The following is a 57,671-nucleotide window of genomic DNA, read 5'->3' on the forward strand; positions in this document are numbered from 1 at the left end:
AGAAGCTCGACTGACCACCGACGGGCATGACGACCGACAGACCACTGTCGAGGAACCACTCGAAGGCCTGGGTGTTGATATCCCAGCCGTTGAAGTCATCCTGCGCACGCAGGCCGTCCAGCAGGTACACGGCCGGCGAGTTCTCGCCACCGCTCTGGAACTGGATCTTGATATCGCGGCCCATCCCGGCGGACGGCACCATCAGGTACTCGACCGGAAGTCCTGGGCGCGAGAAGGCGCCGGCGTTTGCCGTCTGCCCAGCAATGGCGATGGCACCGGGTACGACCAGCGCGGCCGCGGCGGCGGCCCCGATCCGGCGCATCCACCGGCCTACAAAGTTCTGCATCAGATTCTTCCCAACTCTAATTGTCACGGTCCCGCCCGACCCTCGGTGCTGTTGGCCCAACACCCAGAGATACCGCAGTGCCTCTTTGCACTGCGGTATCCGCGTCCGCTCATACGATTCGGATCGTGGAGCGGACCGAGAATTCAGTTGTCGCGACTTGCAGTAAAACATGCAGCGAGCGGCAACAGAAAGTCAGGGGTGTGCGCGAGTCGCCGTAGGCTGCCCGTCATGACGCCCGCCCAGAACCCGTCCGGCAACCGTCTGACCATTGACGATTGGCTTCAGGCCGGATACGCGATCCTGGCCGAGGACGGCATAAAAACGCTGAAAATCGAACGTTTGTGTGCACGCCTGAAGGTGACCAAGGGCAGCTTCTACTGGCACTTCGACGGCATGCCCAGCTACCGGGCGGCCCTGGTCGAGGGCTGGCGCAACCTGCGCGACGAGGATCGCAGCCAGATCGAGGCCATCGGGGAGTTGCCGCCCCGCGAGCGGCTCGCCCAGATGATGACCTCCCTGGTGAGCCCGCGGCATTGGACGCTGGAACGCGCCATGCGCGAGTGGGCACGCTCCGATGACACCGTCGCCGACAGTGTGCGGGCCGCCGATCGGCGGGTCCTGGCCGCCGTGCGCACCGCGTTCGAGGACGCCGGGTTCGATCCCGACGAGGCCGACCTCCGTGCGAACGCCACATTTGCCGTCGGCATCGGATTCCTGCACCTGTCCGGCCGGGTGCCCGACCCCGGGCAGGCCGCACAGAGCGAGCGCTTCCTGGACCTGATGCTGGCGCGCTGACCGCTTTCCATACTAAAAAGTATGGAACGGTCTGGCCATGACGACGATCGAGGCCCGCGGCCTTATCACCGATGAGTTCGTGAGCGCACTGGCCCAGCGCGCCGCCGAGGCCGAGAAGCTGCGCCGGCTGCCCGAGGCGACCATGGCGGACCTGACCGCAAGCGGGTTCACCGACCTGCTGGTGCCGACACGCTACGGAGGGCAGCAGGCCCCCTTCCCGGCCCTGCTGGACCCGGTGCGGCGGATGGCACACGGCTGCACCTCCAGCGCCTGGACGATCGGCTTCTACGCGCTGCACAACTGGATGCTGGCGCTGTTCGGGGAGCAGGCCCAGCAGGAGGCCTTCGGCACCCGGCCCTTCCTGGCGCCGGCACCACTGGCCCCGACGGGCAGAGGGCTGCCGGTCGACGGCGGCATCCGGCTGTCGGGGCGCTGGTCCTGGGCCACCGGGGTGAACCACGGCAACTGGATCATCGTCGCCGCACTCTGTGGACCGGACGAGGACATCTACCCCGCTCTTGCGCTGCTGCCCGCCGGCGAGGTCACCGTCGATGACGTCTGGCACACCGATGGCATGCGCGCGACCGGCTCCAACGATGCCATCGCCATCGATGTCTTCGTCCCCGAACACCGACTGGTGAAGGTCGCCGACATCTACGCCGGCACCGCCCCCGGCGCGGGACTGCACGACTCCGCCACCTACCGCTGGCCGATGGTGCCCGCGCTGGCGCTGCTGGCGTCGATGCCCGCGCTGGGCAGCGCCGAACGGGTCACCGAGATGTACGCCCAGCGCCTTGCCGAGCGTGTACTGGCCTACGAGGGCGTCATGCAGAAGGACAAGCCGATCGCCCAGGCGCACCTGGCCGGCGCGCAGGTGCGCCTGCGTGCCTTGCGCGGCCTGCTGGCCGACACCGTCGGTGAGATCGAGACGATCGTTGCGCGCGGCGATTCGGTGGACAAGCCGGTGCGGTCGCAGGCGCGGCTGGCCGCGGCGCACATCGTCGCCGAATCCAAGGCGGTGATCGGCGACCTGATGGGTGCCGGCGGAGCCAGCATCCACTTCCTGACCAGCCCGCTGCAGCGCTACAAGCGCGACGTGGATGTGCTGTCCGGGCACGTGGTGTTCGACTACGACACCAGCCGGGAGCTGGCCGGTGCGCTGTCACTGGGTATGCACATCCCGCGCACGTCGATGATCTGACGAGGTACACCGATGACGACGACACTGTGGGTCGAGGCAAGCCCCAAGGGGGACGCGGCGCTTTCCTCCCAACTGGCGCAGGCCTATCTGGAAGGCCAGGACTACGAGCGGTTCTCGGTATGGGGTGAGGATGTGTTGCGCTTCGGACGGGACGCCGCGATCGCCAAGTTCGCCCCGCTGTTCGGCGAGAGCGTCACCGACGAGCAGCAGGCGATCTGGCAGCAGGTGCTCGACGAGATCGAGCGCGTCCGCCGTTTCGATCGGTTGGTGGTGTCGGCGCCCATGTGGAATTGGCATGTCCCCCATGCCCTCAAGGCGTGGATCGACGTCATCGTGCAACCCATTGCCAGCTTCACCCTGAACGACAAGGGCGAGCACGTCGGCACGCTCGGCGAGGGCAAGCCGCTGCAGCTCATCCTGACCCGCAGCAGCGCCTACGACGGTCGGCACGCAGAACTGCAGGATTTCCAGCGCCCGTATCTGGAGTACGTCTTCGGCATGCTGGGCTATCAGGTCGAGACGCTGGTGATCGAACCCACCACCCGCTGGACACCGGCGGAACGTGAGCAAATGCGCACCGAGGCAATGGCATCGGTACGCGCGCTGGCCGAGTAACCCGTCGGGTCATCGCGGGAGGGCACCGCCGCCGGGGGCCACCCCTTGCGCCCCCACCAAACAAAAAGTAAAGTCACTTTCAGTTTTTTCACCGAGATCTCCGAGGAGCGTCATGGAATCCTTCGTCCATCTGCGAAAAGGCAAGACGCCCAAACGGGTGCACGCCGATCTCGACGGACTCAAGGACGACGAGCTCGGCCGTGGAGGTTTCGTCGGGCGGACCGCCAATATGTACCGGCGCAACGACCCCACCGCGTACCGCACCGTCGGCCCGCTGCGCCCCACCGACGTGCTGTCCTCGGAACTGAAGCCCGGCGACGCCACCGACGCCCAGGGCGGACCACTGCTCATGTTCTCCAACGACGACTGCCTGGTACTGCTGAGCCGACGCACCGAGCCGATGCCGTTCTTCGTCCGCTATGTCGACGGAGACCTGCTCATCTTCGTGCACAAGGGTGCCGGACTGCTGGAAACCGAGTTCGGTCCGTTGCACTACCGCGAGGGCGACTGGGTCTACATTCCCAAGGCCTGCACGTTCCGTCAGATACCCGATTCCGAGAGCACCTGGCTGATGATCCAGGCGACCGACGATTTCCGGGTCCCACCGGCGGGCATCCTGGGCAGGCATTTCCCGTTTGACCCGGCGCAGGTGACCATCCCCGAACCGGCACCCTGCGATGACGACGGCAGGGATGAATACGAGGTACGCCTGATCCACGACGGCGGGCCGACGAGCCTTTTCTACCAACACAATCCACTCGATGTGGAAGGCTGGCGCGGGGACAACTTCCCGTTCACCTTCAATATCGAGGACTACACCGTCATCACCTCCGAGAGCGTGCACCTGCCCCCGACGGTGCACCTGTTCATGCAGGCGACCGGCGTGTACGTGATGAACTTCCTGCCCAAGCCCGCCGAAAGCGTGCCCGGCACCGAGCGCACCCCGTGGTATCACCGCAACGTCGACTACGACGAGATCGCGTTCTTCCATTCCGGCTCCCTGTACGGCATACCGATGCCGCCCGGACTGGTTTCCCATGCGCCGCAAGGAGTTCATCACGGCGCGCCGGAGAAGGCGCGGGAACGCGCGCGCCGCAAGTTCGACGATTACGACCGGGTCGACTGGTCGGTCATCGCCATCGACACCCGCCGCCGACTCATCCCGTCCGCCGAAATCCTCGCCAACGATCTGGGGCAGCACTAGTGACCACCACCGAGACTCCCGTGAAATTCGAGTACGAGCGCATCCCTTATCTGGTCGCCTACCAGAACACCTCCAGCGTCCGCGATGTATACGGCGGCGTCGCCGAGCTCGTCGTACTGGAGAGCTATCTGCTCAAACCGAAGGACAAGCCGTCTGACACCGTGCTGGTGTTCATGCACCCGATCGGTGGCGGCGCGTATCTGCCGATGATCAACGCGCTGGCCCGCGCCGGGCACCATGTCATCTACTGCAACAGCCGGTTCCGCGGCACCGACTCCGCGCTGCTGATGGAAAAAGTCGTCGAGGATCTCGGCGAGTGCATAAAGGACGCCAAGAACCGGTTGGGGTACGACAAGGTGGTGCTGGCCGGCTGGAGCGGCGGCGGATCGCTGTCGGTGTTCTACCAGCAGCAGGCACAGCATCCGACGGTGACCGCCAGCCCCTCTGGTGACGGCCCGGACCTCACTCAACTCGGACTCATCCCAGCCGACGGCATCATGTTGCTGGCCGCCCACATCAGCCGGCACGGCACCATGACCGAATGGATGGACGCGTCCATCCTCGACGAGAACGACCCGTCCAAGCGGGACCCCGAACTCGACCTGTACAACCCCGACAACCCGAACCAGCCGCCGTACACACAAGAGTTCCTGGCCCGTTACCACGAGGCGCAGATCGCCCGCAACCGGCGGATCACCAAGTGGGTCAAAGAAAAACTGGCCGAGCTGAAGGCGGCCGGCCGCCCCGATGACGAGTATGCATTCGTCGTGCACGGCACCATGGCCGACCCGCGTTGGCTCGATCCCACCGTCGATCCCAACGAACGCACCCCGGGGATCTGCTATCTGGGCGATCCTCAGGTGGTGAACAACTCCCCCGTCGGGCTGGCCCGGTTCTGCACGCTGCGCAGCTGGCTGTCGCAGTGGAGCTATGACGACGCCCACGGCGACGCCGTCAAGGCCGGCCCCGATATCGCGGTCCCCGCCCTGGTGATCGGCAACCTCGCCGACGACGCCTGCACCCCCAGTCACACCCGGCGGCTGTTCGAGGCGATCGGGCATCCGGACAAGGAGATGCACGAGATCAGCGGCGCCAACCACTACTACTCCGGACCCGACCAGCGCGGCACCCTGCGTCAGGCCGTCGCGGTGTGCACGGATTGGCTGCATCGGCACGGATTCTCACTGTGACGGCAATCGGGGCCCTCGACGGCATCCGGGTCCTGGAGCTCGGCACGCTGATCTCCGGGCCGTTCGCGGGCCGGCTGCTCGGTGACATGGGCGCCGAGGTCATCAAGATCGAACTGCCCGGCGCACCGGACCCGCTGCGCACCTGGGGTCAGGCCGAACTCGATGGGCACCACTTCTTCTGGACGGTGCACGCCCGCAACAAGAAGGCCGCCACCCTGGATCTGCGCACCGCGCGGGGCCGCGAGCTGTTCCTGGAGCTGGTGGACCGCTCCGACATCATCGTGGAGAACTTCCGACCCGGCACCCTGGAGAAGTGGGACCTGGGCTACGAGGTCCTGCGTGCACGCAACAAGGGCATCATCCTGGTGCGGGTGTCCGGGTACGGCCAGACCGGTCCGGACGCCGGTAAGGCCGGCTACGCCTCGGTCGCCGAGGCGGCCAGCGGGTTGCGCCACATGAACGGATTCCCGGGCGGTCCGCCGCCGCGGCTGGCGCTGTCGCTGGGCGACAGCCTGGCCGGCATGTTCGCCGCGCAGGGCGCGCTGGCCGCGCTCTACCGGCGCAGTGTCACCGGCGAAGGCCAGATCGTCGACACCGCGTTGACCGAAAGCTGCTTGGCCATCCAGGAATCCACCATTCCCGACTACGATGTCGGCGGCGTGGTGCGGGGACCATCGGGGACCCGACTGGAGGGCATCGCGCCATCGAACATCTACCAGAGCGCCAACGGCAGCTGGGTGGTGATCGCGGCCAACCAGGACACGGTGTTCCGCCGGCTGTGCGCGGCGATGGGCAAGCCCGAACTGGCCACCGACGACCGCTTCGTCAATCACGTGGCGCGCGGACGCAACCAAGACGAGCTCGACACGATCATCGGCGCCTGGGCGGCCGACCGGGAACCGGGCGAGATCATCGCCACGCTGTCCGACGCCGGAGTGATCAGCGGTCCGATCAACACCGTGGCCGAGGTGGTCGAGGACCCACAGCTGCGGGCCCGCGGAATGATCGCCGACCACTGGGACGATCGGGTGCAGCGCAATGTCAAGGGCCCGGGTGTCATCCCGGTGCTCTCGGAGACACCGGGCGGCATCCGCAACGGTGGATCGGCCCGTCCGGGCCAGCACAATGACGAGGTGTACTCGGGACTGCTGGGTCTGAGCGCCGAGGAACTGACGACGCTGCAAGAGCAAGGGGTGCTGTGACGTGACGAAAGTCGATATCCGCGAGGTCTGCCTGCGTGACGGCCTACAGATCGAGAAGCCGATCCCGTTGTCCGCCAAGATCGCACTACTGGAAGCCATTGTCGCCACCGGTGTCCGGGAGGTCGAGGCCACCGCCTTCGTCTCGCCGTCGAAGGTGCCCGCCCTGGCCGACGCGGCCGAGCTCGCCGCCGAGCTGTACCGCTTTCCCGACGTCGAGTTCTCGGCGCTGGTGGCCAGCCCGGGCGGCGCCAAACGCGCCGTCGCGGCCGGTTTGAGTTCGATCGAGTACGTGGTGTCGGCATCGGATGCGCACAGCCGGGCCAACGTCGGACGTGACACCGCGGAAGCCACTGCGGCGATCGCCGACGTCACCCGCATCGCCCACGATCACGGCGCCGGAGTCGAGGTCATCATCGCCACCGCCTGGGACTGCCCGTTCGACGGTCCGACGCCAGCTCGCCGGGTGATCGATATCGCTTCGGCGGCGGCCGAACTCGGTGTCGACCGGATCGCCGTCGCCGACACCATCGGAACCACCACCCCGCGCCGGGTCACCACCTTGATCGAGCAGGTCCGCCCGGTGATCGCCGACCTGCCGCTGGGCGCGCACTTCCACAACACCCGCGGCGCCGGACTGGCCAGCGCATACGCCGCCGTGCAATCCGGGGTCACCCGGCTGGATGCCTCCGTCGGCGGCCTGGGTGGCTGCCCGTTCGCTCCGGGCGCCAGCGGCAATATCGCCACCGAGGATCTCGTCTACCTGTTGCGGGACAGCGGTATCGAGGTCGACGTCGACCTCGACGCCGCGATCGCGGCGGCCCGGGTGGCCCAGGACGCCGTCGGGCACGAACTGCCCAGTGCGCTGCTGCGCGCCGGTGATCGCATCCTGGCCTGATATGACGCCCCCGGAGACGCTCACCGCCAAGGGCCGTCAGACCCGTGACGCCATCGAACTGGCCGCCCGGAAGTTGTTCGCCGAGCGTGGTTTTCACGGCACCACGCTGGCCGATATCACCTCCGCGGCCGGGAAGTCCTCGGCGGTGTTCTACCGATACTTCGATGACAAGGAAGACCTGCTGGCCTCGCTGGCCGAGTCCTTCCTGCACGATATCGTCGAGCCGTCCGGCACCCGGGTGCCGCTACCGGAGTCGCCGCAGGACAGCGACTATTTCACCACGGTGGTGACCGGGTACTGGAATCTGTTCCGGCAGAACATCGGCATCATGATCGCCGTTGCACAGCTCGGTGCCACCCAGCCGCGTTTTGCGCAGGTGCAGCACGAGTTCCGGCGGTTCGGCATGGACATGGTCGCCGAATCCGTGCGCCGCGCCCGCGAACAGGGCTACGCGCAGGACCTGGAACCCGAACACATCGCGGCCGCGATCGCATTGCTGTTCGAAAACTTCACCGTCGTCGTGGTGGGCAAACCGGACACCGAGCTGCAGATCAGCGATGCCGACGCCATCAGGACCCTATCGACGATCTGGAAGAAAACCCTGTACGGCTTCTAAAGGACGAAAGAGAGATCACTGTGGATTTCGCTTTACCCGAACACCTTCCGGGTTTGCTGGCCGAGATGGACGCGTTCATCGAGACCGAGATCAAACCGCTGGAACGCGAGAACATGCAGTACTTCGACCGGCGCCGTGAGTTCGCCCGCACCGACCTGGACAACGGCGGCGTCCCGGCCCGCGAATGGGAGGATCTGCTCGACGAGATGCGCCGCCGGGCCGATGCCGCCGGCTGGTTGCGCTACGGGTTGCCCGAGGAATTCGGCGGCCGCGGCGGCAGCAACCTGGATATGGCGGTGATCCGGGAACATCTGGCGCACAAGGGCCTCGGACTGCACAACGACCTGCAGGACGAGTCCTCGATCGTCGGCAACTTCCCTCAGGTCATCATGATGAGCCGGTTCGGCACCGACGCCCAGAAGCGGGAGTGGGTGGAGGCGATGCTCACCGGTGAGCGCTCGATGGCGTTCGGGCTCACCGAACCCAACCACGGCAGCGATGCCACCTGGATGGAGACGACCGCGGTCCGCGACGGCGACGACTGGGTGATCAACGGCGCCAAGCGGTGGAACACCGGTGTGCACCGGGCCACCCATGACCTGGTCTTCGCGCGGACATCCGGCCAAGACGGTTCCGCGGTGGGGATCACCGCCTTTCTGGTGCCCACCGACACCCCGGGTTTCACCGTCCCCTACTACTGGTGGACCTTCAACATGCCCAGCGATCATGGCGAGGTGGAACTCAAGGACGTCCGGGTGCCTGCCGACGCGGTGCTCGGCGAGGTCGACCACGGGCTCGAGGTCGGCCAGACCTTCCTGCACGAGAACAGGATCCGGCAGGCCGCCAGCAGCCTGGGGGCGGCGCAGTACTGCATCGACCGGGCCGCGCAGTATGCCGGAGACCGGATTGTGTTCGGCAAACCGCTGTCGGTGAATCAGGCCGTGCAGTGGCCGCTGGCCGAGCTGCAGACCGAGGCCCAGATGGTGCGACTGCTGGTGTATTACGCGGCCTGGCATCTGGATCGCGACCACCACATGGAGGTGTCGGACAAGGTCTCGATGGCCAACTACCGGGCCAACCGGCTGGTGTGTGAGGCCGCCGACCGGGCGATGCAGATCCACGGCGGTGTGGGCTACAGCCGCCACGAACCGTTCGAGCACATCTACCGGCACCACCGCCGGTACCGGATCACCGAGGGTGCCGAGGAGATCCAGATCCGTCGGGTCGCCCAGCGCATGCTGAAGTTCGGCCGCAAGTGACCGATCCCGCGGCGCTCGCCGGGGTGTTGGCACCCGCGCTCGGCGATGTCACGGTGACCGACCTGCGGGTGCTCACCGGCGGGGCCAGCCGCGCCACTTGGGCCTTCGACGCGCACACGGCATCGGGAGTGCGCGCGCTGATCCTGCGCACCGGGCCACCCGATGACGTGCACGCCGGCATGGAGTTGGAGGCCGCGGCGCTGCGCCGGGCCGCGGCCACCGGGGCGCCGGTGCCGGAGATCATTGCGGCCGACAACTCCCCTGCCGCCCTGGGCAATCCGTTCCTGATCTGCGAGTTCATCGGCGGGGAGACCATCGTGCCCAAGATCGCGCGCACGCTGGATGACACCTCGCGGGCACGGTTGCTGCGGCAGTGTGCGCAGGCGCTGGCCGCGATCCACCGGGCCGACCCGGCGGGCATCGGGCTGGTGGCCTCGGACCCGCTGCACGAGTGGCGTCATCGCCTCGACGAGATGGGTGACACCACAGCGACGTTCGAGTGGGCCTTCCGGTGGCTGGAACTGCATCGGCCACCGGCGACACCGCCGGTGTTGGTCCACGGCGACTTCCGGATGGGAAACCTGATCGTCGACGACACCGGCCTGGCGGCGGTGCTCGACTGGGAGCTGACCCATATCGGCGAGGCCCTCGATGATCTCGCCTGGTTCTGCATCCGGGCCTGGCGCTTCGGCGCGCCCGCGTCGCGGGGTGCGGGCGGACTGGGCAGCATCGAGGATTTCGTCACCGCGTACGAAGAGGCCGGCGGGACACCGGTGGACCGCGTCGCGCTGCGCTGGTGGTTGGTCGCGGCCACGCTGCGCTGGGGGGTCATCTGCCGCTACCAGTACGAACGGCACCGCAGCGGGCTGACCCGCTCGGTGGAGCTGGCCGCCATCGGGCGGCGGGTGTGCGAGACCGAGTACGACCTGCTCAATCTCTTGGAGGCATCGTGACGGATCTGCACTACAAGCCGACCGCCGCGGAACTGGTCGCCGCCGTCGCGGAGTTCCTGGAGGGCGAGGTCCGCGCCGAGACGTCGGGGGCGGTCAACTTCCACGCCCGGGTCGCCGCCAACGTGCTGCGCACCGTGCAACGGGAGCTGCTCGACGACACCGCCGACGAGCCCCGGGCCGCGCTGTTCGAGCTGGGGTTCGGCGACGAGCCCGCGCTGGCGGCCGCGATCCGGGCCGGGGCCTTCGACGGCCGCGATGCGCAGGTGATCCCCGCGCTGCGCGCGCTGGTGTCGCACCGGCTGAAAGTCGCACACCCCGGCTATGAGGAGTAACGCCTCACACCCGGCGCACCCGGGCCAGCCAGGCCGGCTCGTCGACAACCGTGCCGGCCGGCAGCCCCAGCGACCCGGCGTGGGCCTGCCCCACCACGCCGCGGTAGGTCGTCGTCCGCAGCTCCTGGACGTCCCAGCCGTCGGTGAACGCCGAGCGGATCACCTGCTCGCTGACCTGTGGACCGAAGCCACGGCCGGCATCGGAGAGCGCCAGCAGGTGCAGGTGGCCCCCGGGCCGGACCGCGCGGTGCAGACTCCGGACGTAGCGCGCCCGGTCGACATCGTCGAAGATGTGAAACAACGCGCTGTCCAGGATGGTGTCATACCGGGTCCCAGGATCGAGAGCGAAAGCATCGCCGATCTCGAAACGCGCATCCACCCCGCGGGCGGCCGCATTCTCCCGGGCCTGGGCCACCGCGTGCGGCGCCAAGTCGATGCCCAGCACGTCATACCCCAGCCGGGTCAGCAGGATCGTGTGCTCCCCCAGGCCGCATCCGATGTCCAAAATCGGACTGCGCAACAGCCCTGTTTGTTCCAGAGCGACCACCGCGGGTTGTGCTTCACCGATGACCCAAGGCGCAGTGTGTGATTCGTATGCAGTATCGAACCGTTCCTTCATATCAACAGTGTTCAACCTGAACGGGAGTTGAGGTCAATGGAGATGACAGCAGAGGTGGCCGACCGCCTGTTCGACGCCATCGAACGCGGCGACTACACCGACATCGAGGCGCTGTGGGCCGACGATGTCGCGGTGTGGCACAGCGGTGACCAGGCCGACAACGACCGGGCTCTGGCGCTACGGGTCATCCGCTGGTTCCTCCGGACCACCGCGACACGCCGGTACGAGATCCTCGATCGACAGTTCTTCGACGGCGGGTTCGTCCAGCAGCATGTCCTGCACGCCGACGCCACCCATGGCGCTTCGATCGAATTGCGGGTATGCATCGTGATCAAGGTGGGAGCCGACGGCCGCATCACCCGGATCGACGAGTATTTCGACCCGGCCGACATGGCTCCCCTGCTGACGAGCTGAGGAGACGCCATGGACCCGCAGGACTGGATCGGCAACTGGCGGCTGGACACCACCCGCACCGAGCTGGCCTTCCACAGCCCGACGTTCTGGGGGTTTGCGCATGTCAAAGGAATTTTCACCGATGTCGAGGGCTCGGCGGAGGCGGTCGCCGACGGTAACGTCACGGGCCGGCTCAGCATCAGCGCTGCATCGGTGAACACCGGCATCGGCCGCCGCGACAAACACCTTCGCTCTGCCGACTTCTTCGACGTCGAGCGCTTCCCGCTCATCGAGGTGAGTGTGGAATCGGCGGAGGTCACCGGGACCTCCTGGGTCACCCTGAGCATCCTGGTGACGGTCAAGGGCCAGGAACAGGAGTACGACCTCCCGGTCCATGTCCGGGATGCGGCCGGCGGCGAGGTCCAATTGCAGACCACCACGACGCTCAATCGCCAGGCCTTCGGAGTGGACGGCAACCTTCTCGGGATGATGGGTGATGCGGTCACCATCGAAGCCGCCGCGGTTTTCGTCAAGCAGTCGTAGCATCGGCCATGTGGCCGACACCGACGCCCAGCTCCGGATCCTGGTCTACAGCTCCAACCACCGCACCCGCGATCAGGTGCGCTCGGCGCTCGGCCGGCGCATCCACCCCGATCTGCCCGAACTGAGTTACCTCGACGTGGCAACCGCTGCGGTCGTCGTCGAACAGGTCGCCGCGGGCGGGTTCGATCTGCTCATCCTGGACGGTGAAGCGGCCCCCGCGGGCGGGATGGGACTGGCCAAACAGCTCAAGGACGAGGTCGCGGAGTGCCCGCCGATCCTGGTGCTCACCGGGCGACCGGATGATGCGTGGCTGGCCTCCTGGTCGCGGGCGGAAGCGGCCGTGCCGCATCCGATCGACCCGATCCGCCTGGGCGAGGCGGTCGCGCACCTGCTGCGCAACACTGTTTGATTTCCAGCACGAAATACGCTGCGGCCGTAGGTTGTTCGACGCCCTCTTCGAGGAGAGCGGGCGGCTCAGCTATCGGACTCGATACTAACGAAAATGCGCCGCCTCAACCGTTAACGCGACTAAGCTGTGTCCTAGCTCACATCGATCGTCCAACGAGAGAGCGGCACAAAGGTTGACACAGGCATGAACGTCTATACACCCATCCTGGTGCTCGGGGCGATCGCTGCCGTCTTCGCGATCGGCTCGGTGGGCATTGCCACCTTCGTCGGGCCGCGCCGCTACAACCGGGCGAAACTGGAAGCCTACGAATGCGGGATCGAACCGCTGCTGCCCGCCGAGGACGCCAAGCTCGCCACCGGCCAGCGATTCCCGGTGAAGTACTACCTGACCGCAATGTTGTTCATCATCTTCGACATCGAGATCGTGTTCCTCTACCCGTGGGCGGTGTCGTTCGACTCACTGGGGCTCTTCGCCGTGGTCGAGATGCTGCTGTTCATGCTGACCGTCTTTGTGGCCTACACCTACGTCTGGCGCCGGGGAGGGCTGTCATGGGACTAGAGGAACAACTGCCCGGCGGGATCCTGCTCTCCACCGTCGAGAAGGTTGCCGGCTACGTCCGGAAAGGCTCGTTGTGGCCGGCCACGTTCGGGTTGGCATGCTGCGCCATCGAGATGATGGCGACCGCCGGCCCACGGTTCGACATCTCCCGCTTCGGCATGGAACGGTTCTCCGCGACACCGCGGCAGGCCGACCTGATGATCGTTGCAGGGCGGGTCAGCCAGAAGATGGCACCGGTGCTACGCCAAGTCTACGACCAGATGGCAGAACCGAAATGGGTACTGGCCATGGGTGTCTGCGCATCGTCGGGCGGCATGTTCAACAACTACGCGGTGGTTCAGGGGGTCGACCACGTGGTCCCGGTGGACATCTATCTGCCCGGCTGCCCACCGCGACCGGAGATGCTGCTGAACGCGATACTCAAACTGCACGCCAAGATCGCCGAGATGCCGCTCGGGGTGAACCGCGCCGAGGCCGTCGCCGCCGCCGAGCAGGCCGCGTTGGCCTCCCCGACGACGATAGAGCTGACCGGGTTGCTGCGCTCATGACCGACGATTCCGATGTGGAAGTCATCGGTACCCGCCGCGGCATGTTCGGGGTCACCGGCACCGGCGACACCTCGGGTTACGGACGGCTGGTTCGCGAGGTCACCCTCCCGGGGAGCTCCCCGCGGCCCTACGGCGGCTACTTCGACGCCATCGTCGACGCCTTGATCGCCGCCCTCGGTCCCGACAGCTTCACCGCCGCCGTCGAACGTGTGGTGGTGTTCCGCGACGAGCTGACACTGGAGGTGCGGCGCGAGCACCTGCCGACGGTGGCCCAGGCCTTGCGGGACGACCCCGCACTGAGATTCGAACTCTGTCTGGGTGTTTCGGGGGTGCACTACCCCCACGAACTCGACCGCGAGTTGCACGCGGTGTATCCGCTGATGTCCATCACCCACAATCGGCGGTTGCGGGTCGAAGTCGCCGCACCGGACACCGATCCGCACATCCCTTCTCTGTTCCCGATCTATCCGACCACCGACTGGCACGAACGGGAAACCTACGACTTCTTCGGGATCATCTTCGACGGGCACCCGTCGCTGACCCGTATCGAGATGCCCGATGACTGGGTGGGACATCCGCAACGCAAGGACTACCCGCTGGGCGGCATACCCGTCGAGTACCACGGTGCGCAGATACCGCCGCCGGATGAGCGGAGGTCCTACAACTGATGTCGGCGCACAACTCCCCGCCCGTGGTCATGGTCGGCGGTCAGGACTGGGATGCGGTGGTGGCGGCTGCTCGCGAGCACGCCGGCGAGCGCATCGTGGTCAACATGGGGCCGCAGCACCCGTCCACCCACGGCGTACTGCGTCTCATCCTGGAGATCGAAGGCGAGACCATCACCGAGGCCCGCTGCGGAATCGGCTACCTGCACACCGGAATCGAGAAGAACCTCGAGTACCGGAACTGGACTCAGGGTGTCACCTTCGTGACCCGGATGGACTACCTGTCCCCGTTCTTCAACGAGACCGCCTACTGCCTGGGCGTGGAGAAGCTGCTCGGCGTCACCGATGACATCCCCGAACGAGCCAGCGTCATCCGTGTCATGCTGATGGAACTCAACCGGATCTCCAGCCACCTGGTCGCACTGGCCACCGGAGGTATGGAGCTGGGCGCCATGTCGGCCATGTTCTTCGGCTTCCGCGAACGCGAGCTGGTGCTGAGCATGTTCGAGACCATCACCGGGTTGCGGATGAACCACGCCTACATCCGGCCGGGCGGATTGGCCGCCGATCTGCCCGACGAGGCGATGGCCCAGCTGCGCGAACTGCTCGACGCGCTGCCCCAGGGACTGCGGGATCTGGAGAAACTGCTGCGGGAGAACTACATCTGGAAGGCCCGCACCCAGGGCATCGGGTACCTGGACCTGACCGGATGCATGGCGCTGGGTATCACCGGGCCGGTGCTGCGGTCCACCGGTCTGCCCCATGACCTGCGCCGGGCGCAGCCCTACTGCGGGTATGAGACCTACGACTTCGAGGTCTGCACCGACGACGGCTGTGATGCCTACGGTCGCTATCTGATTCGCGTCGACGAGATGAAAGAGTCGCTGAAGATCGTCGAGCAGTGCGTCGCCCGGTTGAAGCCGGGGCCGGTGATGTTGACCGACAAGAAGCTCGCCTGGCCCGCGGATCTCAAGGTCGGCCCGGACGGGCTGGGCAACTCCAAGGAGCACATCGCGAAGATCATGGGCTCCTCCATGGAGGCCCTGATCCATCACTTCAAGCTGGTCACCGAGGGCATCCGGGTGCCCGCCGGCCAGGTGTACGTCGCCGTCGAGTCCCCCCGGGGCGAGCTCGGCGTGCACATGGTCAGCGACGGCGGCACTCGACCGTACCGCGTGCACTACCGCGACCCCTCGTTCACCAATCTGCAGGCGGTGGCCGCGATGTGTGAGGGCGGCATGGTCGCCGACGCCATTTCCGCGGTGGCCTCGATCGACCCGGTCATGGGAGGTGTGGACAGGTGACACTCATCGAACTCCAACTCGGGCAGCGGCCCGACGAATCCGGTCCCCCGATCAGCGCTGGGCCCCAGGCCTATTCGGACGACGTGACCGAGCGGCTGTCCGCCGACGCCGAGCAGATCATCGCCCGCTACCCGGTGGCGCGGTCAGCGCTGCTGCCGCTGCTGCACCTGGTGCAGGCTCAGGACGGCTATCTCACCCCGGCGGGCGTCGGGTTCTGCGCCGCACAGCTGGGCCTCACCCCTGCCGAGGTCACCGCCGTCGCCACGTTCTACTCGATGTACCGGCGCACCCCCACCGGCGACTACCTGGTCGGGGTGTGCACCAATACGCTGTGCGCGGTCATGGGGGGCGACGCCATTCTTGAGGTGCTGCAGGACCATCTCGGGGTGCATGCCGGTGAGACCACCGCCGACGGCAAGGTCACCCTCGAGCACATCGAGTGCAACGCCGCCTGCGATTACGCGCCGGTGGTGATGGTCAACTGGGAGTTCTTCGACAACCAAACCCCTTCGTCGGCACGGCAACTCGTCGACGAGTTGCGTGCGGGCCGCACCGTCAACCCGTCGCGCGGCGCACCGCTGTGCACATTCACCCAGACCGCACGCATCCTCGCCGGATTCCCCGATCAGCGGCCCGGCGCAAATGACGGTGCACCCGGTGAGGCGAGCCTGGCCGGTCTGCGCATCGCCCACGAACGCGGTATGACCGCACCCGCGGTCGGCGAGCCCGCGCAGGCACCGCCGGCTGTGCCTGCGCCGAAGGACGGGGACCACCCGTGACGCTCACCCCGGTTCTCAGCGCGCACTGGGACGACGCCGACTCCTGGACCCTGGACGGCTACCGGCGCCACGGTGGATACCAGGCCTTGCAGATCGCGCTGGCCATGAACCCCGATGACCTCATCGCCCTCGTCAAGGATGCCGGTCTGCGTGGACGTGGTGGTGCGGGCTTCCCCACCGGCCAGAAGTGGTCGTTCATCAACCAGAACGATCCCAAACCCAAGTATCTCGTGATCAACGCCGACGAGTCGGAACCCGGTACCTGCAAAGACATTCCGCTGATGATGGCCAACCCGCACGTGCTGGTCGAGGGTGCGATCATCGCCGCGCACGCCATCCGCGCCGAGCACGCCTTCATCTACCTGCGCGGCGAGGTGGTGCCGGTGCTGCGCAGACTTCAGGGAGCCGTTGCCGAAGCCTACGCGGCGGGCTACCTGGGAGCGGGCGTCGACCTTGTCGTACACGCCGGCGCGGGTGCCTATATCTGCGGTGAGGAGACCGCGCTGCTGGACTCCCTGGAGGGGCGTCGCGGCCAACCCCGCCTGCGCCCACCGTTCCCCGCGGTGGCCGGGCTGTACGCCTGCCCGACGGTGGTGAACAACGTCGAGTCCATCGCCAGCGTGCCCGCCATCGTGCGCGGCGGGATCGACTGGTTCACATCGATGGGTTCGGACAAGTCACCCGGATTCACGCTGTACTCGCTGTCGGGTCACGTCACCCGACCCGGGCAGTACGAAGCACCGCTCGGCGTCACGCTGCGCGAACTCCTCGAGCTGGCCGGCGGGGTGCGGGCCGGGCACCAGCTGAAGTTCTGGACCCCCGGCGGATCGTCGACCCCGCTGCTGACCCCGGAACACCTCGACGTGCCACTGGATTACGAGGGGGTGGCCGGGGCGGGCTCGATGTTGGGCACCAAGGCGCTGCAGATCTTCGACGAGACCACCTGCGTGGTGCGCGCGGTCCGGCGGTGGACACAGTTCTACGCCCACGAGTCGTGCGGGAAGTGCACCCCGTGCCGTGAGGGCACGTACTGGCTGGCGCAGATCTACGAACGACTCGAAGACGGCACCGGCCGCCGCGACGATATCGACAAGCTGCTCGATATCTCCGACGCCATCCTCGGCAAGTCGTTCTGCGCCCTCGGTGACGGCGCCGCCAGCCCGATCATCTCGTCGGTCAAGTACTTCCGCGATGAGTACCTGGCGCACCTGGGTGCCGGGTGCCCGTTCGACCCGCACGCGTCGACCCTGTTCGCCGTGGAAGGAGCGGGCGCATGACGATCGCCGAACCGGCCAGGGAGACCGCCGGAGTCGAGATGGTGTCGTTGAGCATCGACGGCCACCAGATCAGTGTGCCGAAGGGCACCCTGTTGATCCGGGCCGCCGAGCTGATGGGGATCCAGATCCCTCGGTTCTGCGACCACCCGCTGCTGGACCCGGTCGGCGCCTGCCGGCAGTGCCTGGTCGAAGTGGAAGGTCAGCGCAAGCCGCTGGCGTCGTGCACCGCGACGGTCACCCCCGACATGGTGGTGCGCACCCAACTGACCTCCGAGATCGCCGACAAGGCGCAACACGGCGTGATGGAACTGCTGTTGATCAACCATCCGTTGGACTGCCCGGTGTGCGACAAGGGCGGTGAATGCCCGCTGCAGAACCAGGCAATGTCCAACGGGCGCACAGACTCCCGATTCGACGACGTCAAGCGCACCTTCCCCAAGCCCATCAACCTGTCCACCCAGGTGCTACTGGACCGGGAGCGTTGTGTGCTGTGCGCCCGATGCACCCGGTTCGCCAATCAGATCGCCGGCGACCCGTTCATCGAGCTGCTGGAACGCGGTGCGCTGCAACAGGTCGGCATCGCCGACGGCGAGGCGTTCGACTCCTACTACTCCGGTAACACCGTGCAGATCTGTCCGGTCGGCGCCCTCACCGGGGCGGCCTACCGGTTCCGGGCCCGGCCCTTCGACCTGGTGTCCGCGCCGAGTGTCTGCGAACACTGCGCCTCCGGATGCGCCCAACGCACCGATCATCGCCGCGGAAAGGTGCTGCGGCGCTTGGCCGGCGACGACCCGGAGGTCAACGAGGAATGGAACTGCGACAAGGGCCGCTGGGCGTTCACCTACGCCCGTCAGGCGGATCGCATCACCACACCCCTGGTCCGCGATCCCGACGGCAGCCAGCGTCCGGCGTCGTGGTCGGAGGCGGTCGCGATCGCGGTGCGCGGCCTGACCGCCGCCGCCGGGCGGGCCGGCGTCCTGGTCGGGGGACGGGCCACCGTGGAGGACGCCTACGGCTACGCCAAGTTCGCCCGGATCATGTTGAACACCAACGATATCGACTTCCGCAGTAGAGTGCACTCGGCCGAAGAGGCCGAATTCCTGGCCCACGCGATCGCCGGGCTGTCCCAGTCGGTGAGCTACGCCGATATCGAAGCCGCGCCCGCGGTACTGCTGGCAGGTTTCGAGCCCGAAGAGGAATCCCCGATCGTCTTCCTGCGGCTGCGCAAGGCCTTCCGCAAGCGCGGCCTATCGGTGCTGTCGGTCGCCCCGTTCGCGACCCGCGGGCTGCACAAGTTGGGTGGCCGCCTCATCCCGGCCGTACCGGGCGGGGAGGCCGCGGCGCTGGACGGTCTGCACGGCGATCTCCCGCCCGATGCGCTCATCCTGGTCGGCGAACGCCTCGCCGGCTCCCCCGGCGCCTACTCCGCGGCCGTGCGGCTGGCCGCCGCCACGGGCGCCCGGCTGGGGTGGGTGCCGCGCCGCGCCGGAGATCGCGGCGCGCTGGAAGCCGGTGCCACGCCGAATCTGCTGCCCGGCGGCCGCCCGATCGGGGACGCCGCCGCCCGCGCCGAGGTGGCGGCGGCCTGGAACGTGCAAGACCTGCCGGCCCGGCCCGGCCGCGACACCGGCGGAATTCTCGCCGCCGCCGCCTCCGGCGATATCCAGGCACTTCTGGTCGGCGGCGTCGACGTCTACGACCTTCCCGATCCGGAGGCGGCGATGGCCGCCCTGGACGCCACACCGTTTCTGGTCAGCCTGGAGTTACGACGCAGCGCCGTCACCGATCGTGCCGATGTGGTGTTCCCAGTGGCCCCGGTGGCCGAGAAGTCGGGCACCTACGTGAACTGGGAAGGTCGGCACCGTCCGTTCCCGGCGGCATTGCCGCCGGCCGCCACCGCCGATATGCGCGTGCTGGCCGCCCTGGCCGACGAGGTCGGCGTCGACCTGCGGTTGACCGACGCCGCCACGGTGCGCGCCGATATCGGCGCGCTGGGCAGCTGGCAGGGCCCACGTGCCTCCGCCCCCACCGTCGCGGCGGCGGAGGCTGCCCGACCCGGACCCGGCGAAGCCGTGTTGGCCGGCTGGCGGATGCTGCTCGACGAGGGACGGTTGCAGGACGGGGAACCGCATCTGGCGGGCACCGCCCGGCCCGTCGTGGCCCGGCTGTCCGCGACCACAGCCGCCGAGATCGGTTGCCTCGACGGTGATCCGGTGCGTGTCAGCACGGACCGTGGTGAGCTGACGGCGCCGGTGTCGGTGACCGAGATGCCCGACCGGGTGCTCTGGCTGCCGCTGAACTCCGCCGGCTGCCGGGTGCACCGCACGCTGGGCGTCACGCTGGGCGCCACCGTCCGGATCGAGCCGGCATGAACCGGCGAGACGCGAGGCGGGATCACCGATGACCATGCCCGATCTGAGCTCGTTCGGCCACGACCCGTGGTGGTTGATGCTGGCCAAGTGCCTGGCGATTTTCGTGTTCCTGGTGCTCACCGTGCTGGTGGCGATCCTCGCCGAACGGAAGATCCTGGGCCGCATGCAGATGCGATTCGGCCCCAACCGGGTCGGGCCGTTCGGCCTGCTGCAAAGCCTCGCCGACGGCGTCAAGCTCGCCCTCAAGGAGGGGCTCATCCCGGCCGGTGTCGACAAGCCGATCTACCTGATGGCTCCGGTGATCGCCGTCATCCCGGCCATCATGGCATTCGCGGTCATCCCGATGGGTGGGCTGGTATCGGTCTTCGGGCACACCACCGCGCTGCAACTGACGGACCTTCCGGTGGCGGTGCTCTACGTGCTGGCGGTCACCTCGGTCGGGGTCTACGGGATCGTCCTGGCCGGCTGGGCATCCGGATCGACCTATCCCCTGCTGGGCGGGCTGCGCTCCAGCGCGCAGGTGGTCTCCTACGAGATCGCGATGGCGCTGTCCTTCGTCGCGGTGTTCCTCTACGCCGGCACCATGTCCACCTCCGGCATCGTCGCGGCCCAGCACGGCACCTGGTTCGTGTTCCTGCTGCTGCCGTCGTTCCTGGTCTACGTGACCTCCATGGTCGGCGAGACCAACCGCGCACCGTTCGACCTCCCGGAAGCCGAGGGCGAACTGGTCGGTGGATTCCACACCGAATACTCCTCACTGAAGTTCGCGATGTTCATGCTCGCCGAATACATCAACATGACGACGGTCTCGGCGCTGGCGACCACGATGTTCTTCGGCGGGTGGCAGGCGCCGTTCCCGTTCAGCATGATCGAGGGAGCCAACTCGGGCTGGTGGCCGTTGCTGTGGTTCGTGGCGAAGGTGTGGGCCTTCCTGTTCCTGTTCATGTGGTTGCGAGCCACCCTGCCCCGGCTGCGCTACGACCAGTTCATGGCGCTGGGCTGGAAGCTGCTCATCCCGGCCTCGCTGGCCTGGATCGTCATCGTCGCGATCACCCGGACGCTGCGCGGGCCGGACGCTCCGGTGTGGGTGGCCGTGGTGGTCAGTGTGGGCGCCGCGGCGGCGGGGGCGCTGGTGCTGATGACTCGCCGTTCGTTGCGGCGCCACGCCATCCCCACGTTCACCCTGCCCGCGGATCCGGGCGCGGTCAGCGTCTACCCGATCCCCCCGATACCCGGTACTACGCGACGCAACGAACCAAGGGAGCACTCAGATGTCTAAGGTCGGGGATGCGTTGGCCGGGTTCGGCGTCACGTTCAAGGCGATGTTCAAGAAGCCGATCACCGAGCAGTATCCCGAGCAGCCCGGCCCCGTCGCGGCGCGCTATCACGGCAGGCACCAACTCAACCGGTACCCCGACGGGCTGGAGAAGTGCATCGGTTGTGAGCTGTGTGCCTGGGCCTGCCCAGCGGACGCCATCTACGTCGAAGGGGCGGATAACACCGAGCTGCAACGGTTCTCACCGGGCGAGCGGTACGGGCAGGTGTATCAGATCAACTACCTCCGGTGCATCGGATGCGGATTGTGCATCGAGGCCTGCCCGACCAGGGCGCTCACCATGACGAACGACTACGAGATGGCCGATGACAACCGCGCGGATCTGATCTACGGCAAGGACAAGTTGCTCGCCCCGCTGGCCGCGGACATGACCGCGCCCCCGCATGCGATGGCGGCGGGTAGCACCGACGAGGACTACTACCGCGGCAACATCAACGCCCTCGGGCTGATTCAGCAGCCGGAGACGGCCTGATGACCCCGGACATCGTGGCGGCCGCGATCGACGGTGCGACGCTGGCCCGCACCTCGACCACCGAGGCGGTGCTGTTCTGGATCCTGGGCGCGGTGATCGTGGGCAGCGCGCTCGGGGTGGTCACCGCGACCAAGGCGGTGTACTCGGCGATCTTTCTGGCCATCACCATGATCAACCTGGCGGTGCTCTACATCGCGCAGGACGCGGTGTTCCTCGGGGTGGTGCAGATCGTCGTCTACACCGGCGCGGTGATGATGCTGTTCCTGTTCGTGCTGATGCTCATCGGCGTCGACTCCTCGGAGTCATTGGTGGAAACGATCCGCGGGCAACGCATCTCGGCGATCGTCGTCGGTGTCGGGTTCGGCATCTTGCTGATCGGGGCGATCGGCAACGCGGTCGTCAGTAGGTCGGCGGACGGATTCGCCGGGCTCGAGCAGGCCAACGCGGCCGGCAACGTCGAGGGCCTGGCAGTGCTGATCTTCACCCGCTACGTGTGGGCCTTCGAGTTGACCAGCGCGTTGCTGATCACCGCGACGCTGGGCGCGATGGTGCTGGCCCACCGGGAGCGGTTCGACCGCCGCAAGACCCAGCGAGAGCTGGCCGCCGAACGCTTCGCACCGGGCGGGCACCCCACGCCGATGCCCAATCCCGGTGTCTACGCCCGGCACAACGCCGTCGACGTGCCGGCGCGACTTCCCGACGGGACCGGCGCGCGCACGTCGGTCAGCTCGGTACTGGTGCCACGTGGTCACCTCAGAACCGGGGATGACCGATGAACCCGGCGAACTACCTGTTCCTGTCGGCGCTGCTGTTCACCATCGGTGCTGCCGGAGTGCTGCTGCGCCGCAACGCCATCGTCATGTTCATGTGCGTCGAGCTCATGCTCAACGCCGCCAACCTGGCGTTCGTGACGTTCTCCCGGATGCACGGGCAGCTGGACGGTCAGGTGGTCGCCTTCTTCACCATGGTGGTCGCGGCCTGTGAGGTGGTGGTCGGGCTGGCCATCATCATGGCCATCTTCCGGGCGCGACGCTCGGCGTCGGTCGACGGCGCCAGTCTGCTGAGGCACTAGTGGACAATCTCACCTGGCTGCTGATAGCCCTGCCACTGGCCGGGGCGGCATTGCTGCTGCTCGGTGGCCGGGCCACCGATGCCTGGGGGCACCTGCTCGGGCTGGCCGCCGCCGTCGCGTCATTCGTGGTTGCGGTCGTGCTGTTCGGCCGGCTGCTCGGGCGCCCCGCGGATGACCGGACGCTGCACCAGACGGTGTTCTCCTGGGTGCCGGCCGGCGATTTGCGCGTCGACTTCGGGCTACAGGTCGACCAGTTGTCCATCTGCTTCGTGCTGCTGATCACCGGCGTCGGGTCGCTGATCCACCTGTACTCGGTCGGGTACATGTCCCACGACCCCGGCCGTCGCCGGTTTTTCGGCTACCTGAACCTGTTCGTGGCGGCGATGCTGCTCCTCGTGCTGGCCGACAACTATCTGGGCCTGTACATGGGGTGGGAAGGTGTCGGCCTGGCCTCCTACCTGCTGATCGGGTTCTGGTCGCACAAGCCGAGCGCTGCCACCGCGGCCAAGAAGGCGTTCGTGGTCAACCGGGTCGGCGATATCGGGCTGGCGGTCGCGCTGATGGTGATGTTCGCCGCCACCGGAACCGTCTCGTACTCCGGTGTTTTCGCCGCCGCGCCGCAACTGTCCGGCGGCACGCTGAACGCCATCGGGTTGTTGCTGCTGCTGGCCGCGTGCGGCAAATCCGCCCAGGTGCCGCTGCAGTCCTGGCTGGGCGACGCGATGGAGGGCCCGACCCCGGTCTCCGCGCTGATCCACGCCGCCACCATGGTGACCGCCGGTGTGTACCTCATCGTGCGCTCCGGCCCGGTGTTCAACCTGGCCCCCGAAGCCCAGACCGCGGTCGCCGTCGTCGGCGCCGTCACCCTGCTGTTCGGGGCGATCATCGGCTGCGCGAAGGACGACATCAAGAAGGCCCTCGCGGCGTCGACGATGAGCCAGATCGGGTACATGGTGCTCGCCGCCGGACTGGGGCCGGCCGGGTACGCCATCGCCATCATGCATCTGCTCACCCACGGGTTCTTCAAGGCCGGGTTGTTCCTGGGCGCCGGCTCGGTCATGCACGCGATGGACGACGAGACCGATATGCGCCGGTACGGCGGGTTGCGTGCCGTCATGCCGATCACCTTTGTCACGTTCGGGCTGGGCTACCTCGCGATCATCGGGGTACCGCCGTTCTCCGGTTTCTTCTCCAAGGACGCGATCATCGAAACCGCCTTCGCCGCGGGCGGAGCCAAGGGCCTACTGTTGGGCGGCGCGACGCTGCTCGGCGCGGGTATCACCGCGTTCTACATGACGCGGGTGATGCTGATGACGTTCTTCGGCGAACGGCGTTGGAAGCCCGACCAGCATCCGCACGAGTCCCCAGGGATCATGACCGCGCCGATGGTCATCCTGGCCCTCGGATCCGTCGGCGCCGGTGCGCTGCTGGCCCTCGGCGGCACGCTGGTGCACTGGCTGGACCCCGTGGTGAACCCGGCCGGCGCGGAGCTTCACCACGTCGTCCCGGTCTGGGTGATGACCACCATCACGCTGTCGGTGGTCGCGATCGGTGTCGGTATCGCCTATCGCATGTACGCCACCCGGGCGATTCCCGAGATCGCGCCCGCGGGGTCCGCGCTGACCGTGGCCGCCCGTCACGACCTGTACGGCGACGCGTTCAACGAACGGGTACTGATGCGTCCGGGTGCGCAGTTCACCGCGGGGCTGGTGGAACTCGACGATGACGTGGTGGAGGGGGTGACCCGGGGCCTGGCCGCGGGTGTGGCGGACGCATCGCAGCGGATGCGGCAGTGGCAGAACGGGTTCGCCCGGTCCTACGCGTTGTCCATGCTGGCCGGCACGGTCCTGGTGATCGGCGCGATTCTGGTGGTGAGGGTCTGGTGAACGGGATCGGCTTGCTGACCGCGCTGTGGGTGGTGCCGATGGTCGGCGCGGTGGTGGTGATCCTGCTGCCGTCCAAGGCATCCGCGCGGTATACCGCGCTGGCGATCTCGCTGCTGGTCCTGGTGCTGACCGTGGTGCTGGCGCTGCGCTTCGATCCGGCCGGGCCACAGTTCCAGTTCGTCGAGGACTATCCGTGGATCCCGACGTTCGGCACCGGCTACATCCTGGGCCTGGACGGGATCGCGCTGGCCCTGGTGGTGCTGACGGCGGTGCTGGTGCCGCTGCTGATCGTGGCCGGCTGGAACGACGGGGGTGACCGGAGCTTCGGAAAGCGGTCCACGCAGAGCTACCTTGCGCTGACGCTGGCCGTCGAAGCCATGGTGCTGATCTCACTGATGGCGCTGGACGTGCTGCTGTTCTACGTGTTCTTCGAGGCGATGCTGATCCCGATGTACTTCCTCATCGGCGGGTTCGGCGGCGCCGGACGGTCCAAGGCGGCGGTGAAGTTCCTGCTGTACAACCTGTTCGGCGGGCTGGTCATGCTGGCCGCCGTCATCGGCCTCTACGTGGTGACGGCGAGCAGCGGGGTATTCGCGTCCGGCACCTTCGACTTCCGGGCCATCGTGGCGGCGGTCGCCGACGGCGACCTGGCCATCGACCCGGCGCTGCTGAACGCGTTGTTCCTCGGTTTCATGTTCGCGTTCGCGGTGAAGGCACCGCTGTGGCCGTTCCACCGCTGGCTGCCCGACGCCGCCGTCGAATCCACCCCGGCGACCGCGGTGCTGATGATGGCCGTCGTCGACAAGGTCGGGACGTTCGGCATGCTGCGCTACTGCCTGCAGCTGTTCCCCGACGCGGCGAAGTACTTCCAGCCGCTGATCATCACGCTGGCCGTCATCGGGATCGTCTACGGCGCTGTCGTCGCGATCGGCCAGACCGATGTGATGCGGCTGATCGCCTACACCTCGATATCGCATTTCGGTTTCATCATCCTGGGCATCTTCGCGATGACCAGCCAGGGCCAGGCGGGCTCGACGCTGTACATGGTCAATCACGGCATCTCCACCGCGGCGCTGTTCCTGATCGCCGGATTCCTGGTGTCGCGCAGAGGGACCCGGCTCATCGCGGACTTCGGTGGCGTGCAGCGGGTCGCGCCGGTGCTGGCGGGCACCTTCCTGGTCGCCGGCCTGGCCACCCTGTCGTTGCCCGGGCTGGCACCGTTCATCAGCGAGTTCCTGGTCCTGATCGGCACGTTCACCCGGTTCCCGGTGCTCGCGGTCGTCGCGGCCAGCGCACTGGTGCTGTCGGCGATCTACATCCTGTGGGCCTATCAGCGGATGATGACCGGGCCGGTCACCGCGGGCAACGAATCGGTGCGTGACCTGATACCGCGGGAGCTGATCGTGGTGGCCCCGCTGATCGCCCTGCTGGTGGTGCTCGGGGTGTATCCGAAACCGGCACTCGATGTCATCAACCCGGCGGTCACGCACACGCTGACCACCATCGACGTCCAAGACCCGGCACCCGCCACGGCGGAAGGGCCCGCGCGATGACCATCGAGGCACCGTCCGTCGAATACGGCCAGCTCGCACCGGTTCTCATCGTGCTGGGCGTCGCGGTGCTCGGTGTGCTGGTCGAGGCGTTCCTGCCGCGGCACGCCCGCTACGGTACCCAGCTGCTGCTGGCCCTCGGCGGCCAGCTGGCCGCAATGGGGGCGGTGATCTGGGTGCACATCGATCTGGGTGGCTCGCCGGGCGATATCGCCGCGGAGGGTTCGCTCGTCGTGGACCGCCCCGCGTTGTTCCTGCAGGGTCTGCTGTTGTTGATCGGCATCCTCGGGGTGCTGCTGATCGCCGAGCGTCGGATCGGCGCCGGGAGTGCGCAGGGCCTGGACGCGTTCACCCCGCAGGCTGCCGCGGTGCCGGGCAGCCTCGCCGAGAAGGTGGCCGTCAAAGCCGTTGTCGCGCAAACGGAGATCTTCCCGCTGACGATGTTCGCGCTCGGGGGCATGATGCTGTTCCCGGCTTCCAATGACCTGCTGACCATGTTCGTCGCCCTGGAGGTGCTGTCGCTGCCGCTGTACCTGATGTGTGGTCTGGCCCGGCGCCGCCGCCTGGTGTCCCAGGAAGCCGCGCTGAAGTACTTCCTGCTGGGTGCGTTCTCCTCGGCCTTCTTCCTGTATGGAGTCGCGCTGCTGTACGGGTATTCCGGTGGGTTCGGGCTCGACGATATCGCCACCGCCGTGGCGGCCGATCGCGACGGAGCCGCGCTGGCGTTGACCGGAGCCGGGTTGGTGGCCGTCGGGATCCTGTTCAAAGTCGGTGCGGTGCCGTTCCATTCCTGGATTCCCGACGTCTATCAGGGTGCCCCCACCCCGGTCACCGCATTCATGGCGGCCGCCACCAAGATCGCCGCGTTCGGCGCCATGCTGCGCATCTTCTATGTCGCGCTGCCCGGACTGGCCGACGACTGGCGGCCGATGCTGTGGGTGATCGCGATCGTCACGATGGTGGTCGGCACCATCACCGCCGTATCCCAGAACGATGTCAAACGGATGCTGGCGTACTCCTCGATCGCGCACACCGGGTTCATCCTCACCGGCGTCATCGCGCTGAACGGAGCCGGGGTCGCGGCGACGTTGTTCTATCTGTTCGCCTACGGCTTCAGCACGCTGGGTGCCTTCGCGCTGGCCGGGTTGGTGCGCGGCGCCGACGGCGAGGAGGCGAGCGCGTTGACTCGGTGGGCCGGTCTGGGCCGGCGTTATCCGGTGGTGGGCGTGGTGTTTTCGCTGTATCTGCTTGCCTTCGCCGGTATCCCCCTGACCAGCGGATTCGTCAGCAAGTTCGCGGTGTTCAAGGCGGCCGCCGAGGGTGGGGCCGGGCCCCTGGTGATCGTCGGTGTCATCGCCAGCGCGGTGGCCGCCTACTTCTACGTGCGGGTGATCGTGCTGATGTTCTTCACCGAGCCACCCGAGGACGGTCCGGTCGTCGTGGTGCCGAGTGTGCTGACCACGGGTGTCATCACCGTGACGGCCGCCGTCACCTTCGCCCTCGGCGCGCTCCCCCAGCCGCTGCTGGATCTGGTGAACCAGGCACAGCAGTTCGTCGGTTGAGACTAGCTTCGCAAGGATGAGTGTCGTTCTCTGCACCAACCATGGTGCCGTGCGGATGTTGACCCTGAACCGTCCGCAGGCCCGCAACGCCCTGAGTCACGAGGTGATCCGCGCGCTCTATGCGGCGCTGAAGGCTGCCGATGCCGACGAGCAGGTCCGCGCGGTGGTGCTCACCGGCACCGATCCGGCGTTCTGCGCCGGCGTCGACCTCAAGGAAGCGGCCCGCGACGGGTTGACGTACTTCGAAGAGTTCCGCTCCCAGAGTTGCATTACCGCCGTCCGCGAGATGCGCACCCCGATCATCGGCGCCATCAATGGCGCCACCTTCACCGGCGGGTTGGAGATCGCGCTGGGCTGCGATTTTCTGATCGCCTCCGAGCGCGCGGTGTTCGCCGATACCCACGCCCGGGTGGGCATCCTGCCCGGCGGCGGGATGACCGCGCGACTGCCTCAGGTGGTCGGCCTGGCGATGGCCCGGCGGATGTCGATGACCGGCGAGGTGATCGACGCGGCCCGCGCCGAACGGATCGGGCTGGTCACCGAGGTCGTCGCGCATGAGCGGCTGCTGGAGCGCGCGCTGGAACTGGCCGAGTCGGTCGCCGAGGTGCCGGGCCCGACCATGCTCGGGCTCAAACAGATCTACACCGAGGGTGCCGCGGCGGTGATCGATCCGGCGCTGGCCGCCGAGGCGCGCATCGCGTACGCCCAGCACCGGGACTTCGAGGGGCTCGGAGACCGGTTCCGCACGGTATCGCAGCGCAACAAGAGCCAGATCACCTAGCCGCCGAAACAGCATTCCGGCGGGCCGTCACTCGCACTTTCCCGTCCGGAATGCTGTTTCGGCGGAAATGGCTCAGCGGATGACGCCGTGCACCACGATCGCGGTGGTTTGGTCGACCCACTGGTCGTCGAGGTCCTGGCCGGGGGTGAGCAGCATGCGCAGCAGGGTGGCGCCGCCGATCAGTTCGATGAGCCGATCCGGGTCGACCTCGGGGTGTACCTCGCCGCGCTCCACGGCCCGCTGCAGCCGGAGCCGCACCACCTCGAACAACCCGGTGAACCGGCCCATCACCCGGTCGTTGAGGTCCGGGTCGGCGGCCATATCGGCGATCACCCCGGGCAGCGCCGCGCGCACCACCGGACTGGTGAACACGGCGCCGGCGGCCGCGATCATCTCGCGGACATCGCCGGCAATATCGCCCTCGGGCGTGCCCAGTGCGGTCGGCGCGGTGGGAAACGCCGCCTCGTGCACCAGTTCGGCCTTGCTGGACCAGCGCCGGTACAGGGCGGTCTTGGTGGTGCCCGCCCGTTCGGCGACGGCGGCCATGGTCAGGTTCGAATAGCCGATCTGCACAAGAAGATCCGATGTCGCCGTGAGGATGGCAGCATCGATGCGAGGGTCACGGGGCCGGCCGGCACCCTTGTCAACCTGTGGTATCTCTGCTTTCATAACGCTACCCACCGTATCGTAATTCGGGCCGGAAGGAACAACCGTGTCGAACGAACCGGCTGTCGAAGACGTCAGCCGCCTCCAGCATTCCAGTCGCGACACCGAAACCCTGCCCGCGCAATTGTCGCAGTGGCTGGCCACGGTGCTGCCCGAACGCGGCGCACCGCAGGTCAGCATCGAGAACGGCGTCGACGCCAACGGTATGTCCTCGGAGACCATCCTGCTCACCGCGCGCTGGGGTGACGACGAGCAGCGCCTGGTCGCCCGGGTGGCCCCCACCTCCGGCGACGTGCCCGTGTTCTCCTCCTACCGGCTGGACCATCAGTTCGAGCTGATGCGCCTGATCGAGGAGCTCACCGACGTCCCGGTCCCCCGGGTGCGCTGGATCGACGACGGCGGCGAGGTTCTCGGCACGCCGTTCTTCCTGATGGACCGCGTCGACGGGGACGTGCCACCCGATGTGATGCCCTACACCTTCGGCGGCAACTGGTTCGCCGACGCCGCACCGGAACGCCAGCGCGAGCTGCAGGACGCCACGGTGGAGGTGCTGGCGAAGCTGCACGCCATTCCCGATGCGGCACAGCGGTTCTCGTTCCTCACCGAGGTCGACCCGCCCGGCGACACCCCGTTGCACCGGCATTTCGGCTGGCTCAAGCAGTGGTACGAGTTCGCGGTTCCCGACATCGGCCGGTCGCCACTGGTCGAGCGGGCACTGGCGTGGCTGGAGGAGCACTTCCCCACCGATGTCGCGGCCTCGGCACCGGTACTGACCTGGGGCGACTCCCGTGTCGGCAACGTGCTGTACAGAGACTTCCGGCCGGTCGCGGTGCTCGATTGGGAGATGGCCACCGTTGGGCCGCGTGAGCTGGACGTATCGTGGATCATCTTCGCCCACATGGTGTTCCAGGAGCTTGCCGGCCTGGCCGGGCTGCCCGGACTCCCGGAGGTGTTGCGTGAGGACGATGTGCGCGCCACCTACGAACGGCTCACCGGCGCCACACTGGGCGACCTGCACTGGTTCTACATCTACTCGGCGGTGATCTGGTGCTGCGTGTTCATGCGCACCACCGCCCGCCGCGTGCACTTCGGGGAGATGGACCAACCCGAGGATGTCGAGTCCACCTTCTACCACGCATCACTGTTACAGCGGTTGCTGCAAGATGAGGAGTCCTAGTGCTCGGACCGATGGATGAGTTTCCGGTACACCAAGTTCCGCAGCCCATCGCGTGGCCGGGATCCTCGGACCGGAACTTCTACGACCGTTCGTATTTCAACGCCCACGACCGCACCGGCGACATCTTCGTCATCACCGGCATCGGCTACTACCCGAATCTCGGTGTCAAAGACGCCTTCCTCTTGGTACGCCGCGGGGATGTCCAGACGGCGGTGCACCTGTCCGACGCGCTCGATCAGGACCGGCTCAACCAGCACGTCGACGGCTACCGGGTCGAGGTCACCGACCCGCTGCACAGTCTGCGGATCACCATGGCCGAGACCGAGGGTATCGCCGCCGATCTCACCTGGACCGGGCTGTTCGACGTCGTACAGGAGCAACGCCACCTGATGCGCCAAGGCAACCGGGTGACCCTGGATGCCCAGCGTTTCGCCCAGTTGGGCTCCTGGAGTGGGCATCTGGAGATCGACGGGGAACGCATCGCGGTGAACCCGGACACCTGGATCGGGTCCCGCGACCGGTCCTGGGGGATCCGCCCGATCGGTGAGGCCGAGCCCGCCGGACGTCCCGCCGATCCCCCGTTCGAGGGCATGTGGTGGTTGTACGTGCCGATCGCCTTCGACGACTACTCGATCGTGATCATCATCCAGGAGGCCCCGGACGGGTTCCGCTCACTCAACGACTGCACCCGGATCTTCAAGGACGGCCGCGTCGAACAACTCGGCTGGCCGCGGGTGAAGATCCACTACCGTTCGGGGACCCGCATCCCGACTGGCGCCACCATCGTGACCAACACGGCCACCGGGTCCGAATTGCGCTTTGAGGTGGAATCCAAACTGCCGGTGCCCATCCACGTCGGCGGCGGGTATGGCGGCGACGCGGACTGGATCCATGGCGTGTGGAAAGGCGAGAAGTTCACCGAGCGGCTCACCTACGACATGACCGACCCGGCGATCATCGGGCGGGCCGGGTTCGGCGTCATCGACCATGTGGGACGGGCGGTCTGCACCGAGGGCGACAAGGACCCGGTGCAGGGCTGGGGCTTGTTCGAGCACGGCGCGCTGGGCAGGCATGACCCCTCCGGGTTCGCCGACTGGCTCACCGTCGCCCCTTGATTCACTGCCGCGAGCTCCCGTGAGCTCCCGTGAGCAGACACAAATGGCCGCTTTTATGGCCACTTTTGCGGCCATTTGCGTCTGTTCGCGGAGGAACTAGGCCACCCAGAACAGCGCGGCGGCGGCCACCGCCTCCACCAGGCAGTAGAACCAGTTGGGGTAGAAGGACGTCCGGTCACCCAGCACCGCCGACGCGACCCGGCCCACAGCCATGCCGGCCAGCGCCGCAGCGACGGTGATCAGGACCCCGGTGCGCACCGACGCCGGCGCGGTCATCGCCCAGCCGAGTACACCGGCGATGGCCAGACCGAAACCGCCATACACGGCCCGCACCTCGGCACGCTGCACATCCGTGCCCAGGGTGAACCCGAACGGGCGCAACATCATCGCCGGCGCCGCCAGCGCGTACACACCCATGCCGAGGAAGAACATCCCGACGATGGCGATCACGGTGGGGACCACGGTAGCCTCCTGCTCAGTTGACGAGGAGACCAGCATGCCGCCGCGAGCACCCGCTCCGCTTCCACAAACCTGCTATCCGGCGGTGTGGTTGTGGCCGGGTCAGGCGTTGTACTCCGGCCCCGCGCTCGGCTTGCAGCCGCACTCCGGGTCGGTGTGGTGTCTGGCCGTCGGCGTGGACGGCCCGCTGACGGTACGGGTCGGCGCGCAACGCATCCAGGCCCGTACCGCGCTGATCCCGCCCCGGCTCACCCACCACCTGAGCATGACCGGGCCCCTGGTGTCGTGTTACCTGGACCCGGCCTCGGCGCGCGCCGCCGCGTGCCGCGCACAGTTCGACGAGTTCTGCGGGGACATCGGGGTGCAGCACACCGCAGAGGTCGAGCTGTTCACCCCGCCCACCGACGATGTCGGGGCGCTGCGCTGGTTGGAGCGGGCCGCACCGTCGGATGTCCAGCAGCTCGACTCGCGAATCGCGCGGGCCGCCAAGCAGGTTCGCGATGACACGGCGGCCGCCGTGTCGGCCGCCGAGCTCGCCGCGTCGGTGGGGCTGTCCGAATCCCGGTTCCTGCATCTGTTCCGCCAGGAGATCGGGTGCAGCCTGCGCCGCTACCGACTGTGGAGCCGACTGATGTGCGCCGGGGCCGAGATCGCCGCCGGGCACAACCTCACGACCGCCGCGGCGCAGGCCGGGTTCGCCAGCCCGTCACATCTGGCCGACCGGTTCAAGACGACGTTCGGACTGTCGGCCACGCAACTCCTCGCGACGGGCCTGACGATCCGGACGCCCTGAGCATCAGCCCGCGACGGTGCGCAAACTCTGGTCAGCGGGCGGCGTGTCCGCCTCCGACACGCACGCTCGCGGGGAAGTTGCGGCGGCCTGGACCCGGCCGAACACCATCGACTCCTCGATCCGGTCGAAGCGGTGCTCGACGATATCCAGCGCATAGTTGTGCCGCACGTTCCACGGCCGGCGGGTACCCGATCTGGGCAATGCGTGCGGGGACCGTTTGACATACCCGGCGTCGAGATCGAACGTCGGCTTCTCCGGCATCGACTCCGAGCCGAGATGCGGGTAGGCATGCGTGTATCCGTGGGAATCCATGTACGCCAACAGTTTCGCCACCGCACGGGCGGTCATGTCGGCACGCAACGTCCAGGACGCGTTGGTGTAGCCGATGCACCACGCCATATTCGGCACGTCCTCGAGCAGGTACTCCTTGTAGACGAAGCGGTCCGCGGGATCGATCCGTTTGCCGTCCACCTTGATCTCGATACCGCCGAGGGACTGCAGTTGCAACCCGGTGGCGGTGACGATGATGTCGGCGTCGATCCGCCCGCCCGAGGCCAGCACGATGCCTTTCTCGTCGATGCGCTCGATATGGTCGGTCACCACGTCGGCGCGTCCGGCGCTGATGTCTTCGAACAGATCTCCGTCGAGCACCAGACACATCCGCTGGTCCCAGGGGTTGTAGCGCGGTTTGAAGTGGACGTCGACGGGATAGCCGGGGGGCAGTTCGGCGGTGTTTGCCCGGCGGATCAGCCCGCGTCCCACCTTGGGTGCCTTGCGGAAGAACATGTACAGCAGGAAGTGATACCAGGCGTTGCGGAACCGGACGACCTGGTGAGCAATCCTGCGTGGCAACATCTTCCGGACAGCCTGCATCGGCTTCGGCACCGCGGGCATGGACATCATGTACGTCGGTGAACGCTGCAGCATGGTGACGTGCCCGGCCGTGTCGGCCAGTGCGGGCACCAGGCTGACGGCGGTGGCGCCGCTGCCGATCACGACGACCCGCTTACCGGCGTAATCGAGGTCCTCTGGCCAGAACTGCGGATGGACGACGGTCCCGGAGAACGTCTCGATACCGGGAAAGTCCGGGGTGTACGCCTGGTCGTAGTTGTAGTAGCCGGTGCCGAAGAACAGGAACCGGCACCGGTAGGTGACCTCGGCACCATGGGTTTCCGCGTGCACGGTCCAGGTATCGGTCGTGGAATCCCAGTCCGCCGCCGATACCCGGGTGTCGAACCGGATATGCCGGTCGATGCCGTATTTGTGCGCCGCCGTGGTGAGGTACTCGCGGATATCGGCGCCGTCGGCGACATGCTCGCGACGGGTCCACGGTTCGTAGGGATAGCTGAGGGTGAAGATATCGCTGTCGGAACGGATGCCCGGATACCGGAACAGATCCCAGGTCCCACCGATGCGCTGCCTGCGCTCCAGGATGGTGTAACTCGACCCGGGGTTGCGCTGCTGGATGCGGTAGGCGGCGTTGATGCCCGAGATGCCCGCTCCGATGATCAGAACATCGCTGAACTGCGGCTCCGCGGCGTCCTGTGGTGCGCCCTGCTCATCGGCCATCGGACAACCTCCTCGTGGTCCTGCCCCGTACCACCCACCATAGGCGTTCAGGTGCGCAGCTCGTCAACGATCTGGGCCAGCAATTGCACCTCGATCGGGCCGGGCTGGTAGATGCAGATCCGGTCCGAGATGCCCTCCACGCGATCCCGGATATGGGCGGCCACCTGGGCGGGGGTGCCGCACGCGGCAATGGTGTGCAGCACGTCGTCGTCGATGAGCGCGCCCATCTCCGCCCAGCGGCCCTGCTTGGACAGCGCGTTGAGCTCGGGTTGCAGGTCGCCCCAGCCGTGGATGTCGAGCACCGGCTTGTAGGCCGGCGTCGACCCGTAGAAGGCCAGCAGCTTGCGGGTTGCGTCGTGGTCCTCACCGACCGACACGATGATCTCAGGCACGATCGCGAGGTCGGCGCGGGTGCGTCCGCCCGCGGCGAGCCCCTCGTCGACGGCGGCCATGGTGACCTCGTGCAGGAACTTCTTGTTCCCGAACGGCATCACCAGCAGACCGTCGGCGTGCTGCGCGGTGGCCTTGGTCAACCGCGGCCCCAGTGCGCCGACGTAGATGGGCGGCGGCCCGTACGGGTTGTCACGTGGCGTGAACGTCGGGGTCATCAGGGTGTGCCGGTAGAACTCGCCTTTGAAGTCCAGCCGCGCGCCGTCAGACCAGGTGTCGAAGATGGCGCGCAACGCCGCGACCAGCTCGGTCATCCGCGCGACCGGGCGGTCGAAGTCGGCGCCGAACCGCTTCTCGATCTGGGTGCGGATCTGGGTACCCAACCCGAGGGTGAACCGGCCCTTCGTCAGGATCTGGTGATCGATGGCCTGATGCGCGAGGTGGATCGGGTTGCGCGGGAAGGCGATCGCCACGTTGGTCATCAGGTCCAGACCGCCGACGGTCGAGGCCAGCGTCAACGGCGTGAACACGTCGTGGGGCCCCTCGAAGGTGAACACCCCGCTGGCGCCGGCATCGCGCAGCGCCTGCGCACGCTCGATGGCTCCCACCGGACCGAACAGTGCCGTCATCACCTTCACAGCGGGCACCCTACTGGGATTCCGGCGTGAAAACGTGCGCATACCGTACGTTTTCGCGCCGAAATCGCGTAGGAAGGGGGGCGTGACCGATGTGATCGTGGTGGGGGCCGGATTCGCAGGACTGTCAGCGGCGCGGGAGCTGACCAAACGCGGACACGAGGTGCTGGTGCTCGAAGGCCGTGACCGGGTGGGCGGCCGTTCCCTCACCGCGACGCTGGCGGGAGTGCCGGTCGACCTGGGCGCGACGTTCGTCGGCCCCACCCAGGACGCGGTGATCGCATTGGCCGCCGAACTGGGCTGTGCCACCGTGCCGACCCACAGTCGGGGCAAGAACCTGATCCGCTGGCACGGCAAGGTGCGCTCCTACCGCAGCACCATTCCGAAACTGTCGCTGATCGAGCTGCTCGACGTGTCCCGCATCCAGTGGCGTTTCGACCGGCTGAGCCGACTGATCCCGGTCACCGACACCTGGGACGCCCCGGCGGCGCAACGACTGGACCAGAAGAGCCTGGAGGGGTGGCTGCGCGCGGTGCACGCCGGCGCGTCGACCCGCAACCTGATGGCCATCATGGCGCGGGTCACCTGGGGCTGCGAACCCGACGACGTGTCGATGCTGCATGCGGTGCGCTACGTCAAGGCTGCCGGCGGGCTGGGCCGGATGCTCGACGTCAAGGGCGGCGCCCAGCAGGACCGCTTCCCCGACGGCACCCAGCAGATCGCGCAGCGCATCGCCGCCGAACTCGGCGAGCGGGTGCGCACCGAGGCCGCGGTGCGGCGCATCGCGCGCACCGGGGCGGGGTTCACCGTCGAGTCGGCTCGGGGCGAGCACACCGCGGCCGCGGTGGTGCTGGCGATCGCCCCCGCGCACCGCGGTGCGATCACCTTCGACCCGCCCCTGCCCGAGGGCTATCAGGCGTTGCCGGCGCACTGGCCGCAGGGCAACCTCAGCAAGGCCTACGCCGCCTACGAGAAACCGTTCTGGCGGGCGGGTGGATGTTCGGGCGAGGCACTCTCCGACGAGGGCCCCATCTTCATCACCTTCGATGTCAGCCCGAGCGATGACGGTCCCGGAATCCTGCTGGGCTTCGCCGACGCGCGCACGTTCGACGACTTGGCACCCGAGGCACGCCGGGAACGTGCACTGGCCTGCTTCACCACCTTGTTCGGCGACGCCGCCGCCGAACCCGTCGACTACCTGGATCACTGCTGGAGCGCCGAACCGTTCGCGCCCGGCGGGCCGACCGCCGCGGTGCCGCCGGGCGCCTGGGTCGCCCACGGCAGGCAGCTGCGCGCACCGGTGGACGGGATCTTCTGGGCGGGAACCGAAACCGCCGACCAGTGGACCGGATTCCTGGACGGGGCGGTGCGGTCCGGGCAGCGCGCGGCCGCCGAGGTGGCCGCCTACCTCAGGAGCTGAGCCGTTGGCGCGCCGCCGTTTCGGCGAGTGTGCGCAACTTGCGGTTCACCTCGTCGGGGTACTCCAGGATGGCGCAGTGCCCCCCGGGGAGCTCGACGAATTCGGCCAGATTGGGGGCATGTTCGGCGATGTGCCGAGACGCGTTGATCGGCAGCAGCCGATCCTTGGTGCTGCCGATCACCATCGTCGGCACTGTCAGATTTCGCAACGAAATATGCTGTGCACCAACGCCGTCCACCAGCACCCTGGCCCACCCGCCGCGACCGGCGGGCGGGGTGGACGCGAACAGCCGGTAGACGAACTCGGCGACCGAGGGATCGGCATCGTGGCCGACCGCCAGATACGCGACGAAGCGTTTGTTGGCACGGTCGGCCAGCTTGGGCACGGGGGTGGCGCCGAAGGTCTTCAACAGCGTTCCCGCGCCGCGGATGCGGGTGGCGGCCAGCGCCGGAGGCACCTGGGCCAGTTGCACATCACGCAACAGGTCCCCGGTGGTGGTGTTGATCAACGCGACGGCATCGGCGCACCGCCCGACGCGATGCGGGTAGCGCTGCGACCAGGAGCTGATGGCGATGCCGCCCATCGAATGTCCGGCGATCACCGCGCGTTGGCCCGGCGCCAGGGTGGCGTCGAGCACCGCGTCCAGATCGGCGGCCAGATGGTTGAGGCTGTATCCGGTACGCCCGCGCGGCGCCTCACTGAGGCCGTGCCCGCGGTGGTCGTAGGCGATCACCTTGTAGTCGCGCGCCAGATCGGCGATCTGGTGGGCCCACACCTCGATGGCGCAGGTGATGCCGTGCGCCAGCACGATCGGATAACCGTTCTCGGGGCCGAACACCCGCGCGTGCAGCCGGGTTCCGTCGAAGGAACGTACGTGCACCGTGTTCCCCGGGGGTAGCACTGGCAGCGTCATCATTGCTCCAATCAGTCGGCGCCTTTGCCGATAAACAGGCGGTGCCTGGGCTGCGATCCTAACGCCCGGTGAGCAGCACCGGTTTGATCGCCGTGCCGGCCTTTGCGGCGGCCCACGCGGCGCCGAAGTCGTCGAACGCGTAGCTGCTGACCAGTTTCTCCAGCGGGAGCTCACCGGCCGCATGCAGACGGGCGAGCTGCGGGATGAAGACCTGCGGGTCGCTGTCGCCCTCGACCACTCCCCGCACCGTCAGCCCCTTGGCCATGATCAACGTCACCGGGAGCTCGGCCGTCGGGGCACCGAGACCGAGGACGGCCAGCGTGCCGCGTGAGGCGAGCACCCCGACCGCGGAGGCGATCACGTCGGGACGCGCGGTGGTGTCCACCGCGCCGGCGACGCCCCCGGTCAGGCTCATGATCTCGGCGGCCGCGTCGCCGGCGGTCGGGTCGAGGGTGATGGTGGCGCCCAGTTCGGCGGCCAGCGCGCGCCGCTCGGCGACCGGGTCGACCGCGATGACGGTCTTCGCCCCGGCGATCCGGGCACCCATGACCGCCGACAGCCCGACGGCCCCGGCGCCGAACACCGCGATGCTGGGGACCGGGCCGATCACGTTGAGCACCGCCCCGACGCCGGTCTGCACACTGCAGCCCAGCGGCGCGGCCAGCACCGGGTCGAATCCGTCCGGCAGCGGCACCGCGTTGCGGCTGCCGGCGACGGCGTGGGTGGCGAAGCTGGACTGCCCGAAGAAGCCGCCGGTGATGGGCGCGCCGTCCAGGCGCAGTGCGCTCGTCTCGTCACGCCGGCTGCCGCGCATGTTGAGGTTCGTGGATTGATCGCAGTAGGCGGGCCGCTCGTGCGTGCAGTTGTCACAGGCACCGCAACTGGCGAAGGTCAGCACGACCTGCTCGCCGACCCCGCGGCGGGCCTGCGGGCCGACCGCGACGACGGTGCCCGCGCCCTCATGCCCGAACACCATGGGTGTCCTGCCGGCCAGGGACGCCATCGTGATGTCGGTGTGGCAGATGCCGACGGCCTCGATACGCACCAGGACCTCGTCACCGACCGGGCCGCGCAGTTCGACGTCGGTGAGCTGCGGGTCCTGTCCGGGTTCGAGGAGCACCGCGGCACGTGCCTTGATCACTTGACGCATGTTAAATGGTCAGTCATGCGCGCCATTCAGATACCCCGGTTGGACGGTCCCGACGTTGCGGAGCTGGTGGACATCGATGAACCCGCCGCCGATGGAGTGGTCATCGATGTGCACGCGGCCGGGGTGGCGTTCCCGGATGCGCTGCAGACCCGCGGCCTCTACCAGTACAAGGCACCGCTGCCCTACGTGCCCGGTGCCGAGATCGCCGGGGTGGTGCGCAGCGCACCGGCGGGCTCCGCGCTGTCCGCCGGGGACCGGGTCGCCGGGTTGACCATGCTGACCGGCGGGATGGCCGAGGTGGTGGCCCTGCCCGAGGACCGGGTGTTCGCGTTGCCCGACAACGTGTCCTTCGAGGCCGGCGCGGGGGTGTTGTTCAACGATCTGACGGTGCACTGCGCGCTGCGCACCCGCGGCCGGCTTGCCGGCGGGGAGACGGTGCTGGTGCACGGCGCGGCCGGCGGTATCGGCACCTCCACGCTGCGGCTGGCCCCGGCGTTCGGCGCCGCGCGCACCATCGCGGTGGTGAGCAGCGCGGACAAGGGTGACATCGCGCGGGCTGCCGGGGCATCCGATGTGGTGCTCGCCGACGGCTTCAAGGACGCGGTCAAAGACCTCACCGGCGGGCGCGGCGTGGACATCGTGCTGGACCCGGTCGGCGGTGACCGCTTCACCGATTCGCTGCGCTCGCTGGCCCCGGGCGGGCGGCTGCTGGTGGTCGGGTTCACCGGCGGCGAGATCCCGACGGTCAAGGTGAACCGGTTGCTGCTCAACAATGTCGACGTCGTCGGCGTCGGGTGGGGTGCCTGGTCCGGGACCCATCCCGGTTACCTGGCGCAGCAGTGGGCCGAACTCGCTCCGCTGCTGGCGTCCGGTGCGGTCGCCGCGCCCGAACCCATCGTGTATCCGCTGGAGCGCGCCGGCGAGGCGATCGCATCGCTGGAGAACCGGACCGCGACGGGCAAGGTCGTCCTCAAGGTCCGCTGATATAGATCGAGTTAGTCCTTCTCAAATGCCTCCGGAGGTGTCAGGAAGGGATCTGTAACTGATTCCTTTTCGGGGTCCGTGTGTTGACGCACGCGGACCTCCTGACACACCCCGGAGGTGTTGTTGTGTCTGTGCATGTAGCGCCAGTCACGTCGTCCACGATCGTCGTTGCCGTCGATGTCGGCAAGACCTCAGCTGTGCTTTCGGTGACCGACGCGGCTCGCCATCGGCTGCTCGCGCCGTCGGAATTCGCGATGACCGGATCGGGCCTGACCGCCGCGGCGGCTCGCGCGATGGCTGTCGCACCTGCCGCGGTGCAGGTCAAGGTGGGCGTGGAGGCGGCCGGCCACTATCACCGACCGGTGCTCGACCATCAATGGCCCGATGGGTGGGAAGTGTTGGAACTCAACCCCGCTCAGGTCGCTGAGCAGCGCCGCGTGCAGGGACGGCGCCGGATCAAGACCGATGTCATCGACCTGGAAGCGATCACCGAGCTGGTGCTGGCCGGCTACGGGCGTCCGGTCACCGATCGCGATGTCGTGATCGGTGAGATCAGCGCCTGGGCAGTGCATCGGAGCCGGCGGGTCGCCACGCGTACCGCGACGAAGAATCAGCTGCTCGGCCAGCTCGACCGGGCCTTTCCCGGGCTGACCCTGGCTCTGCCCGACGTGCTGGCCACCAAGATCGGCCGGCTGGTGGCCGCCGAGTTCACCGACCCGGCACGCCTGGCCGGGCTCGGGGTCAACCGGTTGATCCGCTTCGCCGCGACCCGCGACCTGCAACTGCGCCGCCCCGTCGCCGAGCGCTTGGTCGCTGCGGCCCATGACGCCTTGCCGACCCGCGACGCCGTGATCGCGCGTCGGATACTGGCCGCCGATCTGGTGTTGCTGGGCGATCTTGACGACCAGATTCAGTCCGCGGAGACCGCGCTGGGATCACTGTTACCGCGCAGCCCATATGCAACGTTGACCTCGGTGCCAGGCTGGGCAGTGGTGCGGGCATCCAATTACGCTGCCGCTCTGGGTGATCCGAAACGCTGGCCGGGACCCCAGCAGATCTACCGTGCGTCGGGGTTGTCCCCCATGCAATACGAATCCGCCCACAAGCGCCGCGACGGCGGTATCAGCCGCGAAGGCAGCGTCGCACTGCGCCGCGCCCTGATCGACCTAGGCATCGGCCTGTGGCTCAACGAGCCGGCCGCCAAGAACTACGCCCAGGGGCTCAAAGATCGCGGCAAGCCCGGCGGCATCGTCGCCTGCGCGTTGGCCCATCGCGCCAACCGCATCGCCCATGCACTCGTCCGCGACCACGCCACCTACGAGGCAGCCCGCTGGGCCTAGACCCCGCACACTCAACGCGAAAGGACCGACCAGACCCTTCCACAACCCCGTCAGTAGTGCCACGCTAGAAGGACGGGACGAAGGGCCGGATCAGATGCCGTATCCGCTATGGCGGGCCCCCACCGGTCACGCCGACGCTAGCTTGGCACCCGGCCCTTCGCCTCCACGGCAGCCCGAACGACGCCAGATAACCCACACCGAGGTTGCATAAGTCAGCGTGGGCGCCAGGCACCCGCCCTCAACTCGGCAGCACCACCGACCACAGACATCACGCCCCCGCCCCGGGGCGTCGGCCCACTACGGCCTCCACACCCCTTGACTCGACCTACAGTCCGCTAGTACCGGCGCTCTGTGCGAGATTGCCTCACGCCGCGCGTTACGCATCTCGCACGAATCACTGGGGCAGGATCAGCCGCGAGCCCGGCCCGATCTCGTGGGTGGCGCGCAGCAGCCGCGACGCTGACCACACCGGTTCCCCGGTGCCCGGGTTGCGGGCGAAGCGGGGATGCGAACCGCCGGCGATCGAGATCCGGATGCGGGCACCGGCGCGGAAGCGGTGCGCGATCGGGTCCAGGTCCAGAGCCAACGGGTCCTCGCCCCCGGGTGCCCGGCTGATGTAGCCGTCGCTGACATTGCGGGAGCGGCCGTCGGCGCCCACCTCGCTGATCCGCACCCACACATCGGCCCAGCCGGTGTCGGTGCGGTGCGCCAACTCGATGCGGGGTACTCCGATCACCTCCAGGGGTTCATCCAGGGGTGTGCCGGTGAAGGTGACGACATCGGCTCGGCCGGCCAGTGCGGTGTCGTCCCGGTAGCCGCGTGGGGTGAACAACAACCGCCCGCCGATGGTCGGCGTCGGGTCCTCGGGGTCGTAGACGAACCGGGCCACCGCGGCGCCGCCCGGCGCGGGATCCGCACCGAGGCGCGCCCGCGGCCGCAGGTACAGCACCCGCGGCGACGCCGGCGGCGGCCAGGACGGCAGCTGCCGCCATCCCCCGCCACCGGTGACGTACACCCGCACCCCGCCGGGACGCTCCCCGTCCAGCCAGCGCAACGAATCACGCAGCACGTCACCGCCGCCGTCACCGTGGCTCCACGGACCGATCACGAGCGCCGGTTCCACGCCACGGTCTGCCAGTTGCCGGTATTGATCCAGCGTCTGGGTCAAGAAAACGTCCTGCCAACCGGTGACGAGCAGCACCGGTGTGGTGACCCGCTGCAGTGCATGGCCGAGCCGGCTGGGCCGCCAGTACGGATCCGACCGGTCGGGGGTGCGCAGCCAGGACTCGTGCCAGGGCGCCCGGCCCTTCAGGATCTTCGCGCCGGCGTCACGCAGCGGCACCGCGCGGAGGGGGCGTTTGAGCCGCCACGGGACGGTGATCATCCGCAGCACGGTGCGCAGCGTCCCACCGTCTTCCTGCCGGGCCACCTGATAGCTCCAGGTCAGGAAGTCCGCCAGGGCGAATGCCCCGGTGCTCCAACCGGATTCGGCGAAATCGTGTGGAGCCATGCCGATCACCGAGGTGCTCAACTCCGGGGGCGGGTCGACCAGCAGTGCCCACTGGGTGAAGCCCAGATAGGACGATCCGACGGTCGCGAACTGGCCGTCGAACCAGGGTTGGCTGCGCATCCAGGCCACCGTGTCGGCGGCATCCTCGGCTTCGGCGGCTCCTGGTTCGAAGCGCCCGTCTGACCCGAAAGTCCCTCGCACGCTCTGCATCACGACTCGATAGCCGTGCCCGGCGTAGATCCCGGCGGTCACCGTGGCCGGTAAGTTGGCGCGCCCATACGGTGTGCGGATCAACACCGTGCCTTCCGGTTCGGCCACCGGCGTGTACAGATCGGTGAGCAGCCGGGCGCCGTCGCGCATGGGTACCGCGAGATCGCGGCTCACCCGGTAGTCGGTGCGGGGCCGGGACAGCCCCAACCGGCCGCGGGCCACCCGGGTGGCGAACTGGACGATCCGGCCGGGCCGAGTCCCATGCGTGGTGGCCATCGCCGTCCATTGTTGCGGATGGGCCACGAAAGCCCGAACAAACGGCGCGCGGCGGCGCCGATGACCTACCTTCGTGTCATGCACAGAAGTCTGTTCAGCGGCCTGACCGCCCTCACCGTGGCGTCGGCTGCGCTACTCGGTGCGGCGCCGGTGGGGGCCGACCCCAAGACCGAAGGTGCCTATCTGAATGCGCTGACCAACGCCGGCATCATTCCGCAGTTCTATACCAATGCCGCGGCGCTGGCGAGTGCCCAGAGGCTGTGCCACACCATGGACACCGGCGTCAGCCAACTGTCGGTGGTCGACAACGTGATGGCATCGGACTCGGTGCCCGAGGACGTCGCGTCGTTCGTGGTGGGCACCGCCACGGTGGCATTCTGCCCGTGGAACTCGATGAGCCGCTAGGCGCCGACCTCAAGACCGCGCTTGACGTCGAGTCGGCGCAGCTTGCCCGATGACGTCCTGGGCAGCGTGCCGGGTTTGACGAAGACCACGTCGGCGGGCACCACACCGCATCCCGAGGCGACCTGCTGTATCAGGGCGGCGCGCGCGCCGGGTTCGTCGGGTCCGCGGAACTCAGCGGTGACGACCAGTCCGGGCCGGATGGAACCCTCGCCGACGCCGACGGCCACCACCGCACCTTCACGAACCCCGGGCACGAGGGCGGCGATCCGCTCGACCTCGGCCGGGAAGATGTTGCGACCGCCCACCGTGATGATCTCCTTGGCGCGTCCGCACACCACCAGGCCGCCGTCGACGAAGTAGCCCAGATCTCCTGTGCGGAACCAGTCTTCGGCACTGCGAGATGGCTCGCCGTGATAGCCGGAGAACATGGACGTGCCGCGGATCGCGATCTCTCCGAGCTCACGGTCGGCGACATCGGTGGCGGCGTTCTCGTGGGGTTCGATACGGATCTCCATCCCCGCGATGGGCTCCCCCAGCACGGCGTGCCGACGTACCGCGGTCCCCCCCTCGGTGGTAAACAGCGTCTCATCGACACGCAACCCGGCTCCGGGCACCGGAACCGTTACCGCGCAAGTTGATTCGGCCAGACCGTAGGACGGCGAGAGCGCTCCCGCAGAAAAACCGAAGCGGGCCATCTCGGTCGCAAAACGCTCGGTGAGTTCACAATCCACCGGCTCACCGCCATTGAGGGCGAACCGCAGTGGGGATAGATCGACACCGCTGACGCGGCGGGAGTACTTACCGATCATGCCGTAGGCCATGTTCGGCGCCGCGGTGATCGTGGCACCACTCTCGGACAGCCAGTTCAGCCAACGGAACGGGGAGGCCTGGAACGCCGAGGTGGGAGCCTGCCAGACGGTGGTGCCGCCCAGCGCCCCGGAGAGCAGAAAGCTCAGGCCCATATCGTGATACAGCGGCAGCCAGGAGCACCCGACGTCGCCGGTGTGCACCCCGATCCGGTCGTTGAGGCCGCGCAGGTTGGCCAGCACCGATGCCGGCGGCAGGTGCACGGTCTTGGGTGTTCCGGTCGAACCGGCGGTGCCTTGCATGATCGCCACCGGGGCGGGCGATGACGGTAGCCTCAGACCGCTGGAGCGACGCGGATGGGCCACCGCCGCGAGGTCGAAGAGTTCCGACGATTCGCCTGCTGCGGACAGCTTTTCGAGATAGGCGCCCTGACTGCCGACGCGCATGGCCGCGATACCCCGGAAACGAACCCGGGTGGCGTGCGCCCACTGTGCGGTATCGGCCCCGCGGATGGGTCCGGGCAGGATCGACACCGCGGCACCGGCCAGGAACGCGCCGAGGACCGCGGAGATCAACTCGGCGGTCGGTTCGCCCACCAGACCGAGGCGCGCGATATCCGCATCGAGCAGGTACTCGGCGACATTCTCAGCGCGCGCGTAGATCTCCGGCCACGGATGGCGGGTCCACTGGCCATCGGTGAGCAGCACCAGATCGTTGGCACTGGCGGTCAGCGACTCAGCCAGCGCGCACGCCAGAGGATTCACCATGGTTGGAAACTATATGACGTTTGCTCAAAATGGTTCCCCACGTTGACGTGAGCGACAATTTGACTTCATCCGGTGGTTGTGCCCACCTCGCCGACAGGGCATTCCCGACGATCGGCTGTTCATCGGTCGCTGTGCAGTCCCACAGCTATCGGTCCGCGCCCTCGCCCCGGCGCGGACCGCGCACCGCGGCGCGTACGGCAAGCTGGAGGTGTGGGTTCCGATACCGAGCGCGACCGCGATGAGACCGGGCGCCCCCGCAATACCCGGCCCCGCGATGCGCTGGGTCGCCCACTGCCCTATGGCAGTGTCGGCGTCCCGCGCATCCCCGATGACCTCCGGCTGTCGCCGGCACAGACCGTGCGCTACGCCCAGGACCTCCTCGACCGCGGGCAGGCCTTCGGCGCGCACGAGGTGCTGGAGTCGGCATGGAAAGACGGTCCCGCCGCCGAACGCGCGCTGTGGCAGGGATTGGCGCAGCTGGCGGTCGGCATCACCCATGTCCAGCGCGGCAATCGCCGCGGCGCGGCCGCCCTGCTGCGCAGGGCCGTCCAACGTCTCGGGCTGATCGGCATCCCGGCCCCTTACGGAATCGACACAACCGGGTTGATCGGCCAGGCCGGTGCACTCGCCGACGATCTGGAGGCCGGACGCGATATCGCCGAAGCCCGGTTGCGGATCCGGTTGGCGGGCACTGACTAGTCTGGATGTTCGGCACGACATAGGAGCGGCTCGTGGTCACCCTGGACCGCCTGGTCAATGTGTTGGGCAGTTACGGCGTGCGGTTGTCCGGGTCGGCGGTGCCCCGCGCCACGGTGCTGCGCAGTGTGGTGCTGCATGAGGCGACCGAGCGCTCCGGGACGGCGATCGGCGATGTGCTGCTCGCCGTGGGCGCGCGGTCGGTACCCGAAGCGTTGCAGTGGGCACGCGCGAGCCAGTCGGTCGCGGTGCTGTGCCGTGGCGATGCGGCGGCCGCCGGCGACGAGTCCGATATCGCGGTGCTCACGGTGGACCCCACCGTGCCATGGAGCGAGCTGGCCGCCATCGTCTACGGCCTCGTACTGGAGGGCCGCGAGACCGCGGCCGGGCGAGGTCCCACCGACCTGTTCGCGCTGGCCGACAGTGTGGCCGACTCGATCGGATGCGCGGTGACGATCGAGGACGCCGGTTCGCGGCTGCTGGCCCATTCGCGACTGCAAGCGCACGCGGACGCGGCCAGGGCCGAGACCATACTGAACCGCCAGGTACCCGCCGCCCTGCACGACTTCCTCAGCGAGCATGGCGTTTTCGCGCACCTGTCACATTCCGACGAGCCGCTCTTCGTCGCGGCCGAGCCCGCCCACGGACTGACCGGCCGGACGGTGGTGGCGGTGCGGGCCGGCCGGGAACTGCTCGGTTCGGTATGGGCGACCAGCCGCGAACCGTTGGACGGCACCCGGCGCCGAGCATTGTCCGACGCCGCCCGCACCGTGGCGATGCATGTGCTGCGCTCGCGCGCCAGCGCCGACCTGGAGCGTCAGGTCGAGTCCGATCTGGTGACACGACTACTGGAAGGTTCCGCCGATTCCGCGACCGCCGCGAGCCGGCTCGGTCTGCGACAGACGGCGCTGCGGGTGATCGCGGTGCACGCCGATATCCCCGGTGAACCGCATGCCGCGTTGCTGCTGGCGTTCGAACACGCCACCTCGGGATTCGGCTGGTCCCGACCGGGGCGCAGCAGCCTGGGCCGCAACACGCTGTACACCGTGCTCCCGAGTGAGGATGTGGCCGCGGCCCGGCAGTGGGTGGACGGGATGCGGGCCGCGCTACCCACCCACGCCGCGATCCGGGCCGGTATCAGCGCACCTGCCGAGGTCATCGAGTTGGCGGCCGCCCGCCAGGAGGCCGACGAGTGCCTGGCCCTGCACGAAGACCCGTCGACCCCCGATGCCGTCCCCGCCTATGACGAATCCTGGCACGACATCCTGCTGCAGCGTCTGCGCACCGCAGCCAGGTCCACCCGGGCGCCGGCGCGCGGGCCGGTGGCCGAACTGCGGCGCCACGACGCCGCCCACTCCACCCAGTACGTGGCGACGCTACGGGCCTGGCTGACCGCACAAGGTGACCTCGCCCAGGCGGGCGAGGTGCTCGGCGTTCACGAGAACACCGTGCGTTACCGGCTCCGCAAGATGGTCCAGGTCACCACGCTCGATCTCGACGATCCGCACCAGCGGCTCGCCATGACGATCGAGCTCGCGGCGCACCCGACGCCGTAGGACATGTCGGGAGCCGACAAAAGCCGCGTATCCAGTTGTCCGGTCCGGGCAACCCTCTGCCGGCGTCGCCGGGCCACCATCGGGGGAACGGACCGATCGACGGTGGACGAGGTGAAAGGTAAGGAACTCATGCGCGCGAATCACCAGGTGTGGATCAGCAGGCAGGCCCGGGAACGGATGGAGGCCGAACTGGTGGACCTGTTGGCGGTGCGCGCCGATGACGACGCCACCGACTGGGATCTGCATCAGGCCCGCAAAACGCGGATCTGGCAGATCCAGGATCTGCTGATGAACGCCGCCGTCGACGAGGTCCCGGCCGACGACGGGATCGCCGAGCCCGGGATGATCCTCACCGTGCGCTTCGACGGCACCGGGGAGACCGAGACGTTCCTGCTCGGCACCCCGATCGCCGAGCTCGGCGACCTGGAGGTGTGTTCCGCGCTGTCCCCGTTGGGCGGTGCGATCTCCGGCGCCCGCCCCGGGGAACAGCGCAGCTACCGGGTGCCCAGCGGCGCGCTGGTGTCGGTGACGCTGCTCGACGCCGCCCCGTACGGGGTGCGCACACCGGATCCGGCCGCCGGCTGAATCTACTGCGGGTTGCAGATGCCTTGCAGCTTGGCGTTTTCGTCGTCGGCGTCCTTGACGCGTTCCTGGTGTGCCGGGTCATCGCTGGGAATGTTGGCGACCGCGGCGGCCCCGACGTCCATCAACGCGTTGCCGAAGGCCCGCGCCGCCTCGGCGAGTTGAGGCTCGGTGGCCGGGTCGACCCGGTTCAGCATGTACACACCCCCGCCGTAGAGCGCCAGGCGGGCGTTGGTGGCGATGGCGATGGCGCCGACGGCGTCCCCGTCGGCGGCCTGCAGCGCGCTGCTGTTGGCCACCCCGGTGCTGACCACCAGGAACGCATCGCACACCTTGGCCTTCGCCTCGTCGCGTTGGGCATCGGTGAAGGTCGGCTCCGGCGCCTCGGTCGGCGCCGCGGTGGGGGCATCGATCGGGGTGAGCGGATTGCGCCACATATAGGCCGACGCACCCAGCGTGGCGATCGCCACCAGCATCGCGATGACGGCGATGACCACCGGGCTGCGCCCGGAACCCTCCGGCTGCTCGGCGTCACCCCCGGTCGTGCCTTCGGGTGCGGCGTGCTTGCTGCCGGTCACCTCGTTGGCTTCGTCTGCCGAAGCGGGGTCCTCGCGGAGGGCCCCTTCGTCGACGGGGTCCTCGGGCGTGGTTTCGTCAGGCACGCCGGCAATCGTAGCAACGGGGTATCGGCGGGCGGGTCGTCTGTATCCGGCGTTTGCCCAGTTCTACGGGGTCGTCCGCAGCACGCCGTCCAGCGTTGCCAGCAGCGCAGCAGTGCGGGTACGCCCGGGCGGAGCGGGCGGATAGCGCCGCAGGATCTGCCGCAACTCCGGCGTGGCGCGCTGCGCCGCCCGCCCGATCGTGGCATCTGCGGCGGCGGGATCGCCCGCGGCGGTGATCTCGGCGATGCGGGCGGCGTTGGCATCGGCCCGCAGGATGTGGCCCACCTGGTGTGCCTTAGCGATCGGATGCAGATAGGCGGCGGACGCCGCGTCACCGGCGGCCTGGGCGGCCAGCCGCGCGACCTCATCGGAGGCGCCGGCGGCCGCGCGGTGCGCCTCCATGGATGCGGTCCGCTGCAGCGCGGTCCGCGGCGCACCGCCGACGAAGAGCCACGCCGCCGCGACGGCGTCGTGCGGCCGGGTGTCACCGGGATGGACGCCGGCGTAGAACGGGAGCAGCGCTTCGGCCGCGGTGGCCACGTACCCGGCGACGACGCGCAGCTCGTCGGGCGACAGGTCGAAGTCCGCCGGTGTCACGGGTGCTCGGGGTGTAAGCCGTAGGTGCCGGGAACCAGCGTCGCCTGTTCGAGGAACACCTGCATGGTCCCCAGCATCTGCCAATGCAGACGCTGCAGGCGCAGGGCGAGTTCGCAGCTGGGCTCGAAGATGGCCGGGCCGCCTTCCGGCGGTTGCGCGGGAGGCGGGAGCACGCCGAGGATGCGTGCCATGTCGACCTCGATGAAGGTGAAGTCGCCGTAGGGCCGCTTCGGGTCGGCGGTGGCCGCCGGGTAGCGGCCGGCGTCCAGACGGTCACCGCACTCATGTTCGGAGGGCCAGCGAATCTCGATGCCACGCAGCAATTGCAGATGGTCCTCGGTGACGGGCACCTGCCCGTCGCGATCGAGCCCCAGATCCTCATCGGAGCGCTCGCCGTAGCCACGCAGCGCGGCGCGCACGTCGGCGGCTCGCAGATTCGTCAGCGGGTAGCGGCCCGGCGCCAGGCTGCCGTGCCGCAACGCACGGGCCACCACGCAGAACATCTCGACATGGTGGCGGCCGAGGGCTTCGGCATCGTCGGTCCCGAAGACCTCGGCGAGCTGGGTGAGCAGATCGGTGCGCCCGTAGGGCCGGTCCGGATCCAGCATCGGCGCACCCCGTTCGGCGCCGTCCCAGGCCAGTCGCGCACTGCGCAGCAGCCCGAGGTGAGCTTCGGTGATCGCCAGGGTTCCGTCGCCGAACCAGCGGCCGCCTTCCAGCGCGAGCTCAGCGGCCGGGTCACGCCACATCTGGGACACCGCGTCGGGCATATGCACGCGGTCCGGCCGGAACATGTCATGGGCCGCGGCCTGCAGGGCCGCCCCGTGCTCGTCACCGTTGCGGCGGGAGCGCCGGTACGCGCCGGCGAACTTCACCATGAACGTGGCGCGCTCGAACACCGCTCGTCCTCCCCCCAGTTCGGTTGCGCCTCGAGCATAGGGAGCGCAGCGGGCTCCAATACCTGTCACTTGACAGAAACATTCGCCGCACGCTGTTAACAGCATCCGAATCATCGGTTACATCGCCGCAACCACCATCGCCCGCCCGGCGCGAAAACTGTCATCCGACAGAAAGCCCGCCACGCGGCGGGCTCCCGACTTCTCGAGGGTGGTCAGTGAGCAGCACCGACACGGCGTCCGAAACCGCCACCACGGCAGGGGCTCGGGCGCATGCCCGCGCCCAGCACGGGCGCACCGCGGAATTCATGCGCCACATCCCGGCATCGACGTCCCCGACCGCACCTGCGGGGGTGTCCCCCGATTCGCTGGTGTGGTCCGAAACCGTGGCACCGGGCGGATACTCGAGCGCGGTGTTGGCACGGGGCACCCGGATTCGGTTCACCGATCCCGACGGTGCGGCATGCGCGCATCTGCTGTTGCACCGCGCCGACGCACCCCATGAGCGGCTCAACGTCGCCGACACCGTGAAGGTGCCGTGGCAGGCCTACCTCGGCAACGGGCATCCGCTGCTCAGCGGTTTCGGCCGGGCACTGGCGACCATCGTCGCCGACACCTCGGGCGCCCACGATGCGCTGACCGGAACCTCTACCCGGGCAGGAAATCTGGAACGCTACGGCGCCGCGGCACCGGAGTCGGCCTCACCGGCGGGCCGGGAACTGTTCACCCTTGCCGCCCTGAAACACGGGCTGGACCGCCGCGATCTGCCACCGTCGGTGTCGTTCTTCCAGGGTGTGCGCGTGCGGTCCGACGGCAGCTTCGACTGGATCGGCTCTGCGGGGGCGGGCACCTCGGTGGACCTGCTGTTGCACGTGGATGCCATTGTGCTGGTGGCCAATACGGCTCACCCGCTGGACCCGCGACCGGCATTCACCTGCTCTGCACTGTTGATCCACGCCTGGCCGGCACCGACCGATCTGGATCGGCTGTCCGAGGGAAATCTGTTGGGGCCGTTGGGGCCCGAGCACCGCCAGGCCATCGCCAACACCGACGCCGATCTCATCGCAAGGGGACAGTTGTGACCGCCACTGCCATGGTGCCCGCTCTGGTCGACGGGGCCGTCGTGCTCGACGAACACGTTGCGGCGCGCGCCGCCTGGTCGGCGGTCGTGGCCGCCGGCGACGTGCTGACCATCGTCGATCTTGCCGGCAACCAGGCCGTCGACTGCCTACTCTACGCCGCCGCGGACACCGGCGTGCGGTACTCGGCGCAGGAGACGATCCGCCGTCAGGGCCGCATCACGCTGACCACCGGGTCGGTCCTGCGCGCGGACACCGGGGACGCGCTGATGACCGTCGTCGCCGACGAAGTGGGCGTGCACGACACCCTCGGCGGCGCCTGCTCGAAGGAATCCAATACCCTGCGCTACGGGCAGCACACCCGGGCCCAGCACGGCTGCCTGGAGAACTTTCTGCTCGAAGGTTCCCGGCACGGCCTCGGTGCGCGGGACCTGGCGAGCAATATCAACTGGTTCATGAATGTGCCGGTGGACCCCGACGGAGCGCTCGGCATCGTCGACGGCCTGTCCGGCCCCGGTAAGCGGGTCGCGCTGCGTGCCGATGTCGACACCCTGGTACTGGTGTCGAACTGCCCGCAGATCAACAACCCGTGCAACGCATTCGACCCGACCCCGGTCCGGATGATCGTCACCACCCCCGACCGGGCGAGCGCAGCGACGGGCGATGGCGAGGTTTCGGTATGAACAACCACACCGTCCTGGTCGCCAACCGCGGTGAGATCGCGGTCCGCCTCATCCGTGCCGCGCATGGACTCGGGATGCGCGCTGTCGCGGTGTTCTCCGACGCCGACCGGGGTGCGCCGCACGTCGCGCTGGCCGACGAGGCGGTGCGCCTCGGTCCCGCGGCGCCCCGGGACAGTTACCTGCGCGCCGAGGCCGTCCTCGCCGCCGCCGCCGCGAGCAACGCCACCATCGTGCACCCCGGCTACGGATTCCTTTCCGAGGACGCCGATTTCGCCGCGGCGGTGGAAGCCGCCGGCCTCGCGTTCGCCGGCCCCACCCCGGCGCAGCTGCGCGAGTTCGGCACCAAGCACACCGCTCGCGCTGCGGCCCGCGCGGCCGGGGTGCCGATCTTCGCCGGCTCCGACCTGCTCGACGATCCGGATGCCGCGGTGGCCGCCGCCGATGCGATCGGCTATCCGGTGATGCTCAAGGCCACCGGCGGTGGCGGCGGCATCGGCATGCAGGTGTGCCGCAACGCCGACGACCTGCGCACGGCGTACCGACGGGTGGTGTCCCAGGCCGAACGCAGCTTCGGCTCGGCCGGCGTCTTCGTCGAGCGGTATGTCGCGAACGCCCGCCATGTCGAGGTGCAGATCTTCGGCGACGGCACCGGACGTGTGCTGTCCCTGGGGGATCGGGACTGCTCACTACAGCGCCGGCACCAGAAGGTGATCGAGGAAGCTCCCGCGCCGGCCCTTCCCGACCTCATCCGGCAACGGTTGCACGCCACCTCGCGGGCATTGGCCGCATCCGTGCACTACCGCTCCGCGGGCACCGTCGAGTTCGTCTACGACGCCGAACGCCAGGAGGCATCCTTCCTGGAGGTCAACGCACGCCTGCAAGTCGAGCATCCTGTCACCGAGGCCGTCACCGGAGTAGATCTCGCAGCCTGGATGATGCGACTGGCCACCGGCGATGCGCGCATGATCGACGAATATCCCAGCGGCACAGTACCGGTGAACGGGCACTCGGTGGAGGCACGCGTCTACGCCGAGGACCCTACCCGGGACTACCGGCCCAGCGTCGGCACCATCACCTCCGTCCGCTTCCCCGACGCCGAGGATTTTCCCCATCTCCGGGTCGATACCTGGGTGCAGGACGGCACCGAGGTCACCGCGTCCTACGATCCGCTGCTGGCCAAAGTCATCACGCACGCCGATGACCGCGACACCGCGCTGACCCGGCTGGGCAACGCTTTGGCCGGCACCACACTGCACGGCATCGAGGCCAATATCGGAATGCTTTGTGCTGCACTTGATCACGATGGCATGCGCACGGCGAAGCACAGCACCGCAACCTTGGCCGAGGTCACCGATCCCCGGCCCCGGATCACCGTGGACCGGCCCGGCCTGCTCACCACCGTCCAGGATGTGCCCGGCCGGGTCGGGCTGTGGCAGGTCGGCGTGCCGCCCAGCGGCCCGATGGATGACCTGTCGTTCCGGCTCGGCAACCGCGCCCTGGGCAACCCCGAGGACGCCCCGGGACTGGAGTGCACGGCATCGGGTCCCGCGCTGCGGTTCACCCATCCGACGACGGTGTGTGTCACCGGCGCCGAATGCCTGGTGACCGTCGACGGGGTTCCCGTCCCGATGTGGGAACCGGTGACCATTGCGGCCGGCGGCGTCCTCGACATCGGCGCAGCCGACACCATGGGCCTGCGCACCTACGTGCTGCTGGCCGGTGGCCTGGACGTGCCCGCCTACCTGGGCAGCGCGTCCACGTTCACCCTCGGCCGGTTCGGCGGGCACGGGGGCCGCGAGCTGCACGCTGGTGATGTCTTGCGCACCAAAGACATCAGGGTCACATCCGGTGGCCCGGTGCCACCGCACGAACGCCCCGTGTTCGGCACCGAATGGGAGCTCGCGGTCACCGAGGGGCCGCACGGGGCGCCGGAGTTCTTCACTCGCGGCGATATCGACACCCTGTTCCAGGCCGCATACCGGGTGCATTTCAATTCCGCCCGTACCGGTGTGCGACTGGAAGGTCCGAAACCGCAGTGGGCTCGTCCCGACGGCGGCGAGGCCGGCCTGCACCCGTCGAACATCCACGACAACGCCTACTCGGTCGGCGCGCTCGATTTCACCGGGGACACCCCCATTCTGCTCGGTCCCGACGGCCCGAGCCTGGGCGGGTTCGTCTGCCCCGTCACCGTGGTGTCGGGGCAGCGGTGGAAACTGGGCCAACTGCGCCCCGGTGACAGCGTCCGGTTCGTCCCGGTCCGCGCGGCCGAAGCACCCTCGCGCAACGAGCTCGGTCGTCGCCGGGTGGACCGACTTCCGCGCAGCGGGGACGGTGATGACGGGGTGCTGGCCCGGCGGGCCGGTGTCGACGGCGCACCGGCGGTCACCTACCGCCGCAGCGGCGATGACAATGTGCTCGTCGAATACGGGGACATCGTCCTGGATCTGGCGTTGCGGGCCCGGGTGCACGCCTTGCATCAGAAGCTGGCAGGCAGCCATGCGGGTATTCACGACCTCACCCCCGGGATCCGCTCGCTGCAGGTTCACGTCGACCCCGATGTGCTGCCGGTGCCCCGCCTGCTCGGCTTGCTCGCCGAGATCGAGGACGAGCTGCCGGCCTCCTCCGAACTGGTGGTGCCGAGCCGCCGGGTGCGGCTTCCGTTGAGCTGGGACGACCCGGCCACTCGGGAGGCGATCGCCCGGTATACCTCCGGGGTCCGCGACGACGCCCCGTGGTGCCCGTCGAATATCGAGTTCATCCGGCGGATCAATGGTTTGGCCGAACAGGCCGATGTGTATGACACCGTCTTCGCCGCGGAGTACCTGACGCTGGGCCTCGGTGACGTCTACCTGGGCGCGCCGGTGGCCACCCCGCTGGATCCCCGCCACCGGCTGGTGACCACGAAGTACAACCCGGCCCGCACCTGGACCGCGGAGAACTCCGTCGGCATCGGCGGTGCGTACCTGTGCATCTACGGCATGGAGGGCCCCGGCGGCTACCAGTTCGTCGGCCGCACCACCCAGGTCTGGAGCCGGTACCGGCACACCGCGCCCTTCGAGCCCGGAAGCCCCTGGCTGCTCAGGTTTTTCGATCGGATCTCGTGGTATCCGGTATCGGCCGAGGAGCTGCTGGAACTGCGCGCCGACATGGCGGCCGGGCGGGGCTCGGTGGACATCACCGACGGGACCTTCTCGCTGGCCGAGCACGACCGCTTCCTGGCCGAGCACGCCGAGGACATCGCCGCGTTCCGAGCGCAGCAGGCGACCGCGTTCTCCGCCGAGCGGGCCGCCTGGGAACGCGCCGGTGAGTTCGACCGCGCTGAACGGGCGGCTGCCAACACCCCGGTCGGTACCGAGGATCTGGTGCTCGGCGACGGGGATCACCGCGTCGACGCGCCGTTCTCGTCGAGCGTCTGGAAGGTCGACGTGGCCATCGGCGAACAGGTCGTGACCGGCCAGCCGCTGCTGGCCCTGGAGGCGATGAAAATGGAGACCGTCCTGCGCGCACCGTCCGACGGGGTCATCACCCAGATTCTGGTCTCGGCCGGGCATCAGGTCGATCCCGGCACACCGCTGGTCGTCGTGGGCCCGGGTGGGCGACCATGAGCGCCACCGCACGGGTCCGCGCCGCCTACGCAGCCATCGCGGAGGCCGCACGCCCGGAGATCTGGATCACGCTGCGGCCGTTGGCCGATGCGCTGGCCGAGGCCGAAGCCGTCGACGCGTCGGAGCGGCCGTTGCCGCTGGCCGGGCTGGTCGCCGCGGTGAAGAACAACATCGACGTGGCCGGCATCGCGACGACCGCGGCCTGCCCCGGGTACGCCGACGGTCCCGCGGCCGACGACGCCACGGTGGTGGCCCGGCTGCGCGAGGCCGGCGCGGTCATCATCGGTGCCACCAATCTCGACCAGTTCGCCACCGGGCTGGTCGGCACCCGCAGCCCGCACGGTGCGGTGCGCGACGCCCGTCGCCCCGACCACATCTCGGGTGGGTCCAGCTCAGGCTCGGCCGTCGCGGTCGCCCTAGGACTCGTCGACATCGCGCTGGGCACCGACACCGCGGGGTCGGGTCGGGTTCCGGCGGCGCTGCAGGGCATCGTGGGCATCAAACCCACCGTCGGCGTGGTGCCGACCGACGGGGTGGTCCCGGCCTGCCGGTCCTATGACTGTGTCACCGTCTTCGCGCGCGATCTCGGTACCGCCGAGACCGCCATGGGTGTGATCGCCGGGGGTGCACGGCGTTTCCCGGCCGATGCCCCGCTGGCCGCACCGCCGGGACTCCGCGTCGCGGTCCCCCGCGCGCTACCCGGGCTGTGTCCGGAATGGGCGTCGGCATTCCGGGCAGCGGCCGACCGGCTCACCGCGCAGGAGGTCGAGATGGTCGAGATCGACCTCGATCCGTTCCTGGCGGCCGCCCGGCTGCTGTACGACGGCGGGCTGGTCGCCGAACGCCACGAGGCGGTCGGGACGTTCGTCGACGCGCATATCGGGGCGCCGGAACTGGATCCGACAGTCGCGGGCATCATCGCCGCGGCCGGTGCGGTACCGGCCACCCGGCTGCTGGCCGACCGGACGCGGCTGGCCGAGCTGACGGCGGCAGCGATGGCCGAGCTCGCGGACTGCCAGGCCCTGCTCATTCCCACCACCACCGGACACCCCACCATCGCGGAGGTCGACGCCGACCCGGTCGGGGTCAACTCCCGAATGGGTACCTACACCAACTTCTGCAACCTGATGGACCTGTGCGCGGTGGCCGTGCCGTCCGGAACCGATTCGCAGGGAACACCCTTCGGGGTCAGCGTGATCGCACGGGCGGGTGCCGATGCGCTGGCCCTCGACGTGGCCCGGATGGTGCTGCTAAGCGCCGGCAGTGTCGCGCTACCGGGTGCCACATCGGTGCCCGCACCCGAGACGCCCTGGCCCGCGCAGGCCGGCCTGGACACCACCGCCCTGCTGGTGGTGGGCGCGCACCTGCGCGGGCAACCGCTGGCCTGGCAGCTCGATGACCGCGGCGCCCGCTGGTGCGGGCCGGTGCGCACAGCTGAGCAGTATCGGCTGGCCCGCCTGGACACCGACCCGCCGAAACCCGGTCTCGCGCGTGTCGCCCCCGGGCACGGCACCGCGATCTACGGTGAGCTCTGGCTGATCGGGACCTGGATGCTCGGCGACTTCCTGGCGGCGCTGCCCGCGCCGATGTCGCTGGGCCGGGCCACGCTCGCCGACGGCACCGAAGTGGTCGGGTTCGGCTGTACCGCCGAAGCGTGGGATGCCGGGCAGGACATCACCCACCACGGCGACTGGCGGGCATATCTGCGGCGCACCAGCCCGGGCACCGGGGTCACCCGCGGCGATATCGTCCACCGTGCCTGGCGGCGACTGGCGCTGGCGGTCCCCGGAACCACCGTGGACACCACCACCGAGGTGCAGTGGTTGCAGGCCGGCGCGTGCTACATCGATCTGCGGACCCCGGCGGACACGCCGGGGATCACCGGCCGCGCCCTGGACCAACTGACCCGTGCCGATCTGATCGCACTGTGCGGGCAGCAGGCCTTCGCCGGACACCTGCAGGACGACGACGGGCAGTGGACGTGGTCGCGGGAGG

Annotated in this window: 56 protein-coding genes (2 of these 56 cut by a window edge); 43 read left to right on the top strand and 13 right to left on the bottom strand. The window is 68.5% G+C overall.

Features of this window, described 5'->3' with window-relative positions:
• Positions 1-346 carry the 5' portion of an esterase family protein gene (locus A7U43_RS22185; RefSeq protein ID WP_067999435.1) on the bottom strand. 626 nt of this gene lie to the left of the window's left edge, so 346 of the gene's 972 nt are visible here — the first part of the coding sequence; the start codon lies at positions 344-346; the stop codon falls past the left edge of the window.
• A 228-nt stretch (positions 347-574) separates the two neighbouring features.
• On the opposite strand from A7U43_RS22185, the gene A7U43_RS22190 reads away from it, so the two are divergent.
• The 11 genes from A7U43_RS22190 to A7U43_RS30405 all read left to right on the top strand — a co-directional run bounded on the left by A7U43_RS22190 (position 575) and on the right by A7U43_RS30405 (position 10,608).
• Entirely contained in the window at positions 575-1,141 is a 567-nt protein-coding gene (locus A7U43_RS22190; RefSeq protein WP_067999437.1) for a TetR/AcrR family transcriptional regulator, read from the top strand.
• A gap of 37 nt (positions 1,142-1,178) precedes the next feature.
• Positions 1,179-2,342: an acyl-CoA dehydrogenase family protein gene (locus A7U43_RS22195; protein WP_067999439.1), complete on the top strand. Its 1,164-nt coding sequence runs from the start codon at positions 1,179-1,181 to the stop codon at positions 2,340-2,342.
• Between the two features lie 12 nt (positions 2,343-2,354).
• On the top strand, positions 2,355-2,957 hold the full coding sequence (locus A7U43_RS22200; RefSeq protein ID WP_067999441.1) for an NAD(P)H-dependent oxidoreductase: 603 nt from the start codon (positions 2,355-2,357) through the stop codon (positions 2,955-2,957).
• Between the two features lie 112 nt (positions 2,958-3,069).
• Positions 3,070-4,161 carry a homogentisate 1,2-dioxygenase gene (locus tag A7U43_RS22205; protein WP_067999443.1) on the top strand — a complete coding sequence of 364 codons (1,092 nt, stop codon included), beginning with the start codon at positions 3,070-3,072 and terminating at the stop codon, positions 4,159-4,161.
• Complete coding sequence (locus A7U43_RS22210; protein WP_067999445.1) at positions 4,161-5,351, top strand: alpha/beta hydrolase; 1,191 nt, start codon at positions 4,161-4,163, stop codon at positions 5,349-5,351. The genes A7U43_RS22205 and A7U43_RS22210 overlap by 1 nt, the downstream gene beginning before the upstream one ends.
• A complete protein-coding gene (locus A7U43_RS22215) occupies positions 5,348-6,553 on the top strand; it encodes a CaiB/BaiF CoA transferase family protein (RefSeq protein ID WP_067999446.1) in 1,206 nt (401 codons plus the stop codon). The genes A7U43_RS22210 and A7U43_RS22215 overlap by 4 nt, the downstream gene beginning before the upstream one ends.
• Before the next feature lies 1 nt (position 6,554).
• Positions 6,555-7,448 carry a hydroxymethylglutaryl-CoA lyase gene (locus tag A7U43_RS22220; RefSeq protein ID WP_067999448.1) on the top strand — a complete coding sequence of 298 codons (894 nt, stop codon included), beginning with the start codon at positions 6,555-6,557 and terminating at the stop codon, positions 7,446-7,448.
• A gap of 1 nt (position 7,449) precedes the next feature.
• Positions 7,450-8,064: a TetR/AcrR family transcriptional regulator gene (locus tag A7U43_RS22225; protein WP_067999450.1), complete on the top strand. Its 615-nt coding sequence runs from the start codon at positions 7,450-7,452 to the stop codon at positions 8,062-8,064.
• A 20-nt stretch (positions 8,065-8,084) separates the two neighbouring features.
• Entirely contained in the window at positions 8,085-9,323 is a 1,239-nt protein-coding gene (locus tag A7U43_RS22230; protein WP_067999453.1) for an acyl-CoA dehydrogenase family protein, read from the top strand.
• Positions 9,320-10,276 (top strand): phosphotransferase family protein, encoded by a 957-nt coding sequence (locus A7U43_RS22235; RefSeq protein ID WP_231963386.1) that lies wholly within the window; start codon positions 9,320-9,322, stop codon positions 10,274-10,276. The genes A7U43_RS22230 and A7U43_RS22235 overlap by 4 nt, the downstream gene beginning before the upstream one ends.
• Complete coding sequence (locus A7U43_RS30405) at positions 10,273-10,608, top strand: DUF6285 domain-containing protein (protein ID WP_231963387.1); 336 nt, start codon at positions 10,273-10,275, stop codon at positions 10,606-10,608. Before A7U43_RS22235 ends, A7U43_RS30405 begins: the two co-directional genes overlap by 4 nt.
• Positions 10,609-10,612: 4 nt before the next feature.
• On the opposite strand, the gene A7U43_RS22245 is transcribed toward A7U43_RS30405, so the two are convergent.
• On the bottom strand, positions 10,613-11,227 hold the full coding sequence (locus A7U43_RS22245) for a class I SAM-dependent methyltransferase (RefSeq protein WP_156525997.1): 615 nt from the start codon (positions 11,225-11,227) through the stop codon (positions 10,613-10,615).
• Positions 11,228-11,269: 42 nt separating this feature from the next.
• Between A7U43_RS22245 and A7U43_RS22250 the strand changes: the two genes are divergently transcribed.
• From A7U43_RS22250 to A7U43_RS22335, 18 genes are all read left to right on the top strand, one after another.
• Entirely contained in the window at positions 11,270-11,641 is a 372-nt protein-coding gene (locus A7U43_RS22250) for a nuclear transport factor 2 family protein (protein ID WP_068003437.1), read from the top strand.
• A 9-nt stretch (positions 11,642-11,650) separates the two neighbouring features.
• Entirely contained in the window at positions 11,651-12,163 is a 513-nt protein-coding gene (locus A7U43_RS22255; RefSeq protein ID WP_067999457.1) for a YceI family protein, read from the top strand.
• Positions 12,164-12,173: 10 nt separating this feature from the next.
• The gene (locus A7U43_RS22260; protein ID WP_067999458.1) at positions 12,174-12,572 is read left to right on the top strand and encodes an Rv3143 family two-component system response regulator; all 399 of its coding nucleotides are present in this window, start codon (positions 12,174-12,176) and stop codon (positions 12,570-12,572) included.
• Between the two features lie 183 nt (positions 12,573-12,755).
• The gene (locus A7U43_RS22265) at positions 12,756-13,130 is read left to right on the top strand and encodes an NADH-quinone oxidoreductase subunit A (protein WP_067999460.1); all 375 of its coding nucleotides are present in this window, start codon (positions 12,756-12,758) and stop codon (positions 13,128-13,130) included.
• Complete coding sequence (locus A7U43_RS22270; protein WP_067999462.1) at positions 13,121-13,678, top strand: NuoB/complex I 20 kDa subunit family protein; 558 nt, start codon at positions 13,121-13,123, stop codon at positions 13,676-13,678. The genes A7U43_RS22265 and A7U43_RS22270 overlap by 10 nt, the downstream gene beginning before the upstream one ends.
• On the top strand, positions 13,675-14,346 hold the full coding sequence (locus A7U43_RS22275) for an NADH-quinone oxidoreductase subunit C (RefSeq protein ID WP_067999464.1): 672 nt from the start codon (positions 13,675-13,677) through the stop codon (positions 14,344-14,346). Before A7U43_RS22270 ends, A7U43_RS22275 begins: the two co-directional genes overlap by 4 nt.
• A complete protein-coding gene (nuoD, locus tag A7U43_RS22280; RefSeq protein ID WP_067999466.1) occupies positions 14,346-15,647 on the top strand; it encodes an NADH dehydrogenase (quinone) subunit D in 1,302 nt (433 codons plus the stop codon). Before A7U43_RS22275 ends, nuoD begins: the two co-directional genes overlap by 1 nt.
• Positions 15,644-16,426, top strand: coding sequence for an NADH-quinone oxidoreductase subunit NuoE (nuoE, locus tag A7U43_RS22285; protein WP_067999468.1), 783 nt, complete (start codon positions 15,644-15,646; stop codon positions 16,424-16,426). The genes nuoD and nuoE overlap by 4 nt, the downstream gene beginning before the upstream one ends.
• Entirely contained in the window at positions 16,423-17,703 is a 1,281-nt protein-coding gene (gene nuoF, locus A7U43_RS22290) for an NADH-quinone oxidoreductase subunit NuoF (protein ID WP_067999470.1), read from the top strand. The genes nuoE and nuoF overlap by 4 nt, the downstream gene beginning before the upstream one ends.
• Entirely contained in the window at positions 17,700-20,075 is a 2,376-nt protein-coding gene (locus tag A7U43_RS22295; RefSeq protein WP_067999471.1) for an NADH-quinone oxidoreductase subunit G, read from the top strand. Before nuoF ends, A7U43_RS22295 begins: the two co-directional genes overlap by 4 nt.
• Before the next feature lie 28 nt (positions 20,076-20,103).
• A complete protein-coding gene (nuoH, locus tag A7U43_RS22300; RefSeq protein ID WP_067999474.1) occupies positions 20,104-21,354 on the top strand; it encodes an NADH-quinone oxidoreductase subunit NuoH in 1,251 nt (416 codons plus the stop codon).
• Entirely contained in the window at positions 21,347-21,883 is a 537-nt protein-coding gene (nuoI, locus tag A7U43_RS22305; protein WP_067999476.1) for an NADH-quinone oxidoreductase subunit NuoI, read from the top strand. The genes nuoH and nuoI overlap by 8 nt, the downstream gene beginning before the upstream one ends.
• Positions 21,883-22,659, top strand: coding sequence for an NADH-quinone oxidoreductase subunit J (locus A7U43_RS22310; RefSeq protein ID WP_067999478.1), 777 nt, complete (start codon positions 21,883-21,885; stop codon positions 22,657-22,659). The genes nuoI and A7U43_RS22310 overlap by 1 nt, the downstream gene beginning before the upstream one ends.
• Positions 22,656-22,955, top strand: coding sequence for an NADH-quinone oxidoreductase subunit NuoK (nuoK, locus tag A7U43_RS22315; RefSeq protein WP_067999480.1), 300 nt, complete (start codon positions 22,656-22,658; stop codon positions 22,953-22,955). Before A7U43_RS22310 ends, nuoK begins: the two co-directional genes overlap by 4 nt.
• Entirely contained in the window at positions 22,955-24,841 is a 1,887-nt protein-coding gene (nuoL, locus tag A7U43_RS22320) for an NADH-quinone oxidoreductase subunit L (protein ID WP_067999482.1), read from the top strand. The genes nuoK and nuoL overlap by 1 nt, the downstream gene beginning before the upstream one ends.
• A gap of 38 nt (positions 24,842-24,879) precedes the next feature.
• Positions 24,880-26,394, top strand: a complete 1,515-nt coding sequence (locus tag A7U43_RS22325) for an NADH-quinone oxidoreductase subunit M (RefSeq protein WP_068003440.1) — start codon at positions 24,880-24,882, stop codon at positions 26,392-26,394.
• Positions 26,391-27,953 carry an NADH-quinone oxidoreductase subunit NuoN gene (gene nuoN, locus A7U43_RS22330; RefSeq protein WP_067999486.1) on the top strand — a complete coding sequence of 521 codons (1,563 nt, stop codon included), beginning with the start codon at positions 26,391-26,393 and terminating at the stop codon, positions 27,951-27,953. The genes A7U43_RS22325 and nuoN overlap by 4 nt, the downstream gene beginning before the upstream one ends.
• A gap of 16 nt (positions 27,954-27,969) precedes the next feature.
• Positions 27,970-28,734 carry an enoyl-CoA hydratase gene (locus A7U43_RS22335; RefSeq protein WP_067999488.1) on the top strand — a complete coding sequence of 255 codons (765 nt, stop codon included), beginning with the start codon at positions 27,970-27,972 and terminating at the stop codon, positions 28,732-28,734.
• 72 nt (positions 28,735-28,806) lie between these two features.
• On the opposite strand, the gene A7U43_RS22340 is transcribed toward A7U43_RS22335, so the two are convergent.
• Entirely contained in the window at positions 28,807-29,403 is a 597-nt protein-coding gene (locus A7U43_RS22340) for a TetR/AcrR family transcriptional regulator (RefSeq protein ID WP_067999489.1), read from the bottom strand.
• Between the two features lie 43 nt (positions 29,404-29,446).
• Here A7U43_RS22340 and A7U43_RS22345 point away from each other — a divergent pair, with 43 nt between their 5' ends.
• Entirely contained in the window at positions 29,447-30,577 is a 1,131-nt protein-coding gene (locus tag A7U43_RS22345) for a phosphotransferase family protein (RefSeq protein ID WP_067999490.1), read from the top strand.
• An 11-nt stretch (positions 30,578-30,588) separates the two neighbouring features.
• A complete protein-coding gene (locus A7U43_RS22350) occupies positions 30,589-31,692 on the top strand; it encodes an Rv3169 family protein (protein ID WP_197500089.1) in 1,104 nt (367 codons plus the stop codon).
• 96 nt (positions 31,693-31,788) lie between these two features.
• Here the strand turns inward: A7U43_RS22350 and A7U43_RS22355 are convergent, their stop codons facing one another.
• Positions 31,789-32,154, bottom strand: a complete 366-nt coding sequence (locus A7U43_RS22355) for a DUF4345 domain-containing protein (protein ID WP_231963388.1) — start codon at positions 32,152-32,154, stop codon at positions 31,789-31,791.
• A gap of 34 nt (positions 32,155-32,188) precedes the next feature.
• Between A7U43_RS22355 and A7U43_RS22360 the strand changes: the two genes are divergently transcribed.
• Positions 32,189-32,944 carry a helix-turn-helix domain-containing protein gene (locus A7U43_RS22360; RefSeq protein WP_067999497.1) on the top strand — a complete coding sequence of 252 codons (756 nt, stop codon included), beginning with the start codon at positions 32,189-32,191 and terminating at the stop codon, positions 32,942-32,944.
• A 3-nt stretch (positions 32,945-32,947) separates the two neighbouring features.
• Here A7U43_RS22360 and A7U43_RS22365 read toward each other — a convergent pair whose 3' ends face one another.
• Together A7U43_RS22365 and A7U43_RS22370 are read right to left on the bottom strand one after the other, a co-directional pair.
• Positions 32,948-34,513: a flavin-containing monooxygenase gene (locus A7U43_RS22365; protein WP_067999499.1), complete on the bottom strand. Its 1,566-nt coding sequence runs from the start codon at positions 34,511-34,513 to the stop codon at positions 32,948-32,950.
• 47 nt (positions 34,514-34,560) lie between these two features.
• Positions 34,561-35,532, bottom strand: a complete 972-nt coding sequence (locus tag A7U43_RS22370) for a TIGR03617 family F420-dependent LLM class oxidoreductase (protein WP_068003442.1) — start codon at positions 35,530-35,532, stop codon at positions 34,561-34,563.
• A gap of 91 nt (positions 35,533-35,623) precedes the next feature.
• On the opposite strand from A7U43_RS22370, the gene A7U43_RS22375 reads away from it, so the two are divergent.
• Complete coding sequence (locus A7U43_RS22375; protein ID WP_067999501.1) at positions 35,624-36,958, top strand: flavin monoamine oxidase family protein; 1,335 nt, start codon at positions 35,624-35,626, stop codon at positions 36,956-36,958.
• On the opposite strand, the gene A7U43_RS22380 is transcribed toward A7U43_RS22375, so the two are convergent.
• Together A7U43_RS22380 and A7U43_RS22385 are read right to left on the bottom strand one after the other, a co-directional pair.
• Positions 36,948-37,871 carry an alpha/beta fold hydrolase gene (locus A7U43_RS22380; RefSeq protein WP_156525999.1) on the bottom strand — a complete coding sequence of 308 codons (924 nt, stop codon included), beginning with the start codon at positions 37,869-37,871 and terminating at the stop codon, positions 36,948-36,950. The two genes, A7U43_RS22375 and A7U43_RS22380, sit on opposite strands and share 11 nt — an antisense overlap.
• A 58-nt stretch (positions 37,872-37,929) precedes the next feature.
• Positions 37,930-39,009 (bottom strand): NAD(P)-dependent alcohol dehydrogenase, encoded by a 1,080-nt coding sequence (locus tag A7U43_RS22385; RefSeq protein WP_418287698.1) that lies wholly within the window; start codon positions 39,007-39,009, stop codon positions 37,930-37,932.
• A 27-nt stretch (positions 39,010-39,036) separates the two neighbouring features.
• Here A7U43_RS22385 and A7U43_RS22390 point away from each other — a divergent pair, with 27 nt between their 5' ends.
• The gene (locus tag A7U43_RS22390; protein ID WP_067999508.1) at positions 39,037-40,005 is read left to right on the top strand and encodes an NADPH:quinone oxidoreductase family protein; all 969 of its coding nucleotides are present in this window, start codon (positions 39,037-39,039) and stop codon (positions 40,003-40,005) included.
• 125 nt (positions 40,006-40,130) lie between these two features.
• Complete coding sequence (locus A7U43_RS22395; RefSeq protein WP_067999510.1) at positions 40,131-41,345, top strand: IS110 family RNA-guided transposase; 1,215 nt, start codon at positions 40,131-40,133, stop codon at positions 41,343-41,345.
• A 394-nt stretch (positions 41,346-41,739) separates the two neighbouring features.
• On the opposite strand, the gene A7U43_RS22400 is transcribed toward A7U43_RS22395, so the two are convergent.
• Positions 41,740-43,341, bottom strand: coding sequence for a CocE/NonD family hydrolase (locus tag A7U43_RS22400; RefSeq protein ID WP_067999512.1), 1,602 nt, complete (start codon positions 43,339-43,341; stop codon positions 41,740-41,742).
• Positions 43,342-43,419: 78 nt separating this feature from the next.
• On the opposite strand from A7U43_RS22400, the gene A7U43_RS22405 reads away from it, so the two are divergent.
• Positions 43,420-43,746, top strand: coding sequence for a DUF732 domain-containing protein (locus tag A7U43_RS22405; RefSeq protein WP_197499893.1), 327 nt, complete (start codon positions 43,420-43,422; stop codon positions 43,744-43,746).
• On the opposite strand, the gene mbtM is transcribed toward A7U43_RS22405, so the two are convergent.
• Entirely contained in the window at positions 43,743-45,320 is a 1,578-nt protein-coding gene (gene mbtM, locus A7U43_RS22410) for a long-chain-fatty acid--ACP ligase MbtM (protein ID WP_231963389.1), read from the bottom strand. The genes A7U43_RS22405 and mbtM overlap by 4 nt on opposite strands.
• Positions 45,321-45,530: 210 nt before the next feature.
• Here mbtM and A7U43_RS22415 point away from each other — a divergent pair, with 210 nt between their 5' ends.
• From A7U43_RS22415 to A7U43_RS22425, 3 genes are all read left to right on the top strand, one after another.
• Complete coding sequence (locus A7U43_RS22415) at positions 45,531-46,019, top strand: DUF309 domain-containing protein (RefSeq protein WP_067999517.1); 489 nt, start codon at positions 45,531-45,533, stop codon at positions 46,017-46,019.
• A gap of 32 nt (positions 46,020-46,051) precedes the next feature.
• A complete protein-coding gene (locus A7U43_RS22420; protein WP_067999519.1) occupies positions 46,052-47,572 on the top strand; it encodes a PucR family transcriptional regulator in 1,521 nt (506 codons plus the stop codon).
• Between the two features lie 129 nt (positions 47,573-47,701).
• Positions 47,702-48,157, top strand: coding sequence for a GreA/GreB family elongation factor (locus A7U43_RS22425; protein WP_068003447.1), 456 nt, complete (start codon positions 47,702-47,704; stop codon positions 48,155-48,157).
• 2 nt (positions 48,158-48,159) lie between these two features.
• Here A7U43_RS22425 and A7U43_RS22430 read toward each other — a convergent pair whose 3' ends face one another.
• From A7U43_RS22430 to A7U43_RS22440, 3 genes are all read right to left on the bottom strand, one after another.
• A complete protein-coding gene (locus A7U43_RS22430) occupies positions 48,160-48,816 on the bottom strand; it encodes a hypothetical protein (RefSeq protein WP_067999521.1) in 657 nt (218 codons plus the stop codon).
• 63 nt (positions 48,817-48,879) lie between these two features.
• Positions 48,880-49,413, bottom strand: coding sequence for a putative immunity protein (locus A7U43_RS22435; RefSeq protein WP_067999523.1), 534 nt, complete (start codon positions 49,411-49,413; stop codon positions 48,880-48,882).
• Positions 49,410-50,312 (bottom strand): hypothetical protein, encoded by a 903-nt coding sequence (locus tag A7U43_RS22440; protein WP_067999525.1) that lies wholly within the window; start codon positions 50,310-50,312, stop codon positions 49,410-49,412. The genes A7U43_RS22435 and A7U43_RS22440 overlap by 4 nt, the downstream gene beginning before the upstream one ends.
• A 215-nt stretch (positions 50,313-50,527) precedes the next feature.
• On the opposite strand from A7U43_RS22440, the gene A7U43_RS22445 reads away from it, so the two are divergent.
• The 4 genes in view from A7U43_RS22445 to atzF are tightly spaced (at most 11 nt apart) and all read left to right on the top strand, a layout consistent with a single transcriptional unit that may run on beyond the window.
• Complete coding sequence (locus tag A7U43_RS22445; RefSeq protein ID WP_067999527.1) at positions 50,528-51,391, top strand: urea amidolyase associated protein UAAP1; 864 nt, start codon at positions 50,528-50,530, stop codon at positions 51,389-51,391.
• Between the two features lie 11 nt (positions 51,392-51,402).
• Positions 51,403-52,071 carry an urea amidolyase associated protein UAAP2 gene (locus A7U43_RS22450; protein WP_068003450.1) on the top strand — a complete coding sequence of 223 codons (669 nt, stop codon included), beginning with the start codon at positions 51,403-51,405 and terminating at the stop codon, positions 52,069-52,071.
• Positions 52,068-55,676, top strand: a complete 3,609-nt coding sequence (gene uca / locus A7U43_RS22455) for an urea carboxylase (RefSeq protein ID WP_067999528.1) — start codon at positions 52,068-52,070, stop codon at positions 55,674-55,676. The genes A7U43_RS22450 and uca overlap by 4 nt, the downstream gene beginning before the upstream one ends.
• A protein-coding gene (gene atzF, locus A7U43_RS22460; RefSeq protein WP_067999530.1) for an allophanate hydrolase crosses the window boundary here: on the top strand, positions 55,673-57,671 show its 5' portion. 503 nt of this gene lie beyond the right edge of the window; the window shows 1,999 of its 2,502 coding nt (coding positions 1-1,999); it begins with the start codon at positions 55,673-55,675; its stop codon lies beyond the right edge, outside the window. Before uca ends, atzF begins: the two co-directional genes overlap by 4 nt.

Source organism: Mycobacterium adipatum (assembly GCF_001644575.1).
In the GTDB taxonomy this organism is placed as follows: Bacteria; Actinomycetota; Actinomycetes; order Mycobacteriales; family Mycobacteriaceae; genus Mycobacterium; species Mycobacterium adipatum.

What these genes read in the sequence shown, in the direction of transcription:
- A7U43_RS22350 (WP_197500089.1), top strand. Translation starts at nt 30,589, where the DNA reads ATGGATGAGTTTCCGGTACACCAAGTTCCGCAGCCCATCGCGTGGCCG.
- A7U43_RS22310 (WP_067999478.1), top strand. Translation starts at nt 21,883, where the DNA reads ATGACCCCGGACATCGTGGCGGCCGCGATCGACGGTGCGACGCTGGCC.
- A7U43_RS22325 (WP_068003440.1), top strand. Translation starts at nt 24,880, where the DNA reads ATGGTCGGCGCGGTGGTGGTGATCCTGCTGCCGTCCAAGGCATCCGCG.
- mbtM (WP_231963389.1), bottom strand. Translation starts at nt 45,320, where the DNA reads ATGGTGAATCCTCTGGCGTGCGCGCTGGCTGAGTCGCTGACCGCCAGT.
- A7U43_RS22275 (WP_067999464.1), top strand. Translation starts at nt 13,675, where the DNA reads ATGACCGACGATTCCGATGTGGAAGTCATCGGTACCCGCCGCGGCATG.
- A7U43_RS22225 (WP_067999450.1), top strand. Translation starts at nt 7,450, where the DNA reads ATGACGCCCCCGGAGACGCTCACCGCCAAGGGCCGTCAGACCCGTGAC.
- A7U43_RS22265 (WP_067999460.1), top strand. Translation starts at nt 12,756, where the DNA reads ATGAACGTCTATACACCCATCCTGGTGCTCGGGGCGATCGCTGCCGTC.
- A7U43_RS22450 (WP_068003450.1), top strand. Translation starts at nt 51,403, where the DNA reads ATGGTGCCCGCTCTGGTCGACGGGGCCGTCGTGCTCGACGAACACGTT.
- A7U43_RS22190 (WP_067999437.1), top strand. Translation starts at nt 575, where the DNA reads ATGACGCCCGCCCAGAACCCGTCCGGCAACCGTCTGACCATTGACGAT.
- uca (WP_067999528.1), top strand. Translation starts at nt 52,068, where the DNA reads ATGAACAACCACACCGTCCTGGTCGCCAACCGCGGTGAGATCGCGGTC.
- A7U43_RS22390 (WP_067999508.1), top strand. Translation starts at nt 39,037, where the DNA reads ATGCGCGCCATTCAGATACCCCGGTTGGACGGTCCCGACGTTGCGGAG.
- nuoN (WP_067999486.1), top strand. Translation starts at nt 26,391, where the DNA reads ATGACCATCGAGGCACCGTCCGTCGAATACGGCCAGCTCGCACCGGTT.
- A7U43_RS22400 (WP_067999512.1), bottom strand. Translation starts at nt 43,341, where the DNA reads ATGGCCACCACGCATGGGACTCGGCCCGGCCGGATCGTCCAGTTCGCC.
- nuoD (WP_067999466.1), top strand. Translation starts at nt 14,346, where the DNA reads ATGTCGGCGCACAACTCCCCGCCCGTGGTCATGGTCGGCGGTCAGGAC.
- A7U43_RS22245 (WP_156525997.1), bottom strand. Translation starts at nt 11,227, where the DNA reads ATGAAGGAACGGTTCGATACTGCATACGAATCACACACTGCGCCTTGG.
- A7U43_RS22360 (WP_067999497.1), top strand. Translation starts at nt 32,189, where the DNA reads ATGCCGCCGCGAGCACCCGCTCCGCTTCCACAAACCTGCTATCCGGCG.
- A7U43_RS22405 (WP_197499893.1), top strand. Translation starts at nt 43,420, where the DNA reads ATGCACAGAAGTCTGTTCAGCGGCCTGACCGCCCTCACCGTGGCGTCG.
- A7U43_RS22340 (WP_067999489.1), bottom strand. Translation starts at nt 29,403, where the DNA reads ATGAAAGCAGAGATACCACAGGTTGACAAGGGTGCCGGCCGGCCCCGT.
- A7U43_RS22335 (WP_067999488.1), top strand. Translation starts at nt 27,970, where the DNA reads ATGAGTGTCGTTCTCTGCACCAACCATGGTGCCGTGCGGATGTTGACC.
- A7U43_RS22200 (WP_067999441.1), top strand. Translation starts at nt 2,355, where the DNA reads ATGACGACGACACTGTGGGTCGAGGCAAGCCCCAAGGGGGACGCGGCG.
- A7U43_RS22195 (WP_067999439.1), top strand. Translation starts at nt 1,179, where the DNA reads ATGACGACGATCGAGGCCCGCGGCCTTATCACCGATGAGTTCGTGAGC.
- nuoI (WP_067999476.1), top strand. Translation starts at nt 21,347, where the DNA reads ATGTCTAAGGTCGGGGATGCGTTGGCCGGGTTCGGCGTCACGTTCAAG.
- A7U43_RS22250 (WP_068003437.1), top strand. Translation starts at nt 11,270, where the DNA reads ATGACAGCAGAGGTGGCCGACCGCCTGTTCGACGCCATCGAACGCGGC.
- A7U43_RS22295 (WP_067999471.1), top strand. Translation starts at nt 17,700, where the DNA reads ATGACGATCGCCGAACCGGCCAGGGAGACCGCCGGAGTCGAGATGGTG.
- nuoK (WP_067999480.1), top strand. Translation starts at nt 22,656, where the DNA reads ATGAACCCGGCGAACTACCTGTTCCTGTCGGCGCTGCTGTTCACCATC.
- A7U43_RS22380 (WP_156525999.1), bottom strand. Translation starts at nt 37,871, where the DNA reads ATGACGCTGCCAGTGCTACCCCCGGGGAACACGGTGCACGTACGTTCC.
- A7U43_RS22365 (WP_067999499.1), bottom strand. Translation starts at nt 34,513, where the DNA reads ATGGCCGATGAGCAGGGCGCACCACAGGACGCCGCGGAGCCGCAGTTC.
- A7U43_RS22270 (WP_067999462.1), top strand. Translation starts at nt 13,121, where the DNA reads ATGGGACTAGAGGAACAACTGCCCGGCGGGATCCTGCTCTCCACCGTC.
- A7U43_RS22425 (WP_068003447.1), top strand. Translation starts at nt 47,702, where the DNA reads ATGCGCGCGAATCACCAGGTGTGGATCAGCAGGCAGGCCCGGGAACGG.
- A7U43_RS22255 (WP_067999457.1), top strand. Translation starts at nt 11,651, where the DNA reads ATGGACCCGCAGGACTGGATCGGCAACTGGCGGCTGGACACCACCCGC.
- A7U43_RS22370 (WP_068003442.1), bottom strand. Translation starts at nt 35,532, where the DNA reads ATGACGGCACTGTTCGGTCCGGTGGGAGCCATCGAGCGTGCGCAGGCG.
- A7U43_RS22205 (WP_067999443.1), top strand. Translation starts at nt 3,070, where the DNA reads ATGGAATCCTTCGTCCATCTGCGAAAAGGCAAGACGCCCAAACGGGTG.
- nuoH (WP_067999474.1), top strand. Translation starts at nt 20,104, where the DNA reads ATGACCATGCCCGATCTGAGCTCGTTCGGCCACGACCCGTGGTGGTTG.